The 57,671-nt window shown below is 41.0% G+C and carries 50 protein-coding genes; 27 read left to right on the forward strand and 23 right to left on the reverse strand.

Going from position 1 to position 57,671, the window contains the following annotated elements; translation table 11 throughout:
• Nucleotides 1–531 (reverse strand): helix-turn-helix domain-containing protein (locus AC5WOF_RS17780; RefSeq protein WP_496051283.1); only part of this gene is annotated, 531 nt, incomplete at its 3' end.
• 251 nt (nt 532–782) lie between these two features.
• Between AC5WOF_RS17780 and AC5WOF_RS17785 the strand changes: the two genes are divergently transcribed.
• Both AC5WOF_RS17785 and AC5WOF_RS17790 read left to right on the forward strand, forming a co-directional pair.
• Nucleotides 783–1,067, forward strand: coding sequence for a hypothetical protein (locus tag AC5WOF_RS17785; RefSeq protein WP_496051284.1), 285 nt, complete (start codon nt 783–785; stop codon nt 1,065–1,067).
• 40 nt (nt 1,068–1,107) lie between these two features.
• The gene (locus AC5WOF_RS17790; protein WP_496051285.1) at nt 1,108–1,461 is read left to right on the forward strand and encodes a hypothetical protein; all 354 of its coding nucleotides are present in this window, start codon (nt 1,108–1,110) and stop codon (nt 1,459–1,461) included.
• Between the two features lie 87 nt (nt 1,462–1,548).
• Here the strand turns inward: AC5WOF_RS17790 and AC5WOF_RS17795 are convergent, their stop codons facing one another.
• The gene (locus tag AC5WOF_RS17795; protein ID WP_496051286.1) at nt 1,549–1,953 is read right to left on the reverse strand and encodes a hypothetical protein; all 405 of its coding nucleotides are present in this window, start codon (nt 1,951–1,953) and stop codon (nt 1,549–1,551) included.
• A gap of 210 nt (nt 1,954–2,163) precedes the next feature.
• On the opposite strand from AC5WOF_RS17795, the gene AC5WOF_RS17800 reads away from it, so the two are divergent.
• A complete protein-coding gene (locus AC5WOF_RS17800) occupies nt 2,164–2,454 on the forward strand; it encodes a hypothetical protein (RefSeq protein WP_496051287.1) in 291 nt (96 codons plus the stop codon).
• Between the two features lie 329 nt (nt 2,455–2,783).
• On the opposite strand, the gene AC5WOF_RS17805 is transcribed toward AC5WOF_RS17800, so the two are convergent.
• From AC5WOF_RS17805 to AC5WOF_RS17820, 4 genes are all read right to left on the reverse strand, one after another.
• Complete coding sequence (locus tag AC5WOF_RS17805) at nt 2,784–4,613, reverse strand: APC family permease (RefSeq protein WP_496051288.1); 1,830 nt, start codon at nt 4,611–4,613, stop codon at nt 2,784–2,786.
• A gap of 297 nt (nt 4,614–4,910) precedes the next feature.
• A complete protein-coding gene (locus AC5WOF_RS17810; protein WP_496051289.1) occupies nt 4,911–5,171 on the reverse strand; it encodes a hypothetical protein in 261 nt (86 codons plus the stop codon).
• 162 nt (nt 5,172–5,333) lie between these two features.
• Nucleotides 5,334–6,353, reverse strand: a complete 1,020-nt coding sequence (locus AC5WOF_RS17815; protein ID WP_496051290.1) for an NADH:flavin oxidoreductase/NADH oxidase — start codon at nt 6,351–6,353, stop codon at nt 5,334–5,336.
• Between the two features lie 156 nt (nt 6,354–6,509).
• Entirely contained in the window at nt 6,510–7,109 is a 600-nt protein-coding gene (locus AC5WOF_RS17820) for a TetR/AcrR family transcriptional regulator (RefSeq protein WP_496051291.1), read from the reverse strand.
• Nucleotides 7,110–7,331: 222 nt separating this feature from the next.
• Between AC5WOF_RS17820 and gap the strand changes: the two genes are divergently transcribed.
• Both gap and AC5WOF_RS17830 read left to right on the forward strand, forming a co-directional pair.
• Nucleotides 7,332–8,342 (forward strand): type I glyceraldehyde-3-phosphate dehydrogenase, encoded by a 1,011-nt coding sequence (gap, locus tag AC5WOF_RS17825; protein WP_496051292.1) that lies wholly within the window; start codon nt 7,332–7,334, stop codon nt 8,340–8,342.
• A gap of 28 nt (nt 8,343–8,370) precedes the next feature.
• Nucleotides 8,371–9,582: an MFS transporter gene (locus AC5WOF_RS17830; protein WP_496051293.1), complete on the forward strand. Its 1,212-nt coding sequence runs from the start codon at nt 8,371–8,373 to the stop codon at nt 9,580–9,582.
• Between the two features lie 409 nt (nt 9,583–9,991).
• Here the strand turns inward: AC5WOF_RS17830 and ppc are convergent, their stop codons facing one another.
• Together ppc and gltC are read right to left on the reverse strand one after the other, a co-directional pair.
• Complete coding sequence (ppc, locus tag AC5WOF_RS17835; protein ID WP_496051294.1) at nt 9,992–12,745, reverse strand: phosphoenolpyruvate carboxylase; 2,754 nt, start codon at nt 12,743–12,745, stop codon at nt 9,992–9,994.
• Nucleotides 12,746–12,787: 42 nt separating this feature from the next.
• Complete coding sequence (gene gltC, locus AC5WOF_RS17840; protein WP_496051295.1) at nt 12,788–13,693, reverse strand: glutamate biosynthesis transcriptional regulator GltC; 906 nt, start codon at nt 13,691–13,693, stop codon at nt 12,788–12,790.
• A gap of 161 nt (nt 13,694–13,854) precedes the next feature.
• Between gltC and gltB the strand changes: the two genes are divergently transcribed.
• The 3 genes from gltB (at nt 13,855) to AC5WOF_RS17855 (ending at nt 20,646) form a co-directional block, all read left to right on the forward strand.
• Nucleotides 13,855–18,357 carry a glutamate synthase large subunit gene (gene gltB / locus AC5WOF_RS17845; RefSeq protein WP_496051296.1) on the forward strand — a complete coding sequence of 1,501 codons (4,503 nt, stop codon included), beginning with the start codon at nt 13,855–13,857 and terminating at the stop codon, nt 18,355–18,357.
• Nucleotides 18,358–18,372: 15 nt separating this feature from the next.
• The gene (locus AC5WOF_RS17850; protein ID WP_496051297.1) at nt 18,373–19,827 is read left to right on the forward strand and encodes a glutamate synthase subunit beta; all 1,455 of its coding nucleotides are present in this window, start codon (nt 18,373–18,375) and stop codon (nt 19,825–19,827) included.
• A gap of 372 nt (nt 19,828–20,199) precedes the next feature.
• Nucleotides 20,200–20,646 carry a hypothetical protein gene (locus AC5WOF_RS17855; protein WP_496051298.1) on the forward strand — a complete coding sequence of 149 codons (447 nt, stop codon included), beginning with the start codon at nt 20,200–20,202 and terminating at the stop codon, nt 20,644–20,646.
• A 538-nt stretch (nt 20,647–21,184) separates the two neighbouring features.
• Here the strand turns inward: AC5WOF_RS17855 and AC5WOF_RS17860 are convergent.
• Complete coding sequence (locus tag AC5WOF_RS17860) at nt 21,185–22,036, reverse strand: helix-turn-helix transcriptional regulator (protein WP_496051299.1); 852 nt, start codon at nt 22,034–22,036, stop codon at nt 21,185–21,187.
• A gap of 129 nt (nt 22,037–22,165) precedes the next feature.
• Here AC5WOF_RS17860 and AC5WOF_RS17865 point away from each other — a divergent pair, with 129 nt between their 5' ends.
• Both AC5WOF_RS17865 and AC5WOF_RS17870 read left to right on the forward strand, forming a co-directional pair.
• Nucleotides 22,166–23,227, forward strand: a complete 1,062-nt coding sequence (locus AC5WOF_RS17865) for a zinc-binding dehydrogenase (RefSeq protein WP_496051300.1) — start codon at nt 22,166–22,168, stop codon at nt 23,225–23,227.
• Between the two features lie 17 nt (nt 23,228–23,244).
• On the forward strand, nt 23,245–24,072 hold the full coding sequence (locus AC5WOF_RS17870; protein ID WP_496051301.1) for an SDR family NAD(P)-dependent oxidoreductase: 828 nt from the start codon (nt 23,245–23,247) through the stop codon (nt 24,070–24,072).
• Nucleotides 24,073–24,142: 70 nt separating this feature from the next.
• Here AC5WOF_RS17870 and AC5WOF_RS17875 read toward each other — a convergent pair whose 3' ends face one another.
• Entirely contained in the window at nt 24,143–25,360 is a 1,218-nt protein-coding gene (locus tag AC5WOF_RS17875; RefSeq protein WP_496051302.1) for a glycosyltransferase family 2 protein, read from the reverse strand.
• 108 nt (nt 25,361–25,468) lie between these two features.
• Nucleotides 25,469–26,812: a magnesium transporter gene (mgtE, locus tag AC5WOF_RS17880; RefSeq protein ID WP_496051303.1), complete on the reverse strand. Its 1,344-nt coding sequence runs from the start codon at nt 26,810–26,812 to the stop codon at nt 25,469–25,471.
• A gap of 129 nt (nt 26,813–26,941) precedes the next feature.
• On the opposite strand from mgtE, the gene AC5WOF_RS17885 reads away from it, so the two are divergent.
• Both AC5WOF_RS17885 and AC5WOF_RS17890 read left to right on the forward strand, forming a co-directional pair.
• Nucleotides 26,942–28,333, forward strand: a complete 1,392-nt coding sequence (locus AC5WOF_RS17885) for a SpoVR family protein (protein ID WP_496051304.1) — start codon at nt 26,942–26,944, stop codon at nt 28,331–28,333.
• Between the two features lie 355 nt (nt 28,334–28,688).
• Nucleotides 28,689–29,429, forward strand: coding sequence for a C40 family peptidase (locus AC5WOF_RS17890; RefSeq protein ID WP_496051305.1), 741 nt, complete (start codon nt 28,689–28,691; stop codon nt 29,427–29,429).
• An 87-nt stretch (nt 29,430–29,516) separates the two neighbouring features.
• Here the strand turns inward: AC5WOF_RS17890 and AC5WOF_RS17895 are convergent, their stop codons facing one another.
• From AC5WOF_RS17895 to AC5WOF_RS17930, 8 genes are all read right to left on the reverse strand, one after another.
• Entirely contained in the window at nt 29,517–31,004 is a 1,488-nt protein-coding gene (locus tag AC5WOF_RS17895; RefSeq protein WP_496051306.1) for a protein adenylyltransferase SelO, read from the reverse strand.
• A gap of 151 nt (nt 31,005–31,155) precedes the next feature.
• Entirely contained in the window at nt 31,156–31,629 is a 474-nt protein-coding gene (locus AC5WOF_RS17900; protein WP_496051307.1) for a DUF2690 domain-containing protein, read from the reverse strand.
• Between the two features lie 166 nt (nt 31,630–31,795).
• Complete coding sequence (locus tag AC5WOF_RS17905) at nt 31,796–32,257, reverse strand: GNAT family N-acetyltransferase (protein WP_496051308.1); 462 nt, start codon at nt 32,255–32,257, stop codon at nt 31,796–31,798.
• Nucleotides 32,254–33,570 carry a YheC/YheD family endospore coat-associated protein gene (locus AC5WOF_RS17910; protein WP_496051309.1) on the reverse strand — a complete coding sequence of 439 codons (1,317 nt, stop codon included), beginning with the start codon at nt 33,568–33,570 and terminating at the stop codon, nt 32,254–32,256. Before AC5WOF_RS17910 ends, AC5WOF_RS17905 begins: the two co-directional genes overlap by 4 nt.
• 14 nt (nt 33,571–33,584) lie before the next feature.
• Nucleotides 33,585–34,949, reverse strand: coding sequence for a YheC/YheD family endospore coat-associated protein (locus AC5WOF_RS17915; protein ID WP_496051310.1), 1,365 nt, complete (start codon nt 34,947–34,949; stop codon nt 33,585–33,587).
• Entirely contained in the window at nt 34,949–36,070 is a 1,122-nt protein-coding gene (locus tag AC5WOF_RS17920) for a YheC/YheD family endospore coat-associated protein (protein ID WP_496051311.1), read from the reverse strand. Before AC5WOF_RS17920 ends, AC5WOF_RS17915 begins: the two co-directional genes overlap by 1 nt.
• Nucleotides 36,067–37,464, reverse strand: coding sequence for a YheC/YheD family endospore coat-associated protein (locus tag AC5WOF_RS17925; protein WP_496051312.1), 1,398 nt, complete (start codon nt 37,462–37,464; stop codon nt 36,067–36,069). Before AC5WOF_RS17925 ends, AC5WOF_RS17920 begins: the two co-directional genes overlap by 4 nt.
• 269 nt (nt 37,465–37,733) lie before the next feature.
• A complete protein-coding gene (locus AC5WOF_RS17930; protein WP_496051313.1) occupies nt 37,734–38,177 on the reverse strand; it encodes a hypothetical protein in 444 nt (147 codons plus the stop codon).
• 208 nt (nt 38,178–38,385) lie between these two features.
• Here AC5WOF_RS17930 and AC5WOF_RS17935 point away from each other — a divergent pair, with 208 nt between their 5' ends.
• Both AC5WOF_RS17935 and AC5WOF_RS17940 read left to right on the forward strand, forming a co-directional pair.
• Nucleotides 38,386–39,075: a metal-dependent hydrolase gene (locus tag AC5WOF_RS17935; RefSeq protein WP_496051408.1), complete on the forward strand. Its 690-nt coding sequence runs from the start codon at nt 38,386–38,388 to the stop codon at nt 39,073–39,075.
• A 53-nt stretch (nt 39,076–39,128) separates the two neighbouring features.
• Entirely contained in the window at nt 39,129–39,386 is a 258-nt protein-coding gene (locus tag AC5WOF_RS17940; protein ID WP_496051314.1) for a hypothetical protein, read from the forward strand.
• A 29-nt stretch (nt 39,387–39,415) separates the two neighbouring features.
• Here the strand turns inward: AC5WOF_RS17940 and AC5WOF_RS17945 are convergent, their stop codons facing one another.
• Together AC5WOF_RS17945 and AC5WOF_RS17950 are read right to left on the reverse strand one after the other, a co-directional pair.
• Nucleotides 39,416–39,706, reverse strand: coding sequence for a YtpI family protein (locus AC5WOF_RS17945; protein WP_496051315.1), 291 nt, complete (start codon nt 39,704–39,706; stop codon nt 39,416–39,418).
• 84 nt (nt 39,707–39,790) lie between these two features.
• Complete coding sequence (locus tag AC5WOF_RS17950) at nt 39,791–39,991, reverse strand: YtzJ family protein (protein ID WP_496051316.1); 201 nt, start codon at nt 39,989–39,991, stop codon at nt 39,791–39,793.
• A 153-nt stretch (nt 39,992–40,144) separates the two neighbouring features.
• On the opposite strand from AC5WOF_RS17950, the gene AC5WOF_RS17955 reads away from it, so the two are divergent.
• The 9 genes from AC5WOF_RS17955 (at nt 40,145) to AC5WOF_RS17995 (ending at nt 51,253) form a co-directional block, all read left to right on the forward strand.
• Entirely contained in the window at nt 40,145–43,498 is a 3,354-nt protein-coding gene (locus tag AC5WOF_RS17955; protein ID WP_496051317.1) for a DNA polymerase III subunit alpha, read from the forward strand.
• 191 nt (nt 43,499–43,689) lie between these two features.
• Complete coding sequence (locus AC5WOF_RS17960; protein ID WP_496051318.1) at nt 43,690–44,034, forward strand: hypothetical protein; 345 nt, start codon at nt 43,690–43,692, stop codon at nt 44,032–44,034.
• A 77-nt stretch (nt 44,035–44,111) separates the two neighbouring features.
• Nucleotides 44,112–44,381: a hypothetical protein gene (locus AC5WOF_RS17965; protein WP_496051319.1), complete on the forward strand. Its 270-nt coding sequence runs from the start codon at nt 44,112–44,114 to the stop codon at nt 44,379–44,381.
• 209 nt (nt 44,382–44,590) lie between these two features.
• Nucleotides 44,591–45,832, forward strand: coding sequence for an NADP-dependent malic enzyme (gene ystJ / locus AC5WOF_RS17970; protein WP_496051320.1), 1,242 nt, complete (start codon nt 44,591–44,593; stop codon nt 45,830–45,832).
• Between the two features lie 46 nt (nt 45,833–45,878).
• Nucleotides 45,879–46,724 (forward strand): acetyl-CoA carboxylase, carboxyltransferase subunit beta, encoded by an 846-nt coding sequence (accD, locus tag AC5WOF_RS17975; protein ID WP_496051321.1) that lies wholly within the window; start codon nt 45,879–45,881, stop codon nt 46,722–46,724.
• A gap of 12 nt (nt 46,725–46,736) precedes the next feature.
• A complete protein-coding gene (locus tag AC5WOF_RS17980; RefSeq protein ID WP_496051322.1) occupies nt 46,737–47,711 on the forward strand; it encodes an acetyl-CoA carboxylase carboxyltransferase subunit alpha in 975 nt (324 codons plus the stop codon).
• Between the two features lie 155 nt (nt 47,712–47,866).
• A complete protein-coding gene (locus AC5WOF_RS17985; protein WP_496051323.1) occupies nt 47,867–48,412 on the forward strand; it encodes an isochorismatase family protein in 546 nt (181 codons plus the stop codon).
• Nucleotides 48,413–48,554: 142 nt separating this feature from the next.
• The gene (locus tag AC5WOF_RS17990) at nt 48,555–49,334 is read left to right on the forward strand and encodes a hypothetical protein (RefSeq protein ID WP_496051324.1); all 780 of its coding nucleotides are present in this window, start codon (nt 48,555–48,557) and stop codon (nt 49,332–49,334) included.
• A 368-nt stretch (nt 49,335–49,702) separates the two neighbouring features.
• Nucleotides 49,703–51,253 (forward strand): ABC-F family ATP-binding cassette domain-containing protein, encoded by a 1,551-nt coding sequence (locus tag AC5WOF_RS17995; RefSeq protein WP_496051325.1) that lies wholly within the window; start codon nt 49,703–49,705, stop codon nt 51,251–51,253.
• A 131-nt stretch (nt 51,254–51,384) separates the two neighbouring features.
• Here AC5WOF_RS17995 and AC5WOF_RS18000 read toward each other — a convergent pair whose 3' ends face one another.
• Nucleotides 51,385–51,747, reverse strand: coding sequence for a hypothetical protein (locus AC5WOF_RS18000; protein WP_496051326.1), 363 nt, complete (start codon nt 51,745–51,747; stop codon nt 51,385–51,387).
• Nucleotides 51,748–52,431: 684 nt separating this feature from the next.
• Between AC5WOF_RS18000 and pfkA the strand changes: the two genes are divergently transcribed.
• The 4 genes from pfkA (at nt 52,432) to AC5WOF_RS18020 (ending at nt 56,395) form a co-directional block, all read left to right on the forward strand.
• A complete protein-coding gene (pfkA, locus tag AC5WOF_RS18005; protein ID WP_496051327.1) occupies nt 52,432–53,391 on the forward strand; it encodes a 6-phosphofructokinase in 960 nt (319 codons plus the stop codon).
• Between the two features lie 31 nt (nt 53,392–53,422).
• Nucleotides 53,423–55,174: a pyruvate kinase gene (pyk, locus tag AC5WOF_RS18010; RefSeq protein WP_496051328.1), complete on the forward strand. Its 1,752-nt coding sequence runs from the start codon at nt 53,423–53,425 to the stop codon at nt 55,172–55,174.
• A gap of 380 nt (nt 55,175–55,554) precedes the next feature.
• A complete protein-coding gene (locus tag AC5WOF_RS18015; RefSeq protein WP_496051329.1) occupies nt 55,555–55,974 on the forward strand; it encodes an acyl-CoA thioesterase in 420 nt (139 codons plus the stop codon).
• A gap of 40 nt (nt 55,975–56,014) precedes the next feature.
• Nucleotides 56,015–56,395: an FxsA family protein gene (locus tag AC5WOF_RS18020; RefSeq protein WP_496051330.1), complete on the forward strand. Its 381-nt coding sequence runs from the start codon at nt 56,015–56,017 to the stop codon at nt 56,393–56,395.
• Here the strand turns inward: AC5WOF_RS18020 and ytvI are convergent.
• Complete coding sequence (gene ytvI / locus AC5WOF_RS18025) at nt 56,392–57,525, reverse strand: sporulation integral membrane protein YtvI (RefSeq protein WP_496051331.1); 1,134 nt, start codon at nt 57,523–57,525, stop codon at nt 56,392–56,394. The genes AC5WOF_RS18020 and ytvI overlap by 4 nt on opposite strands.
• Nucleotides 57,526–57,671 lie beyond the last annotated feature (146 nt).

The raw sequence follows: 57,671 nt of genomic DNA on the forward strand, positions 1-57,671 counted from the left end.
AGCTTGTTGTAAATCATTTTGATTAAAACAGCAGATACTTAATTGGTTATAGCATGCAGCTATGATGTTATCTGTTAATTCGATTTGATGTTGCTTAATTAAACGTAAAGCAGTTTCAAAGTTTTTGCTAGCTTTTTTCCAATCTATATGTTTGTTCATGAAACCTTTTAAATAAAAGGTATACGGTGTTAGTGGATGAAACTCTTCGATATGAATAATATCTAGTTGTTTTTTCGCTGATGTTTTGAGTCCTAATTCCAAAAGTGATTCGATACATTCTAAAGAAAACTGTAATTCAACAATTGATTCTTTTTCTTCCTTAATCAACTGATTAAGTTGAAATCGACTTAATCCAATTTTCTTTAGTAAATAATCGAATGTTTCATCACGGACTTCTTCTCCTCTTTCAAAATTGGAAATTGTTGATGTTGAAATATGATGATCTTCTATATCCTTTAAACGAAGTCCCTTTTTCTTTCTAACCTTACGAACAGTGTATCGAGCCATATACTCATCCGAATAATCTCTCAAAAGTACTCACTCCCATATTATACTACCAATAATAGTACTTCACAAAATAATCTGATAAAGTGAAATCCTCTGTTTTAAGTAATTTCTTAGATTGAAATTTATCCCAATTACGAAACCATTGTAAAATCGCAAGTGATAAATTTGAAATGTTTTCCCATTTTACTAAAAAAGTTAAAATGACTGAAATCCATAGTTAGTAATAAATAGAATATATAATTTAATTAGTTAACTTGATAGTGGAGGTGTATAAAATGAGTGAAACTTCTTCCAAAGATAAAAGAATCAACCTATCTGCTTTACTCGATCAGCCAGAGTATATTAGCAAGATTGAGGTGACTGCTGGAGAGATGCATAAACGCAATTCCACTTCTTTTCAATGTTCATTTGAATATAAACCTAACATCGTTCAAGCAGTAGTTAACTTAGAAACTCCTAGCGGTGAGCTTTTAAGGATTCCCTTAAGTAAAGTAAACAAAGTAGTGGTGGAGAGTAATACAGTAACGATCAAAGGTTTGAATTACGACATTTTTTCCTAGTTCTAATGGATATTTCACACGAGGCAGGAGGCAGAAAAAATTGGAGTGGGATGATGTGATGGAATGGAGTAAAAAATTAGCGGAATATTTCGTCTACTATGCTGGTGAAGAAATTCATTATGTCTTGCTCATTGAACAACTGCGATTAGCGGAAACTCGCTCTGATTTTTTGAAAGCGGTTCAAATTCTTATTAACGATGGGAAATTACAGGTGAAACAGTGTGCAGCAGAGATCGATCAAGCAAGCATTGATGGGCTGTTGCAATTTATTCGTACTGGTAATATCACACAGGTCAGCCAGTTCCGTTCTGCCTTGAGTCATCATATTTGGATATATGAATTGGAGAAGATTCGAAAGCAAGATTGCTATTTAAGGGAGCTGCTATCTCAGTAGGTGTAAAACCTGATCTCTATTTATAAAAAGCAGCCGACCTCTCATCCGTTGAACACGGGCGGAGGCCGGTCTGTTGTCCATATGAGGCTACTTCTGGCGTTTCCCGTTCAACTCTTGCTCCGCCCTGTCCACCAAACGCTTGCCGAGCAGACCCAGAACGACAGCAATACTGCCGATCGAGACGATCACGTACCAGACATTGACGCCGAATGCGATCACCACGAAGCCGAGAGCGAACACAGCACCCACCACGAGCAACGACAGGTTCATCGGGTCGAGGAAGGAGACGATCTTGGCCTCTACCTCTTGGCGACTGGGAGCCAAAACGATCAGCAGGGCGGTGAAGGTAGGGACAAAAACCGCCACAGGAATCAAGCACAACCAAGGGCTGAACTGGAACAACTCCAGATATCCGATGAGAGCCATGGGCTGCAAAGGAAGCCCCCAGAGGACGACCTTCTTTGCGAGCTCCTTGTTCCTGAAGTTAAGCATCAGAAGTGCTCCTTAAGTGTATCTGCCCATGAGAAAGGGGATAACAGTTTGATCTTAATCATATCATATAAATTTATTATTTAGACATCTATGAGCTTCCTCTAGCAGGCAAAAAGACCTGAACTCCTAGTTTAGCTTTTATTCAGCTTGAAATTTTTTTATACTATACTTGTAAGCTGAAGAACCAATGCAATGCAACAAGGGGATCTCATGTCTGTTACATCCATTACAGTTGTGGCCACCGTCGATGAGAAATGTTGTCGAGTTACGTTTTGCCCTGACGATGAACCCATTGTCCGCTTGGATAAAAAGGAGATCGAAGGCCGAGCAGCATCCACGCTGGCAGCTAGGATCAAGCAAAAGCTAGACGATTCCAGCAGCGAGCCCGACGTCGTGATTCAGTCAATCACGATGAAGGAATCAGGAGTTGTCCGGAACATTAGCCTGAGTGCTAGTGGTGGTGGTATTGCTGCTCTCGTCATTGGAGATGTTCATTTGTAATCAACGGTAGCCTCTGATTGGTTCAACTCTCTGTCAGCGCCAAATAGTGGAGCTGACAGAGAGCAAGTAAAGAAGAATTCATATATTTTTATAAATGGAAAACAAGCCATTCAAGCAAAAAAATGTTCTGTGATGGCTTGTTTGATTTGTGTGAATTTTTTGCATCCAACTAATACATATTCCAATACGGTTGATGGGAGACTTTTCGATTTCGTGGCGGGGTTTCTGCGACAGACAGCAAAAATAAGATTTAAAGAAAGTTTCCTTTAATGGGAATTAAAAAAGCCAAATGTCACTGCTTCAGAGCATTTGGCTGTGCTAGAGAGAACTTATTCCTCCAACTGATAAGGAACAATCGTCACAATAATATTTCTCCTGCGAAGTACATTTGCCATGATGAGAAAGCCGGATTGGTTATGGAGAAATCTTTGCCACCATCTCTTAGCGATAAATTGCGGCATGATAACAGTGACTTGGGAATGAGATGCATCTGCTTTTTCTTTGACTACATCGATAAATTGACTGAGCGGGGTCAGGACACTGCGATAAGGAGACATCAAGCCGACTAATTTTACACCAGTATCCCAGTTTCTCCAGTTTTTCTCTAACTCTTTAATGGACTCTTGACTGGAACCAACATAAACAGCGATCACATTATCGGATAACGATTTTGCATATAAGATAGACTGTTTTACCACTTTTGTGATTCCAGCGACAGGGACAATCACGATATTTTTTCCGCTCGCAATGGTGCTGAGTTTCTCGGATATATCCGTTTGTAATTGATTTCCGACAGCAGTGTAGTGATTGTAGATTTTATGGAAGATGTAAACAGCAATTGGAATAAAGATAAGACTCATCCACACCTGCCCAAATTTCGTGATAAAAAAGATGGCGAGAATCAAATAACAAATCAATGCTCCTGTAAGGTTGATCGTTAGTTTTCCCATCCAGCCTTTTGGTTTTGTTTTGCTCCATTTGACAATCATTCCTGTTTGGGAGAGCGAAAAGGGAATAAAAACACCAACAGCATAAAGAGGAATCAGATTTTCCGTATTCCCTTCAAAGACAATAATTAAGATAATCGATGCCAATGCAAGGGTGATGATCCCATTGGAGTATCCCAATCGATCCCCTCTCACTTTAAAAGCACGGGGCATATATTTATCTCTTGCTAGGTTAAATGCTAGTAATGGAAATGCGGCGAACCCAGTGTTAGCTGCTAAGACTAAAATGAGTGCAGTTGTTGCCTGGATAAAATAATAGAAGAAATTTCGTCCAAATACCGATGAGCTCAACTTGGAAAGAACGGTTTCTTTTTCTTGCGGGGCGATTCCGTACCAGTAACATAAAAAGACGATTCCTGTAAAAAGAAGTCCTAAAATGATTCCCATAATGGATAAGGTAAATGCTGCATTTTTAGGAGCAGGTTCCTTAAAATTGGGAACAGCATTGGACATTGCTTCTACTCCAGTAAGAGCGGAGCAGCCAGAAGAAAACGCTTTTAAAATGAGAAATAAACTAATCCCCATCACAGGAGTTCCTATTGCTGGATGTATTTGTGCAGATATATGTCCTGTTAATACTTGATAAAGTCCAGTGATAATCAAGATCGCGAGGGCGACGACAAAGGCATACACTGGATATGCCAAGATGGAAGCGGATTCGGTTAAGCCTCTTAAGTTTACTACGGTAATAAACACTACCAGCCCTACTGCAATCCATACACGATAAGGATGCAATTCAGGGAAAGTGGAAGAAATCGCGTCTGTACCTGCGGAAACGCTCACGGCAACAGTTAATACATAGTCAATTAACAATGATCCTCCTGCAAAAAGACCAAATTTCGTCCCTAAATTTTCTTTTGCAACCATATAAGCTCCGCCGCCACCCGGGTAGGCGTAGATGATTTGTCTGTAAGAAAGGATCAGAGCGGCTAAAAGAATAAGCACACCGACTGCAATTGGTAAGGAATACCAAAAAGCGATAACACTAATACTCGCTAATACGATCAAAATCTGCTCTGGACCATAGGCGATGGAAGAGAGAGCATCCGAGGAGAGAATCGCTAAAGCCTTTGCGTTACTTAATTTTTGTTCCTGCGCTTCAGTAGATTTCATCGGTTTCCCGATGATAATCCGTTTGAATTTCTTAAACATCCAATTCCCCCATCATTTTTATCATCCAGATTAGATAAATTTAATATATCTGTTCACCTTAAAAAGCATTATATCACTTGTATGGAAGTCCCATTTTTGAGTCTTGGTAAAGATTCGAATGCCCAGATAAACTAGCTATTCTGCAATAAAAAACAATAAACCTCTCGCGCAATGGAAATTGCATCAAAAGGTTTATTAGAAAAGCTATATGAAATGGAAATTTCCACTTATTTCGGGTCTCCGCGATCTACAGTTGTAGTTCGCGGAGGTGGACGACCTGTCGGAGAAGACCGATGATCAGAGAGAGACGATCCGACGCGACTGCACTCCCACCGGGATGGTGATGTGCGGCGGGCGACCCTTGTCACCGCTGTTGCCGACCGACGGCAGACCGCTGAGCACGAGCGGCTTGAGCTCCGGCTTGGGGAGCTGAGGCGCCGACTGGGGCGTGTTCATCTGCTGCTGCGCGTAGGCGAGGAACTGCTCGGCCGGGTGCTCGACCTTGCGGGAGCGACGGGCGGTGAGGAACAGGTGGACGATCAGCTTCACGATGTTCATGCGAACTCCAATTTGGGTCGTTCAGTTGATGATATATTCATCTTACCATATTATTTGCAAAATCGTGATTACACATTGATCGTTTTCGAACCAAAGCTGATAAAGTGCTGCCAAACAGAAAGACCTTCTAGATTTAAACTTAGAAGGTCTTTCTAAAAGTGGTCAAAATCCACGCTCATATTGTTTTGGAATCAAACTTATTCGTTCTTCTCCTTCCAGTGCATGTAATGCCCAATATGGATCACGCAGCATCGCGCGCCCGATGGCCACTAGATCAGCATCTTCGTTGGCAATTGTCGCTTCTGCTAGAGCAGGGTCATCGAGAATACCGACAGCGATGACAGGTATTTGCAGAGCTTGTTTGATCGCTCTTGCATACGGGATTTGGTATCCGGGATGATTCGCAGGTTTCTTCTTACCAGCAGGGCCCTCGCCTCCACTGCTGACATCAAACATATCTACCCCTGCTTCTCGATAACGGCGGCACAGTTCGATGCTATGTTCCAGATCATAACCGCCATCCATGTATTCTAAGGCTGAAATTCGCATGATCAGTGGCATTCCTTCCGGCATCACACTTTTGATTGCTTGAATGACTTCTACGCCAAATAGAGCTGAGTCTTGACCGTATTCATCATCTCTTTGGTTAATTCCCGGGGAGTGAAATTGATGAATCAAATAACCATGAGCGCCATGGACTTCGATTGTGTCAACTCCTGCCTCTATTGCGCGGACAGCTGCTTCTTTGAACATCTGCACCCGTTCTTTTACTTCTGCTGTAGTCAATGCTCTCGGTTGTTTGTAATGCTTATTGGCTGCGATCGGTGAAGAGGACAGCGGTACAGCTGCATCTTCTGCTTTTCTGCCAGCATGGGCGATTTGGATGCCGATTTTGGCTCCATATTTATGTACTTCATCGATAATCCGGCGAAAGGCTGGAATCTGCTCATCAGACCAAAGTCCTAAGTCATAGTCGCTGATTCGTCCATCCGGTTCAATATCTGTCATCTCCATGATGATCAGTCCTGTTCCACCAACAGCGCGGGAAACATAGTGGACAAAATGCCAGTCGTTTGGTTTGCCATCCTTTGCTTCAACCGAATATTGGCACATGGGAGGCATGACAATTCTATTTTTAAGTTGTAAGTTTTTAAGTTGAAATGAATTAGCAAGACTACTCATTCAGAAATGACTCCTTTCCTGATTAACATTCACCTTCTTACTTTAACATATTCACTAATTAAATATAAGTTAAGTCAATTATTGACTAGAGTTTCAACAAGTAAGGAGTCACTATTCACTCTCACACTCTCCCTTTCATCATGCTAGTACGTCGAATTAACTGGTCTTTAAGCAGCATTGCTGCAAATAGGACGAGAAGATTGTTATATTCATTAGCATGTGCTTGTTACTCCCATCCAACTTGCTGAGCAAAATGCCTCCTTCCAACAAGGAAAATGCAAATGAAGCAAGCGCATCCGAATCCAGATCCTCCTTAAACTCTCCAGCTTTAATCCCGTCACAAATAATACTTTTCATCATATCCAAGATGGTATGAAGCCCTTGCCTTGCTCGATCACAAAGCTCCGAATGAGTATCGTCACTTTCTACAGCTGTATTCTGCATGGGACATCCGCCAATAAATGGTGGATTGTTGACAACATCTTCATAAACACGAAAAAAAGCAATCAACCTTCCTGACGCAGAATGTTCTTGATCGACTGCCTCAGAAAATTTTCTGGTGACCAAACTGGCAGCATAATTGTGGGCTTCAAGAGCTATCTCATCTTTACTGGCAAAATGCCGATAGATGCCCCCCTTCTTAATTCCGGTGTCGGCAATAATATCATTTAGCGATGTACCAGCATATCCTCTCTGGTTAAAAATTTCAGCCGATTTTATAATGATGTGTTCCCGTGTTCTATCCCCTTTTTTCATGAGCTCCTCCGTATGAACCTTATTCTAATTCATTTGTTCTAAACAAATTATACGATTCCGGCCTTGCCATTCACAAGAATCATGCTACAATAAAAAGATACCGATTGGTCTCTTTTTATTGTGCAACAAGATGGTCCAGAATGAAATAGCACCAAGCCATTTTGATTTCATGACGGGCATTCGCCTATTTGTAATAAATAAAACTTATAGGAGGACTTGAGAATGACTGTAAAAGTAGGCATTAACGGTTTTGGACGAATCGGACGACTCGCTTTTCGCCGAATTCAGGATGTGGAAGGCATCGAGGTTGTAGCAATTAACGACCTTACCAACGCTAAAATGTTAGCTTATTTGCTCAAATATGATACTACGCAAGGCACTTTTCATGGTGAAATTGAAGTTCTTGATGGAGCCCTCAAAGTAAACGGTAAAGAGGTTAAGGTTTTGGCGAACCGAAATCCTGAAGAACTCCCTTGGGATGAGCTTGGCGTAGACATCGTTCTTGAATGTACAGGCTTCTTTACCGCGAAAGAAAAAGCCGAGCTTCACCTGAAGGGTGGAGCGAAGAAAGTCGTCATTTCCGCCCCTGCTACAGACGACATGAAAACGATTGTATACAACGTGAATCATGAAACGCTCAACGGAACGGAAACTGTTATTTCCGGAGCTTCCTGCACAACGAACTGCCTAGCCCCTATGGCTAAAGCTTTGCACGACAAGTTTGGTATCCAATCGGGGCTAATGACGACAGTTCACGCTTACACAGGCAACCAAAACACGCTTGACGCTTCGAATCCAAAAGGCGACTTCCGTGCTGCGCGTGCTGCTGCGGAGAATATCGTTCCCTACTCCACCGGTGCCGCAAAAGCCATTGGTCTGGTTCTCCCAGAACTGAAGGGCAAACTGGATGGGGCATCTCAACGTGTACCTTTACCAACAGGTTCTGTGACTGAACTCGTTGCCGTTTTGAAGACAATGGTAACCGTTGAAGAAGTTAACGCCGCCATGAAAGAAGCCTCTGATCCAGAAACTTACGGATACACGGAAGACGAGATCGTATCTTCCGATATTAAGGGTATGACATTTGGATCTCTATTTGATGCCACCCAAACAAAAGTTCTAACGGTTGGAGACCAGCAACTGGTGAAAACCGTAGCTTGGTACGATAACGAAATATCTTATACAGCCCAATTGGTTCGCACTCTGGAGTACTTCGCTAAGATCGCTAGATAAATAACTTCCTAAAATCAAAGAAGGAAAGATGGAAAATCCGATGAAGGATAAACTCAACAATACGATAGTCGAGAAAAACGAAGCGCTCCTTCTTCCCCATGAAGGCGTCATTATTACGTTGCTTTGCATTACCGTTGTATTGGTCACTATGAATACGGCCATGTTTAATTTGGCGTTAGACGATTTAAGCCATTATTTTAACTTGCCTTCATCCATCGTTTCATTGACGGTCACCAGTTATTCGATTATGTTCTCCATCTCCTCGATCACCTATAGCAGGTTGTCTGATTTTGTTCCGTTGAAACAGTTGTTCTCCATTAGTCTGGTTTTGACAGGAGGCGCGTCGATTGGGGCGATGCTTAGCAACCATTTCTGGATGCTGCTTGCAGCCCGCGTTGTGCAAGCTGCCGGTGCCGGTGCAGTGCTCTCCCTGTCCATCGTATTTCTGACCCGTTACGTACCGCAGGCGCGCCGGGGAAAATCGATGACGTTCATCATGTCCTCTGTGTCACTGGGATTTGGGCTAGGTCCGGTGATTGGAGGCTTTGTGGTGCAATATCTAGGTTGGAAATATCTCTTTGCAATTACATCCTTGCTGTTGTGCATTGCCCCGTTGCTTGTACGTTATATTCCACAAGAGTCGCTGCCCAAACGATCTTTCGATTTGCTGGGGGCCTTATCATTGAGCGCTGGTACGGCAGGTCTGTTAGTTTTTTTGACATACTATTATCCTAGTGCATTATTGATCGGAATTCTGGGGCTGTTCATCTTTGTTATGCGTATCCGCCAAGCGGATCACCCGTTTGTGCTGCCGTTATTATTGACCAACAAAACCTATCTTGTGCTGGCCTTTATCGGGGTTCTATCTTATTTATGCAACTTCGCCACGCTGTTTTTGTTACCGCAAATGCTACTGAAGCATTTTGGTTTGAGTGCGAGTCATGCCGGGTTTATTATTTTTCCGGGCGCTATTTTATCCATACTGCTATCAAGAATAGTCGGAGCGATGATCGACAAGCGGGGAAACAGCAGCATGTTGCGTGCGACTCCTATGCTCATACTAATGGCGGCCGTATTGTTCGCAGGAGTGGGTACCCAATATTGGGTAGCGAATGTTTTCGTGTACATGCTGATGAACTTAGGATTTGCTATCATCAGCAGTAGCGTTTCAAACGAAATCTCGTGCATATTACCCTCCGCCCAAATTGGCTCAGGGATGGGGCTATTTCAACTGATGTAGTTTATCAGCGGCGCATTCGGCATTGCCGTGTTGTCTAGCGCGCTAGAATGGCAACAGGCCCTTCCGCCTAGCCATGCGTATGCAAACCTATTCTGGGGACTGGCAGTGATAGCTATTTTGGCTAATCTGTGTGCTTTTCTGTATGTGAGACGATTAGCCCAAAATGCTGTATAGCTATTGGCAAATACCTAGTAATTTGAATTGAATATAGTCCGGCTACCGACCTTGTCCCTCGATAAATCGTATGGTTAATTACGATATGGTTTTTTTGCATAGTACAACTTGAAAAGTTCCTTTAAGTAATGAGGTGGAAACCCTCCATCGGCTGTTTAACCTAGATTATTTACTAAAATAGATCAAAATAAGGGAAAAAGTAGCTTATCGATAACGACAAGCCACTTTTTTTAGATCAACCAGTATTTCGAAGTCCTGCGGCAATTCCATTGATCGTCTGTAATACTTGTTCTAAGAGATAGGGATTTACCGAGTTATCTTGATCCTGCCTGCGCAGTTGTAATAAATGAACTTGGATTAAACTCAGAGGGTCTACATAAGGATTTCGCAGTACGATGGATTCTTGGATGACGGTATTTTGTTCTAAAAGTTCCGTTTGTTCGGTAATCGCTAAAATCTGTTGTTTCGTCAAGTCAAATTCGTTTTGAATCAACTGATGGATTTGTTTGGCATGTTCTTGATCATGGGCAAGAGAAGTGTACTGCTCTGCGATCACCATATCTGCTTTGGAAAGTGCCATTTGCAAATTATTGATAAGTGTCGAGAAAAATGTCCATTTTTGATACATCTCTTGTAAAATGCCAAGTCCAGCTTTGTTTTCTGCTAAATAGGTTGCGAGCCCAGTACCAGCTGCATACCAAGCTGGAAAGAGGTATCTTGTCTGTGTCCATGAGAAAACCCAAGGGATGGCACGAAGATCGGAAAACTGCTGGCTGTTTTTCCGTTTCGTCGGCCTTGATCCGATGTTCAGCTCACCGATTTCGGGTAAGGGAGTAGCCTCTTGGAAAAAGGGAATAAAAAATGGATCATGGAACACCAATTGCTGGTAATGCTGCAAAGAGTGGTTAGAGATTATCTCCATTGTTCTCATCCACTCTGGGTTTATTTCCGTTTGTTCTTTATTTAAAGCAGTAGCAACGGAGTGTAAGTAGGTAGAAGTTGCTTGTTCCAAACTTCGCAGAGCAATAGGCTTCATTGCGTATCGGGAAGACAGTACTTCACCTTGTTCGGTAATTTTCACCCCGCCGAGTACCGTATGAGGAGGATTTGCCATAATGCTTTGATGGAGCGGCCCGCCACCTCTGCCAAGTGCTCCGCCTCTGCCGTGGAAAAACTTCACGTCGAGATTGTATTTTTTTGCTAAGCGCCACAAACGCATCTGAGCGCGGTATAATTCCCAGTTTGCACTGATCATCCCACCATCTTTATTGCTGTCGGAGTAGCCTAAAGTGATCTCTTGATATGCTCTTCCATTTACAATCCCTGGTTTAAACATTGGATTTTGAAAGTATCTCTCCATGATTTCCTCTGCTCGATGCAGATCATCAATGGTCTCCAGTAATGGTACGACATGCAGACGGGAGTCATGGTGGTGACGATACAATCCCACTTCTTTTGCGAGTAATACGACTTCTAAAAGATCGCTTGTGCCTTGTGTCATACTGATGAGGTAGTTGGAAATACAGTTTTCCCCGAATTCTTCCTTTGCTTTGACTGCAAGGTGGAACAGCTCTAATAGCTGTTTTGTATCTGCTGAGTAATCCATGAAATGGGATGTAAGCGGCCTTGGATCTGCCAGTAAGTCTGTCAGTAATTCTATTTTTTTCTCTTCCGATAGGGTGGAGTAGCCGCTTGTTATTTGCAGCGTATCTAAAATTTCATCGATTGCTTTTTCGTGTTCCCCGCTGTGTTGCCGCAGGTCAAGCGACAAAAGATGAAATCCAAATATCTCCACTTGGTGAATCAACTTATCGATCTCGCTAATGGCGATGCCCACTGGTTGATGACTTTGCAGACTTGCTTGAATCAGCATTAAGTCTGCTAAAAAAGCATTAGGGTTGGCATAGACACCAGCATCGGTTTTTTGCAGACGGGTATGTTTCAATCTCGCTAAAACATACGTACATTTGATCCGATAAGGTTCTTCTTGGTTTCGCCAGATTCCTTTTGACAGATCATCAGCGTTAACTTCTTCTCGGTCTTTTTTAATCGAAGCCAGTAACTCATTAGAAATCTTTACTCGCTCAGAAGAGTGACTCATATAAGGGAGCAAATCTTCCATCTTTTGCTCGTATTTGCGAATCACCAAATCTCGCTGCATGACTAGGGTTTGCCAAGTGACTGCTGGTGTAACGGACGGATTCCCATCTCGATCTCCCCCGATCCAAGAACCGAATCTTAGGAAGGATGGCACGTTCCAGTTGTGCTCTGGATAATATGTTGTTAAACACCGCCCCAGCTCTTGATGTACACGTGGAAGTACATCGAACAACGTTTGATCCATATAATATAATCCGTTGCTCACTTCATCCAAAACAGTAGGTTTCCTTTTTCGCAGAGGGTCTGTTTGCCAAAGGGTACTGATTTCTGAAAATAGCGCATGATACAGTTCTCTATGTTCTTCACTGTCTTCATCCATTTGATCGAGTTGTATCAGTTGATTGGCAATTCGTTTATGGATATTGAGTACGGATCGGCGTGCAGCTTCCGTTGGATGAGCAGTGATGATCAATTCTAATGATAAAAAGGAGAGAATTTGCTCCACTTCATTTGCTGATACACCTGATTCATGCCAGTTTTGAATGGTACTTTCAATGGAAAATTGTTGGATTTCTCCTTCTTTGGAGCGGCGATGATATCGATTGCGACGCATGCGATGGTTTTGTTCTGCGATATTTACTAATTGAAAATAGATAGAAAATGCGCGAATTACATCGTAGCGCATATCGGGTTCCAGCTGTTCAATTTCATGGATACAAGTCGCAAGTAATTCTGGATGGAATTCTGTTCTTAGTCGTTTGGTTAATTCCCTAATTCGTTCTACATGGTGAAATAATGCATCTCCACCGAGTTGTGTGAGAACATCACCTAAAATGTTGCCGAGGAAACGAACATCTCTGCGCACTAACGAATTTTGCTTGGTAAGCATGTGAAAAGCTCCTTTCGAAAAGGAAATCTATCTATTTTATTTCTAGCTGTTAAATTCATTTAGTCTGGAGAAGAAGAGGGTAACAAAGTTATAAAACAATTGTTCCGATGGTGGGAGTTTGCGATTTTTTGGGATCACAATCCCTACATTCCTCGTCAGATTTGGTACGTGAATAGGAATTTTTGCAGTACCTCTTGGAACATTATCGATCAAAGTAACCTCAGGAAGCAGGGTGACACCTAAACCTGTAGCTACTAGTCCCTTAATCGCATCAATATCTTCTCCTTCAAAGGAAATATTGGGTGAAAAGCCTACTTTGGTACAGGCATCGATCACAATGTCCCGCAAAATAAAACCAGTTGGAAACAGAACAAATGAGTCGTTGCGCAATTCGTCAAGATGGATAGATGCTGCATCTGACATGGGATGACTAATCGGCAAGAGGGCTATGATTTTTTCTAAAAAAAGAATTTTTCCTTCGATTTGTTTTTCGTCGGTAGGAATAGGGCCGAGAAATGCTAGATCGATTTCTCCTTTATTTACCGCATCAATTAAGTGTTGATAACTCCCTTGTCTCAGTTGAAAGCCGATATGGGGATATTGATCCCGAAATGCAGAGATGACTGTCGGTAAAGTATGTGCAGCTAAACTACTTGGAAATCCAACCCGTATCGTTCCTTTTTCTGGATCGAGGAACTCGTCCATCTCTTGTTTCGCATTAGCGATGGCCCTCACAGCCGCTTTAGCATGATGTAAAAATATCTTCCCGATGGGTGTAATTCTTATATTTCTACCTTCGCGGATAAATAGTTGAACACCGAGTTCTGCTTCTAAATTCGCAATTTGCCTACTGACAGCAGATTGTGCCACATGTAATGCTAAGGCAGCATCCGTTACATGTTCACGTTCTGCTACCTCGATAAAGTATTGAATCTGCCTTAACTCCATACTAAAACCTCTTCCTTTTCAAATCCATCTCATTTTGCGATCGTTTCTATCTTAAATATATATTGTTTGCATCGGTTTGAAAATATAAGATAAGTATAAAATTTATAGAAAATAATTCTAATTTGAGATAGGTTGACATCTTCGAAAAAGGAGAGGGAAGCATGCAGTATCCTCAAAAACAAGGACTATATGACCCCAAAAATGAACACGATGCGTGCGGAGTAGGGTTTATTGCGCATTTACAAGGTCAAGCGACACATAAAATTGTTGAGCAAGGGATTCATATGTTGACAAAGCTGCACCATCGAGGTGGAGTAAACGATGGTACTGGTGATGGTGCAGGGATTTTAATGCAAATTCCGCATCTTTTTTTTCAACATGCATTCCCATCTTTACCAAAAATGGGCCACTATGGAGTTGGAATGGTCTTCTTCCCCCAAGAGGAAAGCGAACGGAACAAATGGGAGAAAAAACTAGAAGCTCTGATTGAACAAGAAGGGCAGCAAGTTATCGGTTGGAGAGATGTTCCGACTGATCCTTCTACCTTAACTACGATAGCCCGAGAGAATTCTCCTGTTATTCGACAAGTAGTCATTGGACGAGCAGGAGAAATAGACCAGCTAACATTTGAAAGAAAACTATATGTGATTCGGAAACAGTATGAGAAATTGGTGAACAACGATGTTTATGTTGTCAGTTTATCAAGTAGGACGATTGTATACAAAGGATTGTTGACAGCATTTCAGCTGGGTTCTTTCTATTTAGATTTACAAGATGAAAGTTTTACATCTGCCTTTTCTATGGTGCACAACCGTTTTAGTACCAATACCTTCCCGAGTTGGAAGCGTTCCCACCCCTATCGTTATCTCTTGCATAATGGAGAAATCAATACATTACGAGGTAACGTGAATTGGATGTTTGCCCGGGAAAAATCATTTGCCTCCGATTTATTTGGAGATGACTTAGAAAAAGTTTTACCAGTGTTAGATATGGATGGAACAGATTCAGCTATTTTGGATAACTGTTTTGAGTTCTTAGTATTATCGGGACGTTCTCCAGCCCATGCTGCAATGATGATGATTCCGGAAGCTTGGGAGAAAAATGAGGAAATTGTAGACCCGGTTCGTGCTTTCTATGAGTATCACAGCAGTGTCATGGAACCATGGGATGGACCAACAGCAATTGCCTTTTCAGACGGTACACAGATCGGGGCGATTTTGGATCGCAATGGACTTCGTCCAGGAAGATACTGTGTAACAAAAGATGACTACATTGTATTTTCTTCGGAAGTTGGTGTGATCGACATCCCTGAAGAAAACATTCGGTATAAAAAACGTTTACGCGCTGGTCAAACATTATTGGTAGATTTGGCAGAAGGCCGGATTATCGGAAACAAAGAGTTAAAAGAACAAGTAGCGAATCAACTCCCTTATCGAGACTGGCTCATGCAAAATCTTATTTCTTTAGAAGATATCCCGGCTCGAAATGTAACCCAGAAGCTGGATAAAGACACGTTGTTTGTCATGCAGAAAACAAATGCTTACACATGGGAAGAACTGCATAAGAATTTGTTGCCGATGGTGACTGAAGGCAAAGACCCGATTGGTTCGATGGGAAGTGACACCCCCTTAGCTGTTTTATCGGAACGCCCGCAACTTTTATATAACTACTTTAAACAATCTTTTGCCCAAGTGACTAACCCTCCGATTGATGCGATTCGAGAAGCTTCGGTTACTTCAACGACGTCCTTATTAGGCGCCGAAGGCAACTTGATGCAGCCTCATTCGCGGGACTGTCAAAAAATTCGGCTGGAAACGCCCGTTTTGTCTGATGTTCAGCTGGGGCAGATTGCTAATCAGTCCTATTCTGCTTTTCGAACAGAAACCATCCCTATGCTTTTTTCTGTCTCTCAATTAAATGTGGAAGAAGCGATGAAAGAATTATTTTCTTTGGCAGATCAGGCAATCGAAGATGGCAAGTCTCTGTTGATTCTCTCAGATCGTCAAATGAACGAACAAATGGCTCCTATTCCAGCGTTGCTGGCGGTAAGTGGTTTGCATCATCATTTGGTTCGCCGTGGTACAAGAACAAAAGTAAGCATTATTGTCGAAACTTCAGAAGCCCGGGATGTGCATCAATTATCCATGCTGATCAGTTATGGAGTAGATGCTGTCAATCCATATCTTGTGTTTGCAACACTTGAGCAAGCGATTGCAGATGGGTCTATCAAAGGGATAGGATTGAAGGAAGCTGAGGGTCGTTATATTCAGACCGCTACAGAAGGAATTGTAAAAGTGATGTCTAAAATGGGGATCTCTACGATTCAAAGTTATCGCGGCGCGCAGATTTTTGAGGCAGTAGGGATCGATGAGCAAGTACTTGACTATTATTTCACTCGTACACCTTCCCAGTTAGGAGGGGTTAATCTTGAAGTGATCGCCAAAGAAACGGCTCTTCGTCATACAAAGGCTTATGAATCTTTGGCATTACAAATGAGAGATTTAGAAGCTGGCAGTGATTTTCAGTGGAGAAGAACAGGGGAATCTCATGCCTTTGCGCCCCAGACTATCCACACGCTCCAGCAGGCATGCCGGAAAAATGACTATACCTTATTTAAAAAATATACAGAGATGGCGAATAAAGAACAACTCATCTTTTTGCGTCATTTATTAGATTTTAATTCTTCGCTGCCAAGTGTTCCTCTCGAAGAAGTCGAGTCAATCGAATCGATTGTCAAACGATTTAAAACAGGTGCGATGTCATTTGGAGCGTTAAGCCAAGAGGCACACGAAACATTGGCTATTGCGATGAACCGTCTCGGTGGAAAAAGCAATAGTGGGGAAGGAGGAGAACATCCTTCCCGGCATACGGCCGATAAAAATGGAGATTCCCGTTCCAGCAGCATTAAGCAAGTAGCATCAGGCAGATTTGGTGTTTCAAGTGATTATTTGATTCATGCCAAAGAGATTCAAATCAAAATGGCGCAAGGTGCCAAACCAGGAGAAGGTGGACAGCTGCCAGGTTCCAAAGTGTATCCTTGGATTGCGAAAGTGAGAAATTCCACACCTGGAGTAGGACTTATCTCCCCGCCTCCACACCATGATATTTATTCCATCGAAGATCTAGCAGAATTGATCTACGATCTTAAAAATGCCAATCGCGATGCTCGAATAAGTGTCAAACTGGTAGCGAAGGCTGGAGTAGGTACAATTGCAGCTGGGGTAGCCAAAGCGATGGCTGATGTCATCGTAATCAGTGGTCACGATGGTGGTACTGGTGCCTCTCCAAAATCGAGCATGAAACATGCTGGCTTACCATGGGAATTGGGACTAGCGGAAACTCACCAAACATTATTGTTAAATAACTTGCGAGATCGAGTGATTTTGGAGACGGATGGAAAACTGATGACAGGTCGCGATGTCGTGATGGCCGCAGTCCTTGGAGCAGAAGAATTTGGTTTCTCTACTGCACCACTTGTTGTTATGGGTTGTATCATGATGCGCGCATGTCATTTAGATACTTGTCCAGTTGGGATAGCTACCCAAAACCCAGATTTGCGGGGACGGTTTACAGGAGATGCTGATCATGTTGTTCATTTCATGCGATTTATCGCCCAAGAAGTACGAGAAATCATGGCTTCCCTCGGTTTTCGTACACTTGACGAAATGGTAGGAAGAACAGATATATTGACAGCTGGACTACGTCATCAGCAGCATTGGAAAGCGAAATACCTAGATTTATCCTCATTGCTTTACCGTCCAACAACAGATGCAGAATTGGGCAACTATCATCAGAAATTAAGAGATCATCAATTGGAAACAACAATGGACATCAAAACATTACTTCCTTTAAGTGTGAGTGCTTTGCAAGAGGGGCGGGCAGTCCATGCGGTGCTTCCAGTAACCAATACCAATCGGGTTGTCGGGAGTATTCTCGGTAGTGAAGTGACGAAGAAATATGGAGTAAAAGGGCTCCCTGATCATACGATAAATTTCCATTTTCAAGGTTCAGCAGGGGTGAGTTTCGGGGCATTTGTACCAAAAGGTATTACTTTAACACTTGAAGGTGATGCCAACGATTACATTGGTAAAGGACTTTCTGGAGGGAAAGTGATCGTTTATCCATCTCGAAAAGCGTCTTTTGCTTCGCAAGATAATGTAATCGCAGGAAATGCAGCCTTTTATGGAGCGACATCAGGAGAAGCATTTATCAGTGGAATAGCAGGTGAACGCTTTGCCGTTCGCAATAGCGGTGTTCATGCCGTTGTTGAAGGTGTCGGTGATCATGGCTGTGAATACATGACAGGTGGACGGGTTGTGATCCTTGGATCGATTGGGAAAAACTTCGCAGCAGGTATGTCTGGTGGAATCGCCTATGCATTTTCAGATGATATAAAAAACTTCAGCCAGAATTGCAACCGTGAAATGGTTTTATTAGAGTCGGTAGCGACAGAAAAAGAGTTGGTGGAAGTAAAACAATTGATTCAAAAACATGCGCAATTCACAGGAAGCGAACAAGCAAAACAAATCTTAAATAAGTGGGAGATGATGACAGAGAGATTAATTCGCATTATCCCCAAAGAATATAAGCAAATTTTGGAAAGACAAGCAGACGAAAAAACAGAGGAAGTAACCCTTATTCCACAAGCTTCTTCATTTAACTAAGAGGAGGGAAGACAGTTGATAACGGTTAAAAGAGAAGATCCCAAAGCGAAAAATCCATTAAAACGCCAGCAGAATTGGGGAGAATATTATCTTCCCTTCTCCGAAGAGAAACTAAGAGCCCAAGGATCAAGATGTATGGATTGCGGAACACCTTTTTGTTCAACCGGTGCATTTGTCAGTGGAAGCTATGGTTGTCCGTTGTTTAACCATATTCCTGAGTGGAATGAGTTAGTGGCAAAAGGAAACTGGAAAGAAGCACTGAATCGTCTGATGATGACGAACAATTTTCCTGAGTTTACAGGACGTGCCTGTCCTGCACCCTGTGAAGGTGCTTGTACGGTAGCTCTTCATGATTCCGCTGTAGCGATCAAAAGTATCGAACAAGCGATTATCGATAGAGGCTTTAAAGAAGGATGGATTGTTCCCCAGCCACCTGAGAAGTGTACCGGGAAACGTGTAGCAATTGTGGGCTCGGGTCCAGCAGGTTTAGCTGCTGCTGACCAACTAAATAAAACAGGTCATCTAGTTACTGTCTTGGAAAAAGCAGATCGAATCGGTGGTTTGCTGATGTATGGGATTCCAAATATGAAATTAGAAAAACAGGTGGTTCAGCGTCGTGTTGATTTGTTGACACAAGAAGGAGTTCAGTTTGTTACCAATACCGAGCTAGGAAAAGATGTGACGCTCCAGCAACTTCAAGCAGATTATGATGCGGTTATTCTCTGTACGGGTGCTCAAGTTCCGAGAAAATTAGAGGTAGAAGGAGCATCTGCCAGAGGTGTACATGTCGCGATGGATTATCTCACACAGTCTACGAAACACGTATTAGATGAGCGTTCGCCATTGAGTCTGTCTGCAAAGGGTAAAGATGTCATCGTGATCGGAGGAGGAGATACAGGAGCAGACTGTATTGCCACAGCATTGCGTCAAGGGTGCAAAAGTGTCGTGCAGTTTGGCAAACATGCCCAACTTCCGCAAGAGCGGGCAGAAGATAATCCATGGCCTGAATTCCCTTATGTTTTCACCTTAGATTATGCGTATGAAGAAGCAAAAGCCAAGTTTGATACTGATCCTCGGAAGTACTCTGTCATTACGAAAAAGATTGTCAGTGATTCAGCAGGTCAAGTAAAAGAGGTGCATACCATTGAAGCGAGAGTGATCAAGAAGAGCAGTGGGCAAGTCTATGTCCAAGAACTTGTTGGTACAGAAAAAGTTTGGCCTGTTGACCTAATCCTCGTAGCGATCGGATATGCAGGAGCAGATGAGAAGTTAATGGATCAACTTGGTGTAGTACATGAAAACAAACTTGCCAAAGCGGAATATGGAGAGTACAAAACCAACATCGATGGAGTTTTTGCTGCTGGAGATATGAGAAGAGGACAGAGTTTGATCGTATGGGCAATTCACGAAGGACGAGAAGTAGCGCATGAGTGTGATAAATTTTTGATGGGGACTTCTCAATTGCCATAAGAAACATAAAACAGGACTACTTTCATTGTGAGTAGTCCTGTTTTCGTTTATATTGATAATCTTCCAGCAGGTCTTGTTCAGGTAATCGTTCATACGATGATTTTGTTTCACAACCAAAGCATATCGATGAGCAACACATACCAAACACCATCAAGCTGGGTCAACATAATCATGTCGGTCGTGTAGTCTGTGTTTTCCTGACTCACTTGTTTCTCCTTTGCCTCAGTCCCGAATGGGCAATTTTCATTATAAATCATACATTCGCCTACCAGAGCATTTATTTGTTCTAATCAAACTATTTTCTAATTTTATGGGTATAATGGAGTAGAGAAGGAAGAAAGCCTTTTCCTCGAGAATGAAAGGCGCACGAAAATGCTGATTGAGACCGACAATTTCGAGAACATCGTCACCAACGAAGACGTAGAGGTCATCGAAGACAACTTCAAGAAGATTGATACCTCCAAGGAGGTGAAGATCTACGGAAACAACTTCGACGAGATCATCGCCACCACTATCAAGTATCGCGGAAGGATCGAATTGAGTCGTGAGCGGCTCATCCAGATGGCTCGGGGTTCGGAGCTTCAGTACGGAAAAACGGTGCTCCGCCGGGAGGGCAACACCTGGACCCTAACGGGTTTGGAGGGCACCAATCGAATCCGAATCCTCAAGGAGGACAAACGCCTCCACATGGAGTATGTGAAGGGGAGCGGCCGCAACTCCAGCGGACCCGTGACCAACGTCACCGTGGGTGGCACTGTGGGCATCATGGCGCCGCACGTCTCGAACAGTACTGTGATCGTCAATGGGTGTCGGCGATAAAATCACCGACGACTCGTTTCGCCTAAAATGGCGGAACTGGAGTCTTTTCGTGCGAAAAAGCGGCTAGGGAGTCTATCTCAAGTCGCGACTAAGGAGCTGCATTCGCAGTTCGCCCCGCTTGTTTGAGTGGGGAATAGGCTTATCGATAAGCCATCTGTCGGGTGATCTTTCCCAAGTGGTTAGGTCACCCGTCTCCGCTTTTATCCCATTTTTCATCTAACTAATGAACAAAGATAATAGAACGTAACCTTATATATCCTTTCACCACCGTCGTTGGTGGTTTTTTGATGTACGGGACGCGAATCCTATGGCAACGGAGTTTCCGTAGTAGTCTGAGGACTGGAAAGCCGTCTACATGGAAAAGGTAAACGGGTGTTTCCCGTTTACCAGAGCATAATTACGTTTGTTTTTTGATTCTAACACTGTTTGAATAAATCGTTGTACATCGGCTTCACTATGTACGGCTGGTGACGCATATCCATGCTGTACTTTTTTCAAATCCTCTTTTTGGTTTGCAAAGTGGGGGTAAAATGTTTTGTCAGTTATTGTTTTCCCATACTTGCTTAAGTTTTATTAATTTTTCTTTTGTATCTGTTTTTTCATCAGGTGTGTACACATTTAAAATGATATCTTGATGTTCTGCCATTAAAAATGTATTGTACTCTAGACTCAATAATCCTGCTCTAGGATGCAAGACACCTTTTTTTCCTTCAGGTATACCGATTACTTCGTGTTCTTCCCACCAATGCTTAAATTCCAAACTAGCAGCCTTTAAATTTTCAACGATTTCTATATACCATGGATCGTCAATATTTTTCGCATAATAAGTCCGAAATTGAGCCAATAATCGTTTCGCCATAGATTCCCAATCGAAAAACAAATTGCGATAGGTTTGATCTGTAAACATTCTCCAGATTAAATTTCTACCTAACTGATCCATATTCGAAAAATCTCCAAAAACAGCACAAGCCATCCGATTCCAAGCAATTACTTCCCAATGATTTCCTACTATGTATGCCGGACAAATTTGTAGATCATCCAGCATCATTTGCAGAGACGAGGAAATCACTTGTTCTTTTGAAATGTTTTCTTCTTTGGTTAACCAAGAGGCAGCCAAGGTAAATAAGTAGTTCTTCTCATCATTATCCAGCTGCAATGTTCTGGCAATACTTTCTAAAACCTGTTCCGATACCTTTATTTGTCTGCCCTGCTCCAAATACGTATACCAAGCTATGGAAACGCCAGATAAAGCGGCAACTTCTTCTCTTCTAAGCCCTTTTATTCGTCTTCTAGTAGATTGTTGGGCTAAACCCACTGCCTGTGGTGTTAAACGCAACCGGCGTGATCTTAAAAAATCTGCTAGTTCCCTATGCCTTGGTGATTGATTCACAAATGAGGACCCCTTTTAGACTGGTAGTCGTACTACTACCATTGGCAATATGATAAGAAACTCTCTCCTTCTTATTATATCTAATGTCCATTAACATAAGCCTATACCAAATAGGAAGGGAGATTTCTCATGCAAGCAGCTATTTTACATCAAGTAAGTACTCCATTAGAAGTGAAAGAACTTCCCACACCGTCCTTACACACTTCTAGTGTTCGGATACGTGTATTAGCAACGCATATTCTTTCTTTTACTAACCAAGTGGTGGGGGGACAATTTCCATTTGCTTTACCAACACCATACACGCCAGGACTATGTGCAATAGGAATAGTGGAAGAAGTAGCGGAAGATGTGACGGATATCAGGATTGGACAAAAAGTATTTTGCAGTCCACTCATTTCCTCCAGAAATAACACTACGAACCCAGAGCGGATTTTAAAAGGCTGGATTGGTTTGACTGCTAATTGTGAGAACTTATTAAACCAATGGAAAGAAGGTACATTTGCCCAGCAGGCTGTTTATCCAGTTGAATGTGTTACACCGATTGACCATATCAGTCATTACGACGATGCTCATCTCGCTTGTATGTATTATTTAAGTATTGCATATGGTGCTTTTCTGCGGAGCAATTTTTCTCCTGGTCAATCTGTCGTCATCAATGGTGCAACAGGTAATTTAGGGACTGCTTCTGTACTCGTCGCTCTAGCACTGGGAGTATCCAAAATTTATGCTGTTGGAAGAAACATAGATGTCCTTCAATCCATTTCAAAGTTAAATCCAAAACGTATTCAAAGCATCCCTTTACCAGATCAGGAAGGGGATTATGAGACTATATTTGCTTCTAATATTGGAGAAGCAGATGTCCTCATTGATGTTGTCGGGTTAATGAATCATTCATCACTTGTAAATGCAGGATTATCTATATTAAAACAAAAAGGAACGGCTGTATTTGCTGGAGGTGTATTAGTAGATATTCCTCTGTCTTACCTTACTGTTCTCACAAAAGAACTTACGATTACAGGGTCTTCCATGTATCCCAATGATGCACCTGCGGAAATTGCCAGCCTAATTCAAGCGGGATTATTGGATATTACTGCATTTCAACCAAATACGTATCCATTGCATGATATTAATCACGCTATTGCAGAAGCAGCTACTGCTCGTGGACTTCATTTTAGCATCCTAAAACCATAGGAATAGAGGCGCATGGGATGAGTGACAAAGTTATTCTAATAACTGGTTCAACAGATGGAATTGGCAAACAGACTGCTATAGCACTAGCAGACAGAGGCTTTACGGTTCTTCTTCATGGCAGAAGTGCGGAACGTGGTGCTGCTGTATTGGAAGAAATTCAAAAACGTACGGGAAATAAAAACTTAAAATATTATCTTGCTGATTTTTCTTCTCTTATGGAATTATATCGAGTTGCAGATCAAATAACCAAAGATTACCCTACTATAGATATATTGATTAACAATGCTGGCATCGGGAGTGGCAATTTAAACGATCATCAAAGAAAATTCAGCCAAGATGGATATGAATTGCGCCTTGCAGTCAATTATTTAGCACCATTTTTATTAACCAATCTTTTGCTTCCAAACTTAAAACAATCATTGTCAGCAAGAATTATAAATGTGTCTTCCGTTGGACAAGATCCCATTGATTTATCCAATATCATGTTAGAACAGAATTATTCTCCTTTTCATGCTTACAAACGCAGTAAACTGGCACTTACCGCATTTACATTTTTATTAGCAAAAAAATGTGCTGATTATCCCATAACAGTAAACTGTCTCCACCCTGGTTCCTTACTCAATACAAAAATGGTACGAGAGAGTAAAGTCCTGCCATTGGGTCGTGTTAAAACTGGTGCTGATGCCATTTTACATCTTACCCTTTTCCCAAAACTAGAAAAGGTAACGGGAGAATACTTTGATAAGAAAACAAAAGCAAGGGCAAATTATCAAGCTTATGATGAAAAATTCCAGCTCGATCTATGGGGATTAAGTGAAAAACTAACAAAAGTACAAGAGATATAATTCCATAACAGAGGGCACCCCAGACTATGTCAACGGTCTGGGGTGTTTGTGCTCTATCCTCCAACGGGATTTATCGTTTCCAAGTGCCTGCTCCTCGTGTGAGCAGTGACCATAGCTTGACAGGAAGCAGGAGAGTAGTGTGGATAGCTCCATACACTACTGTGAAGTGCAATGCGGCAGCCATCGACATTCCCTTGATGTCTCGAACTGCCGAGTAGGTGATCATCGCCCGAATGAGGATCATCAGCATGAGCGCCATCCCGCTTCCTGTATTACCCCACACCATCCATTCGACGAGGCAGAGGATGGAAGTGATTAGGAACAGAAAGGGGAAGATCATTCGGTTCACACCAGCCAGCAACGGGTACCAGCCAGCCTTATAAGCGGATCGAAGCGTCATCACGCAGTCCCGGTACTTGTCCCGGTTCCAGCGTGCCTGCTGCTGCAAATAGCCAGAAAGGGTTACAGGGACAGTGGTGGTGACGACAGCTTGATCAGCGTAGGCGATTCGGTACCCTCTCTGGATACAGAGGTTGGTAAGGTATAGATCATCACCATTCGAACACAATTTACCCTTGTACCGCTGGTTTTGGTAATCCTCCCAGACCTCTTCGAGGAAGGGAGTGGAGTAGAAAGATGCCGGACCAGGCACCAACCAGACGTATCCAAAAATGCTCTCGGACGCACGCTCAACGGATGTGCCAAGCGAGTAACGGATCACCAGCAGCCGAGTCATCCAGCTGGCAGCAGGGTTGGAAACACCCATATTGCCGCAGACTCCTGCCACGCCATCAAACATTTTCGCGAGGAAATGCTTGATAATGTGCTTGTTGGGAAGACAGTCACTGTCGACGAAGTAGATGTAACCGCAAGCCGTTTTGGCAAGCTGGAAGGCGCGGTTCTGTGCTCTGCGCTTTCCTTCATTGGGATGGCCAGTGATGACTGTCCAGTTAGGAAGATTGGCGTATTCCGAAAGTAGCTTCTCGAATTTTTCCCGTTTCTCTTCCTGACCCACTTTCCTGAAAGAGCCGTCATTGACGACGTAAACTTCTAGGAGGTGTTGTGGATAACGGAGTTTTTTGATCCTCGCTAGTGTCTTTCGAAAACTGTAGAGTTTCTCGTTGAAGACAGGAACAATAACTCCCACCTTAGGCAGCTCTGTAGTTAAATCATGAGGTGTTTCCTGTTCGATTGCTCTAAGGGTGTATTCCTGTGTGTACTGGTGCTGGTACACAGCATGCACCAGGCTTCCTGTGATGTACAGGAAAGCGAGCACTTGGGCTAGCATATTTTTCCCATCTAAAGAGGACGAGGACAGGTAATTAGTGAGCTTTACACTAATCGGTACCCTCATTATATGGGTTGCATAAAGGCTGGTAAATGTTTTCTTGCAAAATTAAACATGCAAAATCAATTGCGCAATCGAAAAGTAAATGATTAACCCAGTACCATCGACTAATGTAGAGATCAATGGACCAGAAACAACCGCTGGATCGATTTTTAAACGATGTAATAATAAAGGTAAAAAGGCTGAGACAAGAGACGACCACAGAACAATTGCTAAAGCGGATAAAGCGACGACATATCCGATATTTAACTCGACATGCAGCAACAGTGCACGAATATATGCGACAATCCCGAGACACACACCGAGCAGCACCCCTGTGAGAAGCTCTTTTTTAATCACGCGAAATACATCTTTAAAAGCTACTTCTCCAACTCCGAGTGCTCGTACCAGTGTGCTGACAATCTGTGAACCTGTATTACCACCTGTTCCAATTAACAAAGGGATAAAGAAAGATAGTGCAACTACCTGATTTACTGCATTTTGATAATGGGAAAGTACATTGGAAGTATAAGCACCGCCGATAAACAATACCAATAACCAGATGATCCGTTTATTGAATAACTGAAAACTGCTCGTCTTAAAATACGTATCTTCTAATGGCTGGCTTCCTCCTAATTTTTGAAAATCTTCTGTTGCTTCTTCTTGAATGACATCAAATACATCATCGACGGTGATAATTCCAACAAGTCTTCGTTCATGGTTGATGACCGGCAGCGCCATCAAATCATATCGGGATAAGATAATAGCTACTTCTTCTTGTTCCATTTCAGCAGGAACACAGACTACATCTTCAGTCACGATGTTTTCCAATTTCGTATCAGGTGAGGCGAAAATCAATTCTTTTAAAGAAACGACACCTACTAGAATTCCGCGGGTATCGGTGACGTAAATATAGGAAACGAGCTCTGCCTCATGACCGACTTTGCGAATATGCTGTAATGTCTGCTCTATATTCCAGTACGTTCTTGCAGAAATAAAATCAACTGTCATCAAACTTCCCGCAGTATTTTCTGGGTAGGTCATCAGTTGATTGATTTTTCTCCGATAGTCCAAAGGAAGCAGATCGAGTAAACGTTCTGCTTGGAGGGGATGGATGGCAAGCAGCATATCGACTACTGTGTCACTGGACATTTGTTTAAACAGAGGTGTGGAAAAGGAAATCGGTAAGTGCTGCAAAATATGATATTGCAACTCAGGGTCCAAGTATTCGATTGTTTCTGCGGCTAATGAGATCGGGATCAAAGGAAGAAGCTGTAACCGTTCTTCATGTTCTAATCCTTTGACTACTTCAGCGATGTCATAAGGTTGTAAGGGATTAAGTAATTCATATACATCTGTAGATTCGTCTTTAAGATTTATGCGGATTTGATCTTGTAACAGTGTATAATTCAAACCTAGATCCCTCCAAGTGAATAAGTCGGTCTTAGTATGTTCATCTTGGGCAGGTGGTATAAATGTGTGTTTATCAAATGATAGCTGAAGGGAAAAGAAAGATATAACTACAAAAAGGGGTGAGTCACGTTGAGTGAGCAAAAAGATTTGGAATACGCGATTGAGGAAATAACGGAGATTGCGACTCACTTTGGGCTTGATTTTTATCCCATGCGCTATGAGATTTGCCCAGCAGATATCATCTATACATTTGGCGCTTATGGAATGCCGACTCGTTTTTCTCACTGGAGTTTTGGTAAGGCTTTTCACAAGATGAAGCTTTCGTATGATTTTAACTTGAGTAAAATCTATGAGCTGGTGATCAACTCTAACCCCTGCTATGCTTTCTTATTAAAAGGAAATAGTCTCATTCAAAATAAACTGATTGTTGCCCACGTATTGGCACACTGCGATTTTTTCAAAAATAACTACCGTTTTTCTAAAACATCTCGGGATATGGTCGAAAGCATGTCAGCAAGTGCAGAACGGATTCGAGAATATGAACTGACTTACGGGAAAGATGAGGTAGAACAATTTTTGGATCATGTGCTTGCGGTTCAAGAACATATTAATCCCAGCATACTCGCCCCTAAACCGAGGAGGCATTCTACTAAAATAGAGGGGCAAAAAGCAACTCCTTATGATGATCTATGGAAGTTAGACGGCGAAGAAGAACCCCAAAAACCGAGCTTAACTCGGAGTTTCCCGGAAAAACCGGAGAAAGATATATTGCTTTTTATTATGAACCACAGTCGAGTACTGCAAGATTGGCATCAAGATATTTTGACGATTTTGCGAGAAGAAATGCTTTATTTTTGGCCGCAACTCGAAACGAAAATTATGAATGAAGGCTGGGCGTCCTATTGGCATATTCGCATTATGCGTGAGCTCGATTTGACAGAAGCAGAAACCATTGAATTTGCCAAGTTAAACGCATCTGTCTTACAACCGTCTACTACGTCAATCAACCCTTATTACTTGGGGTTGAAAATGCTGGAAGATATCGAGCGACGCTGGGATAATCCGACAGAAGAAGAAATCAAACTGCTGGGAAGAAAGCCCAGTCAAGGCAGAGAGAAGCTGTTTGAAGTACGGGAATTGGATTCGGATATCTCTTTTATCCGCAATTATTTAACCAAAGATTTAGTAGATAAGCTGGATATGTATGTGTTCCAAAAACAAGGGAATGATTGGAAAGTTTCCGATAAAGACTGGGAAAATGTGCGTGATCAATTGGTGACTAGCCGAGTGAATGGCGGCCATCCTGTCATCATGGTAAAAGATGGAGATTACGCCCGCAATGGGGAATTGTTTTTGCATCACTTGTATGAGGGAATGGAGCTTGATGTGAAGTATTTGGAGAAAACACTCCCCCATGTTTATGAGCTCTGGGGAAGAAATGTCCATTTGCAGACTGTGATCGATAAACGAGATGTCGTCTTTAGTTACAATGGCAAGAAATGTGTGCGCAGGTTTTTATAAAATCGGCGACGGCTCCCACTGCTGTGCAGGGGAGCCGTCTTCTCATTCAGAGAGGTCCGTCAGAACTCGGGCTGACCGGAACCGCCCTTGCTCTTGCTGTCGCCCTCCCCGGGCGTCTGGGGAGGGTTCTCCGGCGGGTCGGTGACACTGAACATGTCGTTCCTCCTGAATCCATGAGAGTACCGCTTGCCGGGTACTCTTCCTCTATAGTATATCTACTTTTATATTTATTTTCTACATATTCTAAAAGCAAATCAGTTTGTGGAGTTTACATATTTTCCCTAAAAATTTAAGGTATATCTATGTTACAATAAAATTAACTTCCGGAAGAACATGTAATCTAAAGGAGGATTTGATGCTTAATCATAAAAACATCAAAATAGGTATTGTAACATTATCCGCTATGGCCATTTCTACATTTGCATTTCCATTTGTGCAAAGTAATGCTGCTGCTGCAAGTACAAGTAGCACGATGTCGCGTGTTAACCAAATGTACTACAGTATAACTGGTAAACAAGCGCCTACTGCTCATTCAAATACAAGTTCCAGCACCAATAGTGGAAGTAGTTCTAGTAATACAGGTACCAATAATTCTACTTCTAATAACAACTCCAGTTCCAGCAACACAGGCTCTACTGGAAGCACAGGTAATACAGGTTCTACAAGTAATACAGGTTCTACTACTGATAATGGATCAACAGACCAATCAAGTAATGCTCTAGCTGACAAGATTATCGCGACTGGGGAAAAATACCTGGGCACTCCTTACCAATATGGGGCTGCATCTGGTCAGACGAAGACTTTTGATTGCTCGTCCTTTACTCAGTATGTATTTAAACAAAATGGAATCAGCTTACTTCGCAGTTCCCGTCAACAGTACACCCAAGGTACAAGTGTAGCACGTGATCAAATCAAAAAAGGAGATCTATTGTTCTTCTCTACCTCTAGCTCTGGAGGGCAAATTGCACACGTTGGTATCTACGCTGGTAATAACCAGATTCTCCACACTTGGGGATCAAAAGGTGTACAATATGAGAGTTTAGATCATGCTTGGTTAAAACAAGGTTATATTGGCGCTAAGCGCGTTATAAAATAAAGAAAAAATCCGTGAATGTTTCACGGATTTTTTTCTTATCAAGAAGAATCAGCAATCTTGAGCTGGTTCTTTGTTATATTCATTCCACTAAGTACCACAATAGGTAACATATGCTGTTGGTTGCTCAGATGGCAGGAAGTATGCTTCTTGCTCAGCAGAGTGGGCATAAGGATGGGAAAGGGCTTGGAGAAGCCGGTTCATCACATCGTAATCTTCGCTTCCTACCGCCGCTTCAAGCGCTTCTTCCACTCGATGATTGCGGGGGATCACGGCAGGATTGCTACTTTTCATCAGTACTTGTGCTGTGTCAAATGATTCTTGTTGTTTTCCAAGTCTTTCATGCCATTTTGCATACCAAGCAGTAAATTCAACCGTTTCAAACAGTGCTTGCCCCTCTATGTTGTCAAAAGTCAATGCTCGAAACGTGTTGGTGTAGTCAGCTTTATATTGCTCCATCAGTTTCAAAAGTTCTTCTATTAAAGATTGGTCTTGTGGTTCTTCTAGGAATAATCCTAATTTTTCTCTCATGCCTTTGAGCCAATAATTGCGATATAAACTTGGAAAGTTGGAAATCGCTTCTTGAGCAATTTGGATCGCTTGTTCTTGATCATCATGCAGCAAAGGCAAGAGTGTTTCTGCAAAACGGGCAAGATTCCAATTCGCGATTTTCGGCTGATTTCCATAGGCATAGCGACCTTGCATATCAATGGATGAAAATACGGTTGCTGGGTCATATATATCCATAAATGCACAGGGCCCATAATCAATCGTTTCTCCGCTGATGGTCATGTTATCTGTATTCATGACACCATGTACAAAGCCTACTAATTGCCACTTCGCGATCAATGCCGCTTGGCGGTCCATCACTTTTTGCAAAAACAAAAAGAAACGATTTTCTTCATCTTGGATTTCTGGATAATGCCTTTGTATGGTGTAATCAGTAAAAATTTGAAGCTCCTCTTTCGATCTCCGATTTGCTGCATATTGGAAGGTTCCTACACGGATGTGACTAGAAGCAACCCGAGTTAAAACTGCACCAGGCAGCTCTGTTTCTCGATAGACGGGTTCACCAGTTTTCGTTACTGCTAGACTCCGGGTGGTAGGAATACCAAGCCCGTACATAGCTTCACTGATGATGTATTCACGAAGCATAGGACCAAGTGCAGCACGTCCATCGCCACCACGTGAGTATGGTGTAATACCTGCTCCCTTCAGCTGAATGTCAAATCGCTCTTTTGACGGTGTGATTTGCTCGCTGAGCAGTACAGCTCGTCCATCCCCTAACATCGTAAAATGTCCAAATTGATGTCCTGAATATGCTTGTGCAAGCGGGATAGAACCTTCTGGAATTCGGTTTCCAACCAATTCTTGTACTCCAGTATCGCTTTCCAATTGTGCGATGTTTAGTCCAAGAGACTTTGCCAATGGTCGGTTTAGTACGATTAAATTTGGTGAGTGTACAGGAGTTGGTTGAACTTCCGTAAAAAAAATATTTGGAAGATGTGTATAACTGTTATCTAAGTTCCATCCTTTGTTTGTCATAGGAGATCCTTTCTGTTTGTTATTCGTTTTCATTACTATTTCCCTAATCATTTTTTCATCTGTTTATTATACCCATCTAAAAGGAGTTACCGTAAGGGGTGGAAGTATAGTTCTTTTTTTTGTTTTTACTAAGTAATTAAAAATAAAAACTACTGACCTTTGGTCAGTAGTAAGGGCATTACTTTTAATGAAAACTAGTAGCAGCTGTATATTTTGCTTGAGTAAAATATGCTTTTGCTCGAGCTCTGTAAGGATCTTTATCCCAGATTTGCGGGGTGTAACAAGAAGTTTGCTTATACTGAACAGCTTTGTTTCCACCTGAGGAATTACAACTCTGTTCCCAACCACGAGGATTACCACGCTGTACATACGCATTGACATAGTTATTGGTTGGAGCAGGAGAATATAGTTTGACAAAAGCCCAAGCAGTGTGGCAATAAGCGCTTCCCCTTAATTGGATGTAGCCAATTGTTTTGTTATTATGCTTAATATAAGTAGTTTCATATATAATTAGTTTTTTGGAGGCACAACCAGTCGTGTAGGGATTGGTACCGTCTTTTGGCATAGCACTCACGGATTTAGAACCAATACTGAGTGTAGAAACAAAGATAGAAAGAGCGATAATAAAGCTGAAACCAAGGTAGCTTAGCTTATTCAAAATAATTCCACCTCCTAATTTTCCTAATTCAATAGGATATTTAAATTATAATAGAAGTATTGTTATAAATATTAAAAATATATAACATTATGATGACTTTCCGATTAAATTATACAAAGTTATGAAGAGCGATAAAAAAGCACATTCTTTTTAAGAATGTGCTTTTTTATTGAATGTCATTTGGATCATAGTCTCCGCCGCCTAACCATAACGTCGGCTTACCCGTTGGTCCTTTGAATAAGGAAAACGCTCGTAATCCACAACGAAAACATAATTTCAAACTAGCTGCATTATCACATGCCACTTTTGTATATACTTTCCCTAATCTTTCTTTTGCCTCCATCAGGAGTGCTTCCCCGACTCCTTGCTTCCGATATCGAGGATGAACAGCGGTAATCGCTTCCTCGATCCCATAACGGCTGAAGATCATCACTCCAGCTAATTGTTTCTCTTCTAAAGCGACAAGTGCAATGGAACCAGGTGTGTCTTCGTTTTCGCTCGTTGTAATACGAGATAACCAACGGAGAGCCCGGTGGGTAATTCTACCTTCGCCATTTTTACGCAAAAATAAGATTATCTTCTGTCGATATGGTTGGAGGTTTGGTAATGTAAAGGTAGTTATTTTCATTCCGAAACAACCCTTCGTCGATAAGATGGAAAACCAGACAAATAGAGTGCATATTCTAATATTCTACGTAATGATCTGGCGCGAATTATCGGTTCATCGAATTTCTGTGGTTTGGCGTTTGCTTCAAAAAACCATAGTTTTCCGAGTTTATCAATACCAATATCCATCGACATTTCTCCAAGTGTTTCTCCTGTTTTTTCCTCGATTTCTTTTGCGAATGAAATGCCAAGTTGTTCTAAACGCTGCTGAAGTGTTTCCTTTTGCCGTGGGAAAGTACTAACTAATACCCGTTCTAAGCTTTCAATCCTTCCCCCCATTGGTACATGGGTTGAAATAGCTCTTTGCCCTGCAATGCGCACCCCAATTCCGGATATTTTCCAATTTGCTGTCCCATCTTTTTGCACCAACATGCGAATATCAAAGGGTCTATCTTGGTAAGTTGCGAGTTCAATAGCTTGTTGGAGAAGATAAGGTCTGTTTTTGGTGCGCTTTTTGATCTGTTCATATACTTGTGGCAGCTTAGAAATGTTTAGGCGTTGTTTTTGCTTTTTTGTTTGGTAAGTAAGGGTATATGGTCCATTTCCTTCCACTTTCATCATGCCGATACCTGCTTTTCCCTCTATCGGTTTTAGGATCAATGATGTGTGTTGGAGCATCATTTGGCGGAAAGAGGCATAGTCAGATAACTTGGTTGTAGCAGGCAGGTGAGTCTGGCAAGCCGTTGTATTCAAATCCTTGTATAGGGACCATTTATTGAAAAAATAAGGGTTAAAAATAGGCACTTTTTTTTGTTTTAAATACTTGATCGCTTGGATGACCTCGTTAGATCTTTCTTCGCTGCGATAAGGTACACGGTTATAGATGACATTTGGAAATGGCAGCAGTTTTTGGTGAAATTGTGGCCTTGGTTTCGAGTTCTGCAAGAGATAGCCATTTACAAACGATTTTTCTTCTTGAATTCCTTTTGGAGTCAAGACATATACCGTTATTCCCAGCTGTTTTCCCATTTGGATCAAATCTGCAAAATTTTGGTGGTTTCCTGCAAATGGTGTTCTGCGATCACTTGTTAAGATTGCTACAAAAGGTCCTAATTGATAGCTGCCCTGTGCTGTTTTTTTCCTTCTTACAGGTAAATGATTGATCTTCCGAAGTGGTGCCGGATGTTTTTGGACTTGAATAAGGCTTGATAGATTGTCTCCAAGTGATACATCTATTGGTTTTTGGCTCGTATTTTTGTTCGGTTTTATTGGATAGTATAGCAAAGGAGAGGAGGAAGTATTTAATTCTAACAAACCGATTTTAGGTATTTGCATGATTTTCCTCCTCCCTATACAAATTGAGCTAATTTCATGCTGTAGTCTGTGATGCATTTAGCCGATTGGCGACCGGCTTCTCGTAAACTTGGGTGATCGAAAATATGTCTTCCTGGTTTGGCATTGCATTCGAATAACCAAATTCGATCATCCTGATCAATCCCCATATCCATTCCGATCTCACCTAATGGACCATCTGCATTTTCTTCTAATACTTCTGCGATACGAATGGCCGTATCTTCCAATGATTGCAGTATTTGTTTGGACCTGTCACCGAAGTTTTTTTCAAAAAGTTGTCGGGTTGATAGTAGTGTTCCTCCAGTTCGAACATGGGTGGTAACAGAACCAACACCTGCTAATTTGCTGCCAATTCCCACTACTTTCCAATCATCCGAGCTGTCTTTGTGAATATGGACTCGAAAATCGACAGGCCGGTTTTGGATACGGATTAGTCGAATTCCTTGTTGGGCGAGATATCCTTTAAATCTTTGTTTGTTTTTGCGGAAGTAGTGAGATAAAAGGGATTCAAGTGTCGTAAATCGGTGAAGAACATTTCGTTCTCCTCCATGAAAACGACAAAAGTATCCTTTTGAAGGAGAGTAGGTAATACGGAATATTCCAAGCCCGAGACTGCCGCGAATCGGTTTTAAGTAGACCATCTCATGTTCTTCTAACATCTGTTGCAGAGTTTGAATGGAAGGAGACAAAACGGTTTCAGGGATATAATTTTTTGTTTCTTCATTCTGAAACAACCATTCGTGAACAGACCATTTATTAAAGAAGCCTTGATTAAATATTTGGCATTTGGTAAGTGATTTCAAACGACTAATACAGCTTTGTACTTGGGCTAGATTTTCCGATTTCCGATTTGGAATTCTTTCATAAATCACATCTGGGAGAGGAGACACATGTTTCATCCATTTTCCCAATCGAAAATACCAAGCTGTAACCACTTTATTTTGCCAATCGATCATTTCAGGGGTAAATACATAGATGATTGGTTTTTCACTGTCTCCAGCTTGGATAAAGCTTCGAAATAAAGATGATCTTCCTCCGAAAGGCATTGCGATATTGGCTTGGAATCCTGTAGTTAATATACCAATCACTGGTCCAAATTTAAGAGTGCGATTTTGGACGAGAACTCGCATTTTACCAGTGTGAGGTAGAGATAATTGTCTTGCTATTGAAGGCGTGAAGATAATTTTTTCTGCTGTTGTTTTGGTAGCAATGACCCTAGTGATAACAGATCGATTGCCGATCTCCACTTTGATAGACTGCCCATCAAAAAAACCAAATTGGTCACATAATGTTAAAGGCATAAAAATTGCTTTTGCAGGAGTAGTGTGTGATAGCTGCGTTTGACAGATGATTGAATTCATCAATATCCTCCTACTTTCTGGGAAAGCAGAGCTTTTGCATATTGGATAGGAAGTTCCATGGAACGTTTCCTGATCTCTTTTTCGCCCGTCCGTAGGAAGACGGAGCGACCTGGTTTGGAGTTCACTTCAATAATCCAAACATGTGCATCGCGATCGATTCCTACATCAAGTCCTAATTCCACTAACTTTCCATGCTGATTTTCGATATGTGGGGGAACAATCAAAGCTATGTTGTCAATTTGTGCATGGATAACTTCGATTTGTTCTTCATTGAAGTTATCTGCTAAAAAAGGCTCTAGCTTTTTCGCATCTCCACCCCCGTGTAAATTGGATGTGATGCTTTTTTCTTTTCCGATACGAATAGCTTTCCCTGTTGTTTCCCACTGCTGTTTTCCGTTTTTTTGTATCAATATTCGCAGATCAAAAGGAGAACTGTCTGCTGTTTGAAGTGATAAAAAGGGTTGAATCAAATATCGCGTTTTTTGAATAAATGTCTGTACCCATGCGACAAGTTGCCGCTGTGTTGGGATTTGCTTTTCAAATGGAAAGTTTGCTTTGTTTCTACCTCTGATATGATATCCATCTTGTACTTGTTCGATGGAAACTACTCCAATCCCATGACTTCCTCCGTTTGGTTTGATACAAACTTTTGGATACTGGTTTAACATGGAAAGGAAACTGCTGGGACCGTGGTAAATTTTAGTTTCTGGTAGATAGGGTTTAATTTCATCGTTAGTTTGAAGCATGTTGTAAGTCTGCATTTTTCCGCCTAGTGCTCGACCGAGAAACTGAACAGTTTTATCATGATGGATACGAAGTATATTGGCTCGATATTGTTGGAAGTGTGCTGTACTGGTGTAATAACAACGATCATAAATGACGAATGGAAGAGCTTTTGTGCCAAATTTCCACCTATTTCCTTCCACATGCCACGCTGGGACTGTTCGGCTTTCCCAATTGATGTGCAGAGGGTTAAAAATACATATTTCCAATTGATTTTGTTTTGCGATTTTGGCCAATTGAAAAAAATAGGCAGCTTCAGAAAAAGGAGGAACTTTTAACACGTTTTTTGGTGTACAGACAATGATTCCGATTGTGCGATAGAGCTTTTTGGATATCATCGTCGTCTCCTCCTCGCTGGTCTGGAACTACGAATTCCCGCTAAAAAATGGATATAATCAAATAACTTGTGTACAGATGGACGTATTTTTACTTCTTGGTTTAAGACAGTATCATCTGTTTTAGATGGTTTTGAATTAATTTCTAATAACCATATTCGCCCTTTTGTATCGAGTGCAAGGTCAATTCCTAATTCTGCAAAATGTCCGTTTGCGTGTTGTTCAAATGCGTTAGCAATCTTCATTGCCGTTTGCCTGATATCATTACTTGTTGGTTTATGCTTTAAAGCTGGGAGTTCAGCCAATACTTCATGGACTTTGCGAAGTGTTCCCCCACGAGCTAGATTGGATACAATCTGCCGATCATTTGCAATTCGAGCTACAGCAGATGTGACAGACCATTTACCCTCTTTATTTTTTTGGGTGAGGACACGAAAATCAACGGGTCGTTTATCATAAGTGATCAATGATAACCCCTGCTGGATGATATAGGGTTGTTTTTTAATACGATGGGCTAATATTTTGCCTAGTTCTAAGAAGGAATTCGTCGTTTGTGTATGTGTTCCGTTAGGTGTGGCATATTGGTAGAGATAAGTTTGATGGGATCTGCTTAGGCGGATAATTCCGCCACCAAGACTTCCATTGGTGGGTTTTAGATAAAGGCAAGGAAAATGGGTAAGCGATTCTTTTACCTTTTTTAAGCTGTATCGAATGGTTTTTGGTAGCATAGATGAAATAGATTTATCTTGCTTTAAAATATCGTGTACTTGCCACTTATCCAGAAAACGTTCATTAAACATAGGAATCTGATGATAACTAGTCAATTTTTCTAGTTTCTTTTGCACATTAACTTGTTCTTCAATTCGACGCGACGTGATTCGATTGTAAATGATATCTGGATAAGGAATTTTCGTGATGACCCATTTTCCTTTTTCTTTTACCCAAGCAGTAATCAATCGTGTTTCTAGTTCAATTTTATTTGGTTGAAAAACAGCTACCGTAGTGCCACGAGCAATGCCAGCCAGTACACATTCATCCAAAAATTTAGTGAGCGGTCCTAGGACATGTTCTTGTTTTGAGTTAGGTGTGGTGTTGATTAACACTCCAAACAATGGCCCGAATTTTAAGCTCATCGCTTTCTCATCATACTGTGCGTAAATAGAAGGTTGTGATCGCAAGTTCAATTTTTCCGCTAGTTTTTCATGGATACGCACCAAGTTACCAGAACGATTACTCAAGGAAAGATAAGCCGTATCAGCTGCATTTCCAAAAGTAACCCAAAAAGGTTGCTCTTTTATGCCAAGGGCTAGGGCCACTGAGCGACTCATGATGATATTGCTGTCATTTGTAAACTGATGCTCCGGAACAATTTGTAGCTGTATTTTTTGTAGCCCCATAAAAATCCCCTTCCCAAGCGGTAACTAATGGTATGCTATGTAGGCAAGTATCAAGGGGTGCTTAAAACGGGCTTTTTAAGTTTTAGGAGAGTGTGAAGCAAGTTTAGTGAAAAGATGATGATGAATATAAAGTTTTATCAAATTTATAATCCGAAATTAGCAAATTATATATGAGATACTACTTTGATTTAGCATATTAATATGGTAAATTTTAAAAAATAAATAATTCTATGTGAGTACTAGAAAGGATTATGATATGCTTGAACTAGTTAATCGCCACCAAGGAGCGATTGTTCTACTACTTTGTTGGTAGATTCATGAAAGGTAACATGATGAACGTTATTGACACGTACCTGACCGATGCTGCCAAGCTGTACCGGAACTATGTCTCCCGGGAAGATCTCTCCACTGATGCAACTCTGGTCAACTTCCGGATCTTCCCACTCCTGTTTGACGGGAAGTTGGAAGAGGCATATGACCTGATGAAGCAGATCAACAGCGACTCGCTCCGTGAGGAGCTTCAGTGTGAACTGTTGGAGCTCATGATCAAGGCCATGTCGGAATCCTGCCGGTCCCTCAATGACTTCTACAAGAGTGAAGCGAGCGAATTTGCTCTCTGGTTCGTGAAGAAGGATTTGGATCGAAAGGAGTTCCTTGTCCGCGAGCTGATTCTCAAGGAGATTTGGAGGGGTAACCCGACGATGTCGTTCCATTGGACGATTATTTTCGGGTTCTCTCAGGAGAAGCTGAATGCAACGGTTCGTGGCGCGATATGCCGTTTGGTTGAGGCATTCTGAACCAAACGGTGTGCTTCGGCTGGGGAAGGATAGCAATATCTTGACCCAGCCGAATCCATTTATTAGGATAGGTACAAGACTGCATCTTGAGGATGTAGTTTTTTTAATAGGGAGGGCAATACCGATGAAAATCACTTATCATGGACAATCCTGCATCGAGATACATACAAATGAATTCAGCTTGATTATCGATCCATTTTTAACAGGAAATCCTTTAGCTGATATCTCAGCTGATCAGGTAAAGGTTGACTATATTTTATTGACACATGGACACGGGGATCACCTCGGAGACACGATCCCGATTGCCAAAAAAAATAATGCTAAAGTGATTGCACCTGTGGAACTCGCTACATGGTTGTCTTGGCAAGGACTAGACACATATGGGATGAACATTGGTGGAAGCCATGATTTCCCATTTGGCCGAGTAAAGCTAACATTAGCTCACCACAGTTCTTCTTTTGAGGATTATGAAAAGAAAGAGATTATTTATTTAGGTAATCCTGCTGGTATTTTACTTCAAATAGAAGGAAAGACCATCTATCATGCTGGGGATACGTCTTTGTTTTCGGATATGAAATTAATAGGTATGCAAAGCGACATCGATTTCGCATTTTTGCCGATCGGAGATTATTTTACAATGGGTCCAGAGGATGCTTTGATTGCAGCAGAGTGGATTGATGCCAAACAAGTAATACCAATCCATTACAATACTTTTCCTGTAATTGAACAAGATGCTTCCAAATTTATTACCAACCTTCGGTATAAAGGTTTATCTGGAGTAGTATTACAGCCAGGTGAATCCATAGACGGATAAGCTCGTCTATTTTACCATCATCTTTCATATAGTAGAAAAAGGTGGTGGAGAGTATGCAGTTTTTTACTTTGACAAAAATTTTCGGTGGAATAGGTTTAATTATCTTTGCTGTCCCTCGGTTAGAATGGGATACACAGTTACAAATTTTATTTTCCAGTATCTGGGTTTTATTTACGCTATTTTATGTCATTGCCAACTGGAATGCATGGAAACAGACGGCTAAAAAGTTACAAAGACAAAAGGAGTATCAGTGGAGACAAAATTGGCTGCAACATAAGAGGAAACAACGAGGCTTGGGAAAATCATATTAAAAAAGTACAGGAGAATATTCCCTGTACTTTTATTTTTGTTGCATTTGTTGATTCGCATGGCGTTTCATTTTAAAGGAATAGTATACATTTACGACACCAATCAGTAAGATAAGAGTTGTGAATATTTTTCCAAGTATAGGAAGTTTAAAGGTGAAGAGATGGATGGATAAGGCTGCAAATAAAATTCCCATACTTAAATTCATATAGCTTCTAGAAAGGAGAGCATTTGCTCCCTTTCGTCGCGAAACAATGCTAAAATAGATAGTACTACAAAATGTCAGGATCATGATGACGATGAGAATTAATGTTAGTGTTACCATGAATTCCTCCAATTAAAGGCGTGAAGAAACGCCGCCATCTTTCAATGGGGCGTTATTTATCTTCACTCTAATAGTGAGTTTGCTTTACGAATTGTTATCTTCTAAACGCTCTTCGGGGATAAACCAACATCCAATTGGCGTACGGTCGATGAGTACTTTTTTTCCAAGGTTGGAAAGTTCTTTTTCAATGTAATTTGCTACTTCTTCGGTTTCTGTATAAACAGAGTATCCATTCTTTAGTTTTTCCAACTTTTCCCTCGCAAGCCGCTTACGACTTATAATCATAATTTGGTTCCCCCTTTCCAAGATTTATATACTAATATCATACCCGAAATGAAGGGATTATGAAACCGATCTAGAGAAGAAATACGTCAATCTTTTAAAATTTAACAGATTTATTCACAATTAATCTTTGTCAGAGAGGAGTTTTTCAGCAAAATGGACGGAAATTCGTTTGTACATTTACATGTTCATACTGAATATAGTTTGCTAGATGGAGCCTCTCGATTGGAGGAAGTGATACGGAAGGCAAAAGATTTAGGGATGGATAGTTTAGCGATTACGGATCACGGCTCCATGTATGGAGTGATACCATTTTATCAACTGTGTAAAAAAAATGGAATAAAACCGATTATCGGATGTGAGATGTATCTGACAGCTGGTCATTATCAAGATCGCCCAAAACGGAAAGATGCGAAAAACAACCATCTCTTATTAATAGCAGAAACGAATCAAGGATATCAAAATTTAATGAAGTTAGTAACAGAAGCACAGCTTAGAGGTTTTCATTATCGCCCGCGGATTGATAAACAATTATTACGACAGTATTCGGCAGGCTTGATTGCAACCAGTTCTTGCCTTGCAGGCGAGATACCAAGAGCTATTTTGCAAGATGATTTGAAACAAGCGAAGCAATTATTAGAAGAATATCTCGATATTTTTGGAAAGGATCATTTTTTTCTAGAGTTACAGAATCATCAGGTATGGGAACAACAAAAAGTAAACCAAGTTCTCATAGAATGGGCGAAGCAATATGATCTTTCGCTCATTGCTACAAATGATGTTCACTATACCAATAAACAAGACACACATACCCATGATTGCCTTTTGTGTATTGGAACAGGCAGTAAACTAGCAGATGAAAATCGATTTCGATTTGATACCGATCAAGTTTATTTAAAATCAGCGGAAGAAATGGCTGCTTTGTTTCCTCATGTTCCAGAGGCCATCCACAATACAGGAAAAGTTGCAAATCGCTGCAATGTTCATCTATCCCTTGGAGAAATTTTGTTACCAGCATTTCCAGTTCCTGATAGCCTTTCACCAAAAGAATATCTCGCAGCTCTATGTCAAAAAGGTTTGCCAAAGCGATATCAAGAGCCTGATGAAACCATTATCAAGCGACTGGATTATGAATTAAGTGTCATCGATCAGATGGGTTTTAATGATTACTTTTTAATTGTTTGGGATTTGGTTCGTTTTGCATGGACACAAGGAATTGCCGTAGGTCCTGGAAGGGGATCAGCTGCTGGAAGTTTAGTAGCTTATTTGTTAGGAATTACACAGGTTGACCCCATTCGCTATGAGCTGCTGTTCGAGCGATTTCTGAATCCAGAACGAATCAATCTGCCCGATATTGATATTGATTTTGACTATGAACGAAGAGATGAAGTGATTGAATATGCAAGAAAACGATTTGGAGAAGACCGAGTTGCACAGATCATTACGTTTGGAACAATGGCTCCAAGGGCGGCAGTTCGTGATGTCGGGAGAGTTATGGAAATTCCTTATCAACAAGTGGACAAGCTCTCTAAGTATATTCCCGGAACACCTGGTATAACACTTGAGCAAGCGTTTAAACGTGAGCCCCTGCTTCAAGAGGAGATAGAGCAAAATCCTATAGTGGGACAGCTGTTTCAAACCGTCGCTAAGATCGAAGGGATTCCAAGGCATCCTTCTACCCATGCTGCCGGTATAGTCATTGCTCCATCTGCCCTCACCGACTATGTTCCCTTGCAAGAAGGCAGCGGGATTGGTCCGATCACCCAATATCCAATGGAATCTCTTGAGGCTATTGGACTATTAAAGATGGATCTATTAGGGCTTCGCTATTTGACTGTCATCGAACGTACGAAAAAGTTTATTCAACAGCAGACCGGAAAAACGTTTCAGTTTGATGATGAAATGAATGATTCTGCAACATATGCACTGCTTTCAAGCGGAGAAACAAGCGGCATATTTCAATTGGAATCAGCAGGAATGAGAAATGTGTTAAAAAAACTGGGGCCTTCCAATTTTGAAGATATTGTCGCAGTAAATGCGCTTTATCGTCCAGGTCCAATGGAGCAGATTCCACGTTTTATCCGAGCGAAATTTGGCCAAGAAGAAATTCATATGCCACACCCTGTTTTAACAGAAATTCTCCAAAATACTTATGGAATTATCGTTTACCAAGAGCAAATTATGCAGATTGCCTCGACTTTAGCTGGTTTTACATTAGGAGAAGCAGATATTCTTCGCCGAGCTGTAGGAAAGAAGAACAAAGAACTTTTACATGAACAGCGAATTGCTTTTGTGGAAGGTTGTGTGAAGCAAGGGTATAGTCGAGATTTGGGGAATGATGTTTACGATTTGATTGTTCGCTTTGCAGATTATGGATATAATCGCAGTCATTCTGTTGCCTATGCTGTACTCGCTTATCAGACTGCTTATCTCAAAGCAAATTATCCTGTTGCTTTTTTAACTGCCCTTCTTACTACAACTATAGGGAATCAAAATAAGATGGTGGAGTATTTAGAGGAAATAAAGAAAATGGGTATTCCTGTATTTCCTCCTAATGTGGAAACGAGCGGGGAGAATTTTACTATTTCGGAGAATGGAATATCTTTTGGTCTTGGTGCGATAAAAAACGTTGGTACTTTAGCGATTCGCTCAATTTTACAGGCTAGGGAACAAGGGCCTTTTCGAGATTTGTTTGATCTATGCGGGAGAATTAATCTGCGGTTGTGTAATAGTCGTGTACTAGAATCACTCATTAAAGTCGGGGCATTGGACGGTCTGCCCGGCAATCGAAAGCAGAAGTTAGCAGTGTTGGAAGATGCGATTCAAGCGAATCGCGATACTGGTGATCAGCTTCCATTGTTTCAAGAATTCCCATATGAAATAGTGTATCCTGATTTGGCACCTCATACTTTAATCGAACAGCTGGAAATGGAAAGAGAATTAATTGGGTTTTATTTATCAGGTCATCCACTAGATGCATATCCGCAAAGTGCTTTTACCGTTCATCAGCTGAGTAATTTATCTGATCATACAAAAGTAGAATTAGCCTTGTTGATTACGAGTGTAAAACTTGTGCAGACGAAAAAAGGTGACACGATGGCATTTGTGCAAGCTGGTGATAAAACAGGTTCAGTGGAACTTGTTGTGTTCCCCAATATATTTCAACACACTAGAATGTTCCTTCGAGAGAATCACATGATTGGGGTTTCCGCTGCTTTGCAAGTTTCCAATCAACAACCAAAGCTTATTGTAAATGACTTGTATTCATTAGAGTCTATGAACAAAGCAAAAAAGTTATATATTCGCATCTCTGAACAAGCGGAGAAAAAAGTTAAAATCATAAAAAATATTTTAGAAAATCATCCTGGTTCGATCTCTGTTTTCTTGTATTATGAACGAACAAAATCAACTTTGGAACTTCCTGTCACAGAACTAGGAATATTTCCAACTGATGATTGTTTAAAGGAACTCAACCAAATCGTAGGAAAAAATAACGTCAAACTAGTGTAGTTGTGAGAATATGATGTTTTTATGAATTGTAAATATTGTGATATAATAGAGTATATACATTCGCACTAGTTTACCCTTTGAAAGGGTGGTTATTTCTATGATTACATCTTTGGTTGTGTCTTTTTTTGTGCTAGTTGTGTTAATGTTCACTTCTATTATTTGTATAAGTAGAATATGCAACAGAAAAAAGAGTGGAAGAAGATCATATAAAAATAAACGTCGTCACTCATCTTGGTACCATTCCTGTAGTGGCGGTAGTTCGTGTAGTAGTAGTTCATGTGGAAGTAATTCATGTAACAGTAGTTCATGCAGCAGCAGTTCCTGTAGCAGCGGTGGTGGCAGTTCATGTGGTTCGTCATCTTAACAAGAAGACGAACCAGTTTTTTTCACATGTAAATATTAATTTTCATGAAATATGGCGTAAATCATTTATACCCTTGGAAGGGTTGGTGAGTCTTCATGATTTTTTTAATTGCGCTTATCATTTTGGTTTTGTTAATTTCTACATCAAGTGTTTGTGTAGCAAATATTTGTAAAAATGGGAAAAATGGAAGAAATGATTGGAATAACGATAGCTATGATTCTACTTGGCCTCATTCAGGTGGGAGTGGCTTTGGTAATCATTCGTCCTCCAATCATTCGAGCCATACAGATCAGGATAGCTCAAGTAGCGATTCGAGTGATAGTAATTCAAATCATAATCATTCAAATCATAATCATTCATGCAGTAGTAATTCATGCAGTAGTAATTCATGCAGCAGTAGTTCCTGTAGCAGTAGTTCATGCAGCAGTAGCTCAAGTAGTTGCAGTTCGAGTAGTTCATGCAGCAGTTCCAGCAGTGGAAGCTCATGCAGTTCGTCAACCTAATAGGGGCGATGTCTGATGGTTTGGGTTAATCCCAAACCAATCTTTTTATGTGGGAAAACAAGAATACAAAAGCTTATTTATTAATAGTGAAGATAAGATGCATAGCAAGTTGCCCTTAGTATATTCCTTTTTGTTATAATGTTTGGTATTATGAGTCGGAGTTTGCCACCCAGTGGACAAGTTGTGCTAAGCTGCTGAAGCAGCAAGCCTAAAGGAGCGGAAATGGTGACGAGTATTCGAGAGCAATCATTACAATTACATCAAGAGAAACAAGGAAAATTAGAGGTTCTATCGAAGGTTCCGGTAAAGAATGCACACGATTTAAGCTTGGCTTATTCACCAGGTGTTGCAGAACCATGTAAAGAAATTCATCAAAATCGAGAAAAAGTATATGACTATACGATGAAAGGGAACCTAGTAGGAGTAGTCTCAGATGGCACAGCAGTCTTAGGACTTGGTAATATCGGCCCACACGCTGCAATGCCTGTAATGGAAGGAAAAGCAGTGTTATTCAAGGCTTTTGCCGGTGTGGATGCTTTTCCCATTTGTATTGATACGACAGATGTAGATAAAATTGTAGAGACGGTCAAAGTTCTTGAGCCTACATTTGGTGGTATTAATTTAGAAGACATCGCTGCTCCGGCTTGTTTTGAAATTGAAGAGCGGTTAAAAGCAGAATTGAAAATCCCTGTGTTCCATGATGACCAACATGGCACCGCAATTGTAACAGTAGCAGGTTTAATCAATGCACTTAAAGTGGTAGATAAAGAAATGGGTGGAATTCGAGTTGTAATCAATGGTGCAGGTGCAGCTGGAATTTCGATCGTGAAATTATTAATTCATTTGGGTGTAAAAGATGTTATCCTTTGTGATAGCAAAGGTGCTATTTATGAAGGTCGTTCCAATGGTATGAACTCGATCAAAGAGGATATCGCGAAAATAACGAATCGAAGTCTTATTCAAGGTGATTTGCAGACCGCAATCCAAGATGCAGATGTCTTTATCGGTGTGTCAGTTGCAGGTGCTGTAACTGCTGATATGGTAAAATCAATGAATCGGGACCCGATTATTTTCGCTATGGCAAACCCTGATCCAGAAATCATGCCGGATGAGGCTATTGCTGCTGGTGCTAAAGTAGTTGGAACAGGTAGATCTGATTTTCCAAACCAAGTTAACAATGTACTTGCTTTTCCAGGCATTTTTCGAGGAGCTCTTGATGTCCGGGCAACACAAATTAATGAGGAAATGAAAGTGGCGGCAGCTTATGCAATTGCGAATTTGATTCCTGACTATGAACTTCGTCCTGATTATGTGATTCCTGCACCTTTTGATACAAGAGTTGCTCCACAAGTAGCACGAGATGTAGCAGCAGCAGCTATTCAAACGGGTGTAGCTCTAATACAAGCGAATCCTGATGACATATTGGAAAAAACAATACAACTAACAAATGCTGCTATCCAAAGCTAACAAACTTAACACTTTTATTCTCTTAGGGAAAAAGAGGTGAGACTCAGTGTCATTGAAGGATTTATTTCGTAAACAAAGAAAGTATGCCACTATCCCTTCGGAACAAGCGAAAAAAGAAATCCCTGAAGGGATTATGGAAAAATGCCCAAAATGTGGAACGATATGTATTGCCAAAGAGTTAGAGAAAAATCTAAAAGTATGTAACTCTTGTGGTTATCATTTTTCACTCAGTGCTCCAGAACGGATTGCTTCTCTCATTGATGAAGAGCGTTTCTTTCCATTCGATGAAGACCTGCGATCCGTAGATCCTTTGGAGTTTCCAGGTTATGTGAAAAAAATTGAACAAGATATCAAGAAAACGAATATGAACGAAGCGATCGTAACTGGTGAGGGAACAATCGGAGGCTATCCAGTTATCCTTGGGGTGATGGATTCTCGCTTTCGTATGGGAAGCATGGGCTCTGTTGTTGGAGAGAAAATAACGAGAGCGGCAGAACAGGCAGTGAAGAAGAAATATCCATTTATTCTTTTCTCCGCTTCAGGTGGTGCACGTATGCAAGAAGGAGCTCTTTCTTTGATGCAAATGGCAAAAACGACTGCTGCATTAGAAAGAATGAATCGGGAGAAAGTATTATTTGTTTCTGTTTTGACCAACCCCACTACTGGTGGAGTTTCCGCTAGTTTTTCTTCATTAGGAGATATTAATATTGCTGAACCAGGTGCGTTGATCGGTTTTGCCGGAAGACGTGTTATTGAGCAAACAGTTCGGCAAAAATTGCCTGATGATTTTCAAACTGCTGAGTTTCTATTAAAGAGAGGGCAATTAGATCAAGTTGTACCTCGTTTAGAGCTTCGTGACACTCTGATTAAAATTTTAGCATTTCATGCTTAGGGAGGGGAGAGTTTGAGTAATCCACTGTCCTTTGAGAAACCGATCGTAGAACTCAGAAATAAAATAGAAGAACTGCGTGCCTTTACAAGTGAGAAGTCTATCGATCTCAGTGAAGAGATTGAAACACTGGAAAAAAAGGCAGAAAGACTGGAAAAAGAAATTTATGGCAATCTGACAACTTGGCAAAAGGTACAAATCGCTAGACATGCTGGTCGTCCTACTACTTTGCACTATATTCATACTATTTTCACTGATTTTTTGGAGTTACATGGAGATCGTCTTTATGGCGATGATTCAGCTATTGTCGGCGGAATTGCCAAATTAAATGGGTTACCTGTCACTGTTATTGGACATGAGAGAGGGACAGATACCAAAGATAAGATCAGTCGTAATTTCGGTCTGCCTCATCCTGAAGGGTACCGGAAGGCACTGCGACTTATGGAGCAAGCCAATAAGTTCGGACGCCCTATCATCACTTTCATCGATACACAAGGTGCCCATCCTGGTATGGAAGCAGAAGAGAGAGGGCAGAGCGAAGCAATCGCTAGAAACCTAAGGGAAATGGCAGGATTTTCTGTGCCAATTATTTGTGTCATCACAGGTGAAGGTGGTAGTGGTGGGGCACTTGGTATCGGAGTTGGTAATAAATTGTTGATGTTAGAACATGCTTATTACTCTGTTATTTCTCCAGAAGGTGCAGCAACCATTCTTTGGCGGGATGCGTCCAAGGCTCAAGAAGCATCTGAGGCTTTGAAAATCACCTCTGATCACTTGCTTAATCTAGGTATTATCGATGAGATCATTGCAGAACCAAAAGGTGGAGCACATAAAGATCCAAATGAGCAAACCATTTTGATTAAACAAGCACTGCTCAAATACTTAGAACCATTGCTAGCGATGAGTGGAGAAGAGTTATTAGAAGATCGATACCAGAAATTTGCCCGTATTGGTGAGTTCTCTTCCGCTGTGTTAGAAGGAAAAGCATAAGAACTGTAGACATGTTGTCTACGGTTTTTTCATTTGATTTGGAGAGAAATTTGCTTTGAATGGGAGCCGTTTGGAAAAAATAAACATGTGGTTCATTGTTTTGTTGTTTTTTCTGAAGATGATATTGGATTAAGCTGAGAAAAAGGAGAAGTTAAATGAATTACAAGAAATCTGCATTAGTATTGATAGATTTGCAAAAAGGGATTGTTCCGATAGCATCAAATGGAGAAAAAATCGTTCGTAATGCAAAGCGACTTGTGGATCGCTTTCGTGAACGAGACGGTTTAATCATCTTTGTTCGGGTTGCCTTTCATGATGATAAAGACGCATTAAAACCAGCGTTAGATCAAAAAATACCTGATGCAAAACGCTCGGAAGATTGGGCAGAGTTAATTCCGCAACTTGAAATTTCAGCCCATGATTTTATTATCACGAAAAGACAATGGGGAGCATTTTTTGGAACAGAGCTCGATCTACAATTACCACGTCGGGGGATAGATACGATTGTGCTAGGTGGTATCTCTACGAACATAGGAGTAGAGACAACAGCAAGAGAAGCTTTTCAACTAGGATATAATCAAATATTTATAACGGATATAATGGGGGCAGCGAGTAAGGAAGAACATGAAGCTACTTGCAAATATATTTTCCCTAAAATTGGAAAACTGAGGACAGCAGAAACGTTTTTGTCAGAGTTTTAAGCTTTTCTCATTCAAATGAAGCAGGTCGTTTTTAAGTTGAGGGCAATGAATTCCCTCAGAGGTGAAATCATCAAATCCCATATGTTATTATAATAATAGGCCAATCAGGAGCCTGTTTCCGCCGATAAGAAAGGAAAGAGCAGTGGATACACTGGATGTACTTCCCCGTGATCTGATGGATCTTGAGGGAGGTGTCTACAGGGTAGGTCGATACCTGCGACCTCAGGTCGTCTGGTATGGTGATGAGTACAGTCCCACTCCTGTGGAAGCAGCCGAAATTGAGAAGGCTGGGCCCTTCGAGAAGGACAATCCGGTGTTTTTCGTCAAAGACACTTCGCCGGATGGTCTTTTCATCGTGGAGAGGAGTCGCTTCTCGCACAAGGCTGCGATGAACGGTACTACTGTCCCATTCAAGGTAGCAGTGAACATGGACCCGCTGCCGGTGACTTCGGATGGTTACTTTGTCCTTCCTCTGAGGATGAAGTCGGGAAAGAAGACGCTGACCATCACCGGTGAGATGATGATCGAGGAGGATTTCGACAAGTTCGCTCCTCCTCTCGAAGCGAATCTCCGCAGGGTCTACTACAGCCAGCAGGGTGTAGACATTGTGGACGATAGGCTCGTGCGAGAGAGGATTCTCTCCTTCGCTGTCAGGGACATTCCGGGAAAGGGGCTGTCCTTCGGCAAAATCGTTCGGTTGAACGTGACGAAGGAGTGGATGGAAACACAGTTCAACACGATCGTGCACCCCAGCCCGCAGCTCCCTCGACTCGTGTACCCCAAGGTGGGCAGTGAACTGCCTGCCGAAGGTACGAAGGAGTGGGCAGACCTTGTCGGCAGTGAACATGCCGGCAGTACGACTGCTTGGCAGTACCTGCCTGAGCTCCTAAGTGCAGCCAACAGCAGCATCCTGAAGATGTAACAGACAGGGTGCCGTCCGCCGCTCCTCGTCAGAAATAACGCAGGAGTGGCGGGCAGAGGGATATAATGATCAATAAATATATATGTTTGCTTAAAACAGCAACCTATATTACAATCCTGTTTAGGCAGGTGCGTAATTGTTATATATCCAATATGGAAAATTGATTTAATAACTTAACTCCGTACAAATGTATACGATGAAGCGTTTTGCGGAGCCTAATCTGGGAGCAGCGTGATAACTCCCTTATTTCATCGGCTGAATAAGTCACAAAAAGCGTTGTATTGCTATGCTTATTTATAATGCAGAGGATGGTGTTGAAGACACTGATACCGCTGCTTTTTTATTTTTGAACAAAGGATGTAATCATCATGAGTTTATTAAAAGTAGACTATTTATCCCATTCCTTTGCAGACAAGAAATTGTATGAAAATGCTTCTTTTGATCTGTATAAAGGAGAACACATGGGTGTGGTCGGCCAAAATGGAACCGGAAAAAGTACTTTGATTCGAATTTTGACCGGAGAAATTGTTCCGGATAAAGGAGACATAAGCTGGCAGTCTAATGTGCAAATTGGGCATTTGGATCAATATGCCGAAGTGGATGGACAATATACGATTTATGACTATCTAAGTACAGCTTTTGCTGATTTATTTGCAATGGAAGCGAGAATGAATCAACTTTATGACGAAAGTGCGACAAAAGCAGATAATCAGTTATTGATGCAAGCAGTAGAAATCCAAGAACAGCTAGAGACAAATGATTTTTATTTAATCGATAGCAAAATTCAGAAAATCATTGCTGGATTAGGGATCGATGCGATTGGTACCGACAGAGTCATTCAGACATTGAGCGGCGGCCAACGAGCCAAGGTGATTTTAGCGAAGTTACTTTTAGAACAACCCAATGTCTTATTATTAGATGAACCGACTAACTTTTTGGATAAGGAACATGTCGAGTGGCTTGCTGACTATCTGCTTACATTTACTGGAGCATTTATTGTTGTCTCTCATGATGAGTCGTTTTTGGAGAAAATCTCCTCCTGCATTTGTAATATCGAACTTGGAACGATAAAAAAATATCATGGTACTTTCTCTGATTTTATCAAGCAAAAAGAGCATTTACGCCAAGATTATATCCGTCAATATAAATCTCAACAAAAGCACATTGAAAAAACGGAAGAATACATTCGCAAAAATATTGCAGGCGTCAATTCGAAAATGGCTAAAGGTCGAAGAAAACAACTGGAGAGGATGGAGCGTCTAACGGCACCTGTGTTTACACAAAAACCGACGATTGAATTTCAAGCATTGCCGCTCATCAATCATACTGTTCTCGAAGTGAACGATCTGGAAGTAGGTTATGAACGATCTCTTTTACCTAAGGTGAATTTTTCGATTGTTGGTGGTCAAAAGCTTGTGATCACAGGATTTAATGGGATTGGAAAGTCTACTATGCTAAAAACATTAATGGGAGTTATCCCAGCTATCAGTGGACATTTTCATTTCGTTAGGCAAGTGAAGATAGGTTATTATGAGCAAGATCTCAAGTGGGAAAACGGATCTTGGACGCCAATGGAAATCATTTCTGATGCATTTCCGAAACTGAATAAAAAGGAAGTCTTTTCACATCTTGCTCGATGTGGAGTGAAAGATGCCCACGTTACACAAGCGATTCGCTCTTTAAGCGGAGGAGAACAATCCAAAGTGAAGTTATGTCGTTTGTTACTTTCGCCCAGCAACTTTTTGATTTTAGACGAGCCGACAAACCATTTGGATGCAGAAGCAAAAGAAGCGCTGCAACAAGCATTGATAGCCTTTGAAGGCAGTGTTATATTGGTTTCTCACGAAGCGAGTTTTTATCAGGATTGGGCAGATGGGGTTTTGAACATAGAAGTTAGAGACAACAAAGTGTATAAATAAATGTGTTTGCTCCTTAGCGATGAATACTGAGGGGTTTTTTGATATGATTTTTTGGGGAATGAGGAGAAAGACAGCCGATTTTTCATCTTAAGTAGGATGGGAAAATCGACTGTTTGTGTTTATAAAATAATTCATTCCCCATCATCATAATGGAGTAAGAGGTTGGTTAAATATTCTTCTGTTTTCCGGATTTTTTCCAACTCAAAAGTAGAAATATAACGAATCATTGTCGTGTGAAGATGTCGCACCTCTTGGATATTTGCTCTTAAAATAAAGTTAGTTAAGCGCTTCCAATCTTCATCAGTCAATTCTGGATCTGGTAAATCTGTAAGGTTACTATATTGCAGCAATGTCGCAATCGATTCTACTAGGGTAATCCGGGTTTTTGCCCATCGGAATTGATCGATCATGATGACATATTGTTCGCCTTCACAATAATAGACGAAAAACTTAGCGAATTTTTTTCCTAAATGAAGAAATTGGTCTTGATCCAACTGGGCACCCCCCTTGTAAAAAAGTAGTTATAATCTAACTGTACCTCATTTATGAAGGATGTAAATAAATATTTAATGCAATATAAATAATAATATTTTCCAATAGAATCTAGTAGCCCTATTCATAGGTTTTTTATATGTCTTTATTTTCAAATGATAGAAATTTATATTTGATGACGCAGTATTTTATGCAATCTTATATCTATGAAGAATGATGCAGAAAAGTTGGTGGAATGGGGGAAAATGGAACATACAAACTTCAGTTTGTTAAATGGCTGTAAATAAATGCTCCAGCAGGATTTGATTTTCCATCTGATTCACATAAAATAAAAGCAAAAGAAAAATAACCTATTATCGATTTGCCGAGTTTAAGAGATGAAAGAACATTTGCTAGATGTGTTTAGAAATTTTCTGATATAATATTTTACTTAAGATGCAGGATACTTTTGTTATGTCTGAAGCATTTTTTCTCTTTGATCATACAGGATAAGAAAATCATATGTATTGGATTTTCCGAGAGGGTATAAAATTTTAGCATCGAAGAAATGCTACGGGTCGCAATGATCCGTTTTGTCATTTGTAACATTGGTGTTGTTTTGATTAATCCTCGACGAAAGGATATTTAGAATGTAAAATTACAATAATAATATGAAATAATTATCCTATGAATTGGGAGTGGAAAGAGTGAAACGGATAGCTGTATTAACGAGTGGTGGGGATGCACCAGGGATGAATGCTGCAATACGAGCAGTTGTCCGTGCGGCAATTTTTGCTGGTATGGAAGTATTTGGAGTAAAACGCGGATATACTGGACTTATTCAAGGGGATATACTTCCATTGCCTTTAGGATCAGTTGGAGATATTATTCATCGCGGAGGTACATTTCTATACACTGCAAGATCAGATGAATTTCGGACGGAGCAAGGTCAAGCGAAAGCGTTAGAGAACTTAAAAAAATATGAAATCGATGGACTGATTGTCATCGGTGGAGATGGTACTTTTTGTGGAGCGAGTAAGTTAGCAGCAAAAGGAATTAAGACGATCGGTATTCCAGGAACTATCGATAATGATATCCCTGGAACAGAGTATACGATCGGATTTGATACCGCTATCAATACCGTAATTAATTCCATTGATAAGATTCGAGACACAGCAACATCACATGAAAGAACTTATGTAGTAGAAGTGATGGGAAGAAATGCTGGAGATATTGCTCTTTGGGCTGGTGTAGCAGGTGGAGCAGAATCTATTTTGATACCAGAGGAACCTTACGATATTGAGGAAATTCTTTCACGCTTAAATCGAGGAGTAGAAAGAGGTAAAAAACATAGTATCATTCTTGTAGCAGAAGGTGTAGGTAATGGTGTGGAGATTGCGAAAGTGATCGAAGCCAAAAGTGGGTTGGAAACAAGAGTGACCATTTTAGGCCATGTCCAACGCGGAGGGTCTCCTACTGCATTTGATCGTGTATTAGCTAGCAGAATGGGAGTCAAAGCAGTAGAGTTAATCTTAGCAGGGCAGACTAATCAAATGGTTGCAATTAAAAATGGAAAAACAGAAGGTGTTCCATTTTCCGTAGCTTTTACCGAAAAACATATGCCTGACCTCTCTCTTTCTCCATTAACTGAACAATTATCGATTTAATAATGTTTTCAAATGAAATGGGAGGTAATTTATGAGAAAGACAAAGATTGTTTGTACAATAGGGCCAGCCAGTGAAGACATAGAGACACTCAGAAGGCTTATCAAAACAGGGATGAATGTCGCTCGTTTAAATTTTTCTCATGGAAACCATGAGGAACATGCGGCAAGGATAGAGAAAATTCGACAAGCTGCAAAAGAAGAAGGAAAAGTTGTAGCGATTTTATTGGATACAAAAGGGCCAGAAATAAGAACTGGAGATTTACGTGTACCAGAAGTGGAGTTAGTAGCTGGAAATCATGTTACTTTGACAACTCAATCTATATTAGGTGATGCTGAACGTGTATCGATAAGTTATGCTGAATTTCCAAATGATGTACATCCAGGATCAACGGTTTTAATTGATGATGGATTAATTGGTTTAGAAGTAGATGATGTTACAGGTACTGAAGTGCATTGTACCATTCAAAGCAGTGGTACATTGAAGAGTAAAAAAGGTGTTAATGTCCCAGGAATCCGTGTCAATCTTCCCGGAATAACAGAAAAAGATGCAGCGGATATCCGTTTTGGGATTGAAAATAATGTGGATTTTATAGCGGCATCTTTTATTCGCAAAGCAGAAGATATTTTAGAAATTCGAAAAATTTTAGAAGAGCATCAAGCTTATATCCCGATTATTGCTAAAATCGAGAACCAAGAAGGCGTCGAAAACGTCGATGAGATTTTAAAAGTTGCGGATGGACTGATGGTTGCTCGTGGGGATTTGGGGGTAGAGATCCCAGTAGAAGAAGTCCCTCAAGTACAAAAAGATACGATTCGAAAATGTAACATCATGGGTAAACCTGTTATTACTGCTACTCAAATGCTCGATTCGATGCAGCGCAATCCGCGTCCGACTCGTGCTGAGACAAGTGATGTAGCGAATGCCATTTTAGATGGCACCGACGCGATTATGTTGTCAGGAGAAACTGCCGCTGGTAAGTATCCGGTTGAATCTGTTATGACAATGGCCAAAATTGCTGAGCGGACCGAAGCCTTTTTTAATCATCCTCTCTGGCTGGATAAGATGAGTTCAGAAACCGGACATACAATCACAGAATCGATCAGTCAAGCTGTTGTACAGACAAGTAAAAATCTAAAAGCATCTGCAATTGTCACAGCTACTGAGCGTGGTTATACAGCGCGCATGATTGCAAAGTATCGTCCGAATATCCCTGTGATAGCAGTTACTCCAAATGAAGATATTTTGCGAAAACTTAATCTTATATGGGGTGTTTTCCCAGTATTTGGGGAAGAGTGCGAAACGACAGATGAAATGTTCCAAAGTTCTGTCCATGCTGCAATTTCTTCATCCTTTATCACTCAAGGGGATTTGATTCTCATTACAGCAGGAGTACCTGTAGGACAATCAGGAACGACGAACTTGATGAAAGTATATGTAGTAGGCGGAGTACTATTACAAGGTAAGGGAATTGGCAAGCAGGTGGTAACGGCTCCTGTTGTTGCAGGAACAACTCCAGATGAATTGCGAGAAAAAATGGTTGATGGAGCAGCACTTGTTACGTGCGGGACAGATAAGGAAATCATCGATCTTATTGAGCGGGCTTCTGTTGTCATAACGGAAGAAGGAGGCTTGACCTCACATGCAGCTGTTGTATGTGTGAGTCTTGGTATTCCTGTAGTAGTTGGGGTAAGAGGCGCAGTAGAAACACTTCGTTTAGAAAAAATGATTACTGTAGATACGAATTCAGGTCAAATTTATTCTGGAAAAGCAAATGTAATGTAAACAATAACACCTTCTACAAGATAGCTATACCTTGTTAGAAGGTGTTATTGCTTTTAGGTCTACATCAGTCCAAGTTGTGGGAAAATCCACCAGCGCAGACGATTGCGACGTTTTGTTTTTCGGCGAAGCATAGTTATAAATCTCCTTTCCTGTAGATTTGGGTCATGTACATTTTGGCTATTCGCTAGATGTAGGAAAAGAAATACAAATTTATAGGCAATATGAGGAATAGCCGATCTCCATAAAAATCAACCTTCTTATTCTAACATATTCAGACGACAATAGTGCATCCCTTGTCCTTATTATGTGCCCGCAGTTCGAGAAATATGTTACTTATTTTTGATATACTTACAGGAGAACTACCGCTTGGAGGAGTCAAATTGAGTATAGAAATTAGAGTTCGTTATCAAGAAACGGATCAAATGGGTGTTGTTTACCATGCTAATTATTTAGTTTGGTTTGAAGTTGGCAGGACAAGTTTAATTCGAGAATTAGGGTATTCTTATACTGGGCTAGAAGAAAAAGGACTTTTATTACCAGTCATCGATGTAGGTGCTCAATTTCGCCATTCAGCCAAATATGATGATGTTGTGATTGTTGAAACATCGATAAAAGAATTGGGCCCTAGTAAAATTGTGTTCCAATATAATATTCGTCGAAAATCGGATGAACAATTATTGGCTACTGGTCATACAAAGCACCTCTGGGTATCGAAAGAGATGAAACGTGTTCGTCTTCCTGATTACTCTCCTGAACTTTATGATCAACTTGTACAATTACGCTTAGCTGATGAAGCTTAGGGAGATTGTGTGCTCAACTTAGAAAGGATTGGCTGCTGTCATGATCTTAAAAAAAATGTTACAAGCCGTCATCGTTTTCTTTTTATTGGAGTTGGTAGTCATGATATGGGTAGGAACCTTAATTGGTGCATGGAAAACCATTCTGCTCGTTTTGCTATCTGCGGTGATTGGGCTTTTACTCATACAAAAGTTTGGTTATAAAACATTTCAAAAAGCACAGCAACAATGGTCATCCGGACAACCCCCAGGGCATACTATCCTAAAGGGTGTACTGCTGTCATTGGGATCAATCCTGTTTATTTTTCCCGGTTTTATCAGCGATATCATCGGTATTTTGCTTATGATTCCTTTTACCCGGAAAATGATCCAACAAATGGTTTTTCTGTGGCTGAAAGATCGAGCCATGCGTCGTTTTCGTTAAGTTTGCTGTTTTTTCCCCTTGGTAATGTAATACCAAATATCTTGGAAGATATGTGCTTTGTGCAGGGCGATAATAATAACAGCAACAGTTGGTCCGACAATAAAACCGAGTACTCCGAGTAGATTTAATCCAATAAAGAGAGCGATTAGCGTGAACAAAGGATCTAGGCCGATGCTAGTAGCAACTAATTTGGGTTCGATGGATTGTCTTGTGATAAGAATGATCAAATAGACAATACTAATACCAATAGTTAGATGGATATTTCCAACAAAAAATAAGTAAATGATCCAAGGTACGAGCACAGCTCCTACTCCTAAGTACGGCAGTAAATCTACAACTCCGATTATGAGCGCTATGGAAATCGCATAAGGAACCCGCAAGATAAGCAACCCGATATACATGATTACAGAAGATATTGTAATTAATGTTACTTGAGCTCCGATAAACCCAACTAATGCTTTTTTTAGGTCAGTCATTACCGCTCCACTCGTTTTGCGGATAACTTCAGGAATGATATGATCGATATTTTCATGTAACCTTGGCCATTTTAAACTGATGAAAAAAGTGGCTAAGGTGATAAAGACAAGTACGGTAATAAGGTAAGGGAGATTTCCTAAAAAGCTCCCGATTCCACTAATAATATCGGTTATAAACATCGTTCCTTGTTTGGTTAATGCAGAAATATTTTCTTGGATGCTTGCCTGAATACTCGCCTGTTGACTAGGATTCTTTTGTAAGTAGCTCTGTATCGTATCGATGATGTGGTTTAAAAGAGTGTTTTGCTCCACAAACTTTTCAAATAATAACTGCCCTAAGTCGTTTAAGAAAGAAGGTAATTTTTGTGCTAGATTCGTGAGTTCCACAACGATTCCGGCAATTAAGAATACGATGGCTGTAAGTAAAATGGATAAGAGCAAAAATAACACTAGAAAAGAACCGAGTAATCTTGGGATTTTACATTTTCTCTCTAACCAACGGATGACGGGCTCCATGAGCATAGCGATTACCCATCCAATCAAAAAAGGATAGAGAAGGGGAATGGAAAAATCCAACAAAAAATAAGCTGCTACAACAATGATGATAACGAGAAAAGAACGGGAGATAATCCCTAAAATTTGATGTTTACTCACGTTTTACCCTTGCCTCCTTACTAGGAGATTATATCATTATAGGGATCAAAAATGGATGATTCATACAAAAGCCCTATGATGGGAAATTTAATAATAATGTGGTACACTAGTTTTGGGCCCGAAATTCGATTTAACATGTAGATTTA

Source organism: Shimazuella sp. NTD250, from assembly GCF_059510375.1.

What these genes read in the sequence shown, in the direction of transcription:
- AC5WOF_RS17875 (WP_496051302.1), bottom strand. Translation starts at nt 25,360, where the DNA reads ATGCTAGCCCAAGTGCTCGCTTTCCTGTACATCACAGGAAGCCTGGTG.
- gap (WP_496051292.1), top strand. Translation starts at nt 7,332, where the DNA reads ATGACTGTAAAAGTAGGCATTAACGGTTTTGGACGAATCGGACGACTC.
- AC5WOF_RS17810 (WP_496051289.1), bottom strand. Translation starts at nt 5,171, where the DNA reads ATGAACATCGTGAAGCTGATCGTCCACCTGTTCCTCACCGCCCGTCGC.
- gltB (WP_496051296.1), top strand. Translation starts at nt 13,855, where the DNA reads ATGCAGTATCCTCAAAAACAAGGACTATATGACCCCAAAAATGAACAC.
- AC5WOF_RS17995 (WP_496051325.1), top strand. Translation starts at nt 49,703, where the DNA reads ATGAGTTTATTAAAAGTAGACTATTTATCCCATTCCTTTGCAGACAAG.
- AC5WOF_RS17935 (WP_496051408.1), top strand. Translation starts at nt 38,386, where the DNA reads ATGAAAATCACTTATCATGGACAATCCTGCATCGAGATACATACAAAT.
- ppc (WP_496051294.1), bottom strand. Translation starts at nt 12,745, where the DNA reads ATGCTTACCAAGCAAAATTCGTTAGTGCGCAGAGATGTTCGTTTCCTC.
- AC5WOF_RS17890 (WP_496051305.1), top strand. Translation starts at nt 28,689, where the DNA reads ATGCTTAATCATAAAAACATCAAAATAGGTATTGTAACATTATCCGCT.
- pyk (WP_496051328.1), top strand. Translation starts at nt 53,423, where the DNA reads ATGAGAAAGACAAAGATTGTTTGTACAATAGGGCCAGCCAGTGAAGAC.
- AC5WOF_RS17940 (WP_496051314.1), top strand. Translation starts at nt 39,129, where the DNA reads ATGCAGTTTTTTACTTTGACAAAAATTTTCGGTGGAATAGGTTTAATT.
- AC5WOF_RS17795 (WP_496051286.1), bottom strand. Translation starts at nt 1,953, where the DNA reads ATGCTTAACTTCAGGAACAAGGAGCTCGCAAAGAAGGTCGTCCTCTGG.
- AC5WOF_RS17920 (WP_496051311.1), bottom strand. Translation starts at nt 36,070, where the DNA reads ATGATATCCAAAAAGCTCTATCGCACAATCGGAATCATTGTCTGTACA.
- AC5WOF_RS17805 (WP_496051288.1), bottom strand. Translation starts at nt 4,613, where the DNA reads ATGTTTAAGAAATTCAAACGGATTATCATCGGGAAACCGATGAAATCT.
- AC5WOF_RS17895 (WP_496051306.1), bottom strand. Translation starts at nt 31,004, where the DNA reads ATGAAAACGAATAACAAACAGAAAGGATCTCCTATGACAAACAAAGGA.
- AC5WOF_RS17815 (WP_496051290.1), bottom strand. Translation starts at nt 6,353, where the DNA reads ATGAGTAGTCTTGCTAATTCATTTCAACTTAAAAACTTACAACTTAAA.
- AC5WOF_RS17945 (WP_496051315.1), bottom strand. Translation starts at nt 39,706, where the DNA reads ATGGTAACACTAACATTAATTCTCATCGTCATCATGATCCTGACATTT.
- AC5WOF_RS18020 (WP_496051330.1), top strand. Translation starts at nt 56,015, where the DNA reads ATGATCTTAAAAAAAATGTTACAAGCCGTCATCGTTTTCTTTTTATTG.
- AC5WOF_RS17955 (WP_496051317.1), top strand. Translation starts at nt 40,145, where the DNA reads ATGGACGGAAATTCGTTTGTACATTTACATGTTCATACTGAATATAGT.
- AC5WOF_RS17830 (WP_496051293.1), top strand. Translation starts at nt 8,371, where the DNA reads ATGGAAAATCCGATGAAGGATAAACTCAACAATACGATAGTCGAGAAA.
- AC5WOF_RS17950 (WP_496051316.1), bottom strand. Translation starts at nt 39,991, where the DNA reads ATGATTATAAGTCGTAAGCGGCTTGCGAGGGAAAAGTTGGAAAAACTA.
- gltC (WP_496051295.1), bottom strand. Translation starts at nt 13,693, where the DNA reads ATGGAGTTAAGGCAGATTCAATACTTTATCGAGGTAGCAGAACGTGAA.
- AC5WOF_RS17820 (WP_496051291.1), bottom strand. Translation starts at nt 7,109, where the DNA reads ATGAAAAAAGGGGATAGAACACGGGAACACATCATTATAAAATCGGCT.
- AC5WOF_RS17915 (WP_496051310.1), bottom strand. Translation starts at nt 34,949, where the DNA reads ATGAATTCAATCATCTGTCAAACGCAGCTATCACACACTACTCCTGCA.
- AC5WOF_RS17925 (WP_496051312.1), bottom strand. Translation starts at nt 37,464, where the DNA reads ATGGGGCTACAAAAAATACAGCTACAAATTGTTCCGGAGCATCAGTTT.
- AC5WOF_RS17985 (WP_496051323.1), top strand. Translation starts at nt 47,867, where the DNA reads ATGAATTACAAGAAATCTGCATTAGTATTGATAGATTTGCAAAAAGGG.
- AC5WOF_RS17910 (WP_496051309.1), bottom strand. Translation starts at nt 33,570, where the DNA reads ATGCAAATACCTAAAATCGGTTTGTTAGAATTAAATACTTCCTCCTCT.
- AC5WOF_RS17905 (WP_496051308.1), bottom strand. Translation starts at nt 32,257, where the DNA reads ATGAAAATAACTACCTTTACATTACCAAACCTCCAACCATATCGACAG.
- AC5WOF_RS17800 (WP_496051287.1), top strand. Translation starts at nt 2,164, where the DNA reads ATGTCTGTTACATCCATTACAGTTGTGGCCACCGTCGATGAGAAATGT.
- AC5WOF_RS17870 (WP_496051301.1), top strand. Translation starts at nt 23,245, where the DNA reads ATGAGTGACAAAGTTATTCTAATAACTGGTTCAACAGATGGAATTGGC.
- AC5WOF_RS17855 (WP_496051298.1), top strand. Translation starts at nt 20,200, where the DNA reads ATGCTGATTGAGACCGACAATTTCGAGAACATCGTCACCAACGAAGAC.
- AC5WOF_RS17930 (WP_496051313.1), bottom strand. Translation starts at nt 38,177, where the DNA reads ATGGAACGACATCGTCGGGTTACCCCTCCAAATCTCCTTGAGAATCAG.
- AC5WOF_RS17785 (WP_496051284.1), top strand. Translation starts at nt 783, where the DNA reads ATGAGTGAAACTTCTTCCAAAGATAAAAGAATCAACCTATCTGCTTTA.
- AC5WOF_RS17865 (WP_496051300.1), top strand. Translation starts at nt 22,166, where the DNA reads ATGCAAGCAGCTATTTTACATCAAGTAAGTACTCCATTAGAAGTGAAA.